Source organism: Microbacterium meiriae (genome assembly GCF_040702565.1).
In the GTDB taxonomy this organism is placed as follows: domain Bacteria; phylum Actinomycetota; class Actinomycetes; order Actinomycetales; family Microbacteriaceae; genus Microbacterium; species Microbacterium meiriae.
The window spans coordinates 487,648-544,547 of record NZ_JBFBLJ010000001.1 but is presented as its reverse complement, the minus strand read 5'-3'; the positions used below and the strand labels follow the sequence as shown (position 1 = coordinate 544,547).

The following is a 56,900-nucleotide window of genomic DNA, read 5'->3' as shown; positions in this document are numbered from 1 at the left end:
CTGGACGAGCTGCGCCGCACGCCCTCCCCCGGGCTCGCGGCGGGCAGCCCCGAGGACCTCGCGTGGTCGCTCGTCCTCGACTCCCTCATCTGCGCGGCGGAAGCCGAGCTCCGCTGGCTCGATCAGGCGGAGGCCCGGCTCGCGCAGCACCCGCACCCCGAGATGGCGCTGGAACTGACCACCGAACGGCCCAAGAGGGGACGTCCGGCGAAGGCGACGCCGTTGGCCGTCGGCGGCGAGGACGCCGTCGCGGTGCCCGCCTGAGCTCCGCGGCGGGCCGTTCGCCTGAAGCGGATGCTCAGCCCGCGCGGGTGCCGGGGAAACTAGGATCAGCACATGGCTGGATTTTGGGGTAGACGCAAACGCGAACAGGAAGAACTCGCCGCGCAGGACGCGGACCTCGCCCGACGCGCGGAGCAGGCACTCGTCGCCGCCGACGAGCGGATCCGCACCACCTCCGACGAGCTCGTCTTCGCGGAGGCCGAGCTCGGCGAGTCCCTGACGTCCGACCTCAAGGCCGCGCTGCTGTCGGTCCGGACGCACCTGCGGGAGGCGTTCCAGCTCCACCAGCTCAACCACGACGAGATCCCGGACACCGATGAGGAACTGCGCACGCGGAACGCGCGGATCCTGCAGCTCTGCGACTGGGCCCAGGACCTGCTCGATGAGAAGACCACCGTGCTCGCGGAGTCGGTCGCGAAGGTGCGGCGAGCGCCCGAGATCATCGCGCAGGTGCGCGCCGACGCGGAGGCTCTGAGCGCCCGCATCCCACAGACGGACGAGACCGTATCCCGGCTGTCCGCCCGCTACTCCGACTCCGCCATGCATCAGATCACCGCGAGCGCCGCCGAGGCGGAGCAGCTGATCCGCTTCGCCACCCACAGCGCCGACATCTCGGAGCGCCGCCGTGCCGCGAAGCAGAACGAGGAGGCGAACCTCGCACTGGAGACGGCCACCGAGGCGACGCGCCGCGCCGGTGCCCTGCTCGATGCCGTCGAGGACTTCGAGATCGAGGCGCTGCGCGCCGAGTCGACGCTGGCCGAGGTCATCGCCGACTCCCGCAACGACCTCATCGCCGCGCGGACCGCTCCTTCCACGCCCGCCGTGGCAGAAGCCGTCGCGCGGCTGCAGGCGGCTCTGGCCGCGCTCACCCCCTCGGGGCAGCCCAACGATCCGTTCGCGGAGCTCTCCCAGCTGCGCGAAGCGAACGCGGGCCTCGACCACGCCATCGCCACGGCGCGACACCGGGCCGAGAACCCCCTGCCGTCCATCGCACAGGTGCAACACGCGATGGACGACGCCGACCGGCAGCTCGGCGTCGCCCGCGGCCTCATCGCCGGCCACCGCGGATGGATCGGCGCCGACGCCCGCACGCGTCTGGCCGAGGCCGAGCGGCTCCGGGTCGACCTGCCGGCTCTCCTGCCCGCCGAGGAGACGCGCGAAGCGGCCCTGGCGCAGGCCCGCAGGGTGGCCCACCTCGCCGCGGAGGCTCTCCAACTCGCACAGCGGGACATCGACTCCTCGCGCCCGCAGGATCAGGACTGGGGCGGGGGCTGGGGCGGCGGCCCCCGTCGCGGCGGCGGCATGGGCGGCGGCGACCTCGCCTCCGGTATCCTCGGCGGGCTCGTCATCGGCAGCCTCCTGGACGGCATCTTCGACTGACGCCCCCCGAGCTTCACACGGGAACGGCCCGATCCCCGCAGGGATCGGGCCGTTCCCGGTCCTGTCAGGAGGCGAGCGCCTCAGCGGGCGGAGCCTGCGTGCTGAGGGCGATGACACCGTAGTCCCAGCCCTTGCGGCGGTAGACCACGCTCGGGTGGTCGGTGCGCGCATCGACGAAGAGGAAGAAGTCGTGCCCGACGAGCTCCATCCGGTCGACGGCCTCCTCCACCGTCATCCACTCCGCCTCGAAGCTCTTCGTGCGGATGACGACCGGGGAGTAGTCCTCCTCCTCCTCGCTCTGCACGGGGATGCTCCCCGTCGCCACGGCGTGCAGCACCTCGGCGGAGGCGGGCTGCACGTCGATGCCCTCGAGCGAACCGCTGCCCTTCTCGAAGTGCGGGCCTCGCGGGTGCTGTCGTCCGTCGACGCGCTTCTCCTTCGCGCGGCGCAGCTGCTCGGTCATCTTGTCGATCGCGAGGTCGAGCGCCACGAACTTGTCGCCGTCGACGGCTTCGGCACGGACCACGGGGCCCTTCCCGACGAGCGTCAACTCGACCGTCTCGTCCGGGACTCGACCGTTGCGGTAGACCCGGTGCGTGACCTTCACGTCCAGGCGTTGCGCCTTGGCGGCGAGTGTCTGGATCTTGGCGATCTTCTCTTCGACGACGGTGCGGAAGCGATCGGTGATGCCCACTCCGACGCCCACGATGCTCGTTTCCATTGCTGCCTCCTTGTCCCGGTCCACCCGGCCAAGGGCGGACCGTGGTCGCCTTGTGACACCCCACCGTAGTCCGACCCGCGGCCGATGTCACGGCCCGAGACCCTGTGTCTGCGGTGAGTCTGCAATGAACCTCATCCGGATCGGGCCGACATCGGCGTGGCAGCGAGCGCGACGACCCCGGCGACGACGAATCCGGCGGCGACGAGGGCGCGGCTGGCCTCGTCGAGCGTGGCCCCCGTGGTCACGACGTCGTCCACCACGACCGCGGGTGCGCCGAGCCCTCGTCGGCGTGCGCGCATCGCGCCCCGGAGATTGTCCGCCCTCGCGACGGCAGACAGCTCCCGCTGGTCCCGCACCTGACGGGTGAGAGCGAGGACGCGCTGCGGCTCCGCACCGGCGGACCGGACGAGGAGCTCAGGGACGCGGTAGCCGCGCCGACGGAAGGCTGCCCGCGAGGTCGGGACGGGGATCACCCAGACTCCCGGTCCGACCGCAGGGAGGAGGACGGCGGAGAGGGCGGCGCCCAGCGGTCGTCCCAACGCGGTCTGCCCCGCTCCTTTCAGACTCCGGATGCAGGAAGCGGCCGGACCGTCCAGGTCGAGGGCGGCGCGGACCCGCAACCCGCCCGGGGTCCGCACGTCGCGCGGCCTCGGGGTGAGCGCGACCCGGCAGCTGTCGCAGAGCACGATGCCGGGCCGGTCGCATCCGGCACAGCTCGCCGCGAGCAGCAGCGCCCCGGTCTCCGCGACGAGCGCGCCCACTCGTGTCGTGAACCCCATGTCGAGATCCTGCCGTCAGGCGCGTGCTCCCGATAGCCATCCCCTTGTGGCGGGACTCGATCGGCGCCGAGGCCGTTCCGTGCAGGAGAGGTCATTCGCCGGCTCGTGTGGCCAGGACGGAGACGCCTTCCGCCACCTCCCGCCACGCCGATCCCGCGTGCGCGAACAGCTGCCCCGAGGTGTCCAGGATGCGCACACCCGCCGGAGTGCGGGCACCGGCGATCGACGCCGCATTGCTGGGTGCACTCTCGGCCGAGCCCGGTCCGCCGACCGGCTGCACGATCAGACGGGGCGTCGTGGAGTCGGTGAGCACGGCCAGCCGATCGGGCCCCAGCCAGACGAGCCCCGTCGACGGCTCGGTGAGCTGGAGCAGTTGTCGTACCTCACCGAGCTCTGTGGGCACACCGGCGCCGTCCCGGACGACCGCCGCGACGACCACCCAGAGCTGGCCGCCGACCCGGACGACAGCCGCGAGCCTGGCGCCGTCGGCGGCGACCCGCAGATCGGAGATGGACGAGGCGTTCGGCCACGCGCCGGCGACCTCGTGTCCGACCACATCGGGGCCGACGGCGAGCACCGCCTGCGGGGCTGACGCGGGCACCGACCACACGTAGCCGTAGGGGTCGAGGGACGGCTGCACGAGGCCGGACCGGGCATCCAGCTCGTTGCGTCCGTTCTCGGTCGCGAGGTACACGTGGCCGTCGTCGAGCTGCAGCGCTGCGGTCGCGTCGTCCGCGGCCACGTCGATCGCCTCGATCGGCTGCGTGACCGCCTGGATCTGCGCGCTGATCCCGGGGATCGAGGCGATCTCGTCGCCGACGATGCGGCCGAACCTGCCGTCCTTCAGCACGAGCGTCCCCGGCTCCGACGCGGTGCTGATGACATCGACGACCCCCGCGTCGAGCGCGCGGCCGTCGACGCTGAAACGCACCTGCGTGACGTTCACGCCCGCGGCCTTCAGCGTGGCCTGCAGCTGGGTGCGCATCCGGGCCAGCGTGGTCTCGTCCAGGCTGGCCGCGGGTCGGGTCAGCGCCACCTCGGCCGCCTGCCCCGTGATGAGCACCGCGTCCTGTGCCAGTTGGACGTCGGCGGGGAACGCGGTCTGCACCGCCGGATCCAGCCATTCCGCCGGGGTGCCGCTGATGAGCGCCTGCGTCACCGTCGTCGCCGGGCTCTGGCGTCGCGGGAACCACCGCATATCCGGGACGAGTCGGGACCAGCGCGCGTCGAACCACTGCAGCGAGTACCCCTCGAACACATTCGGGAACCGGCTCTGGTCGATCACCACGCCGTCGGGCGCCTCGGTGATCCGCCACTCGCCGTCCTCCCCCCTCGCGAGCACGAACGGCACGCTCGAGTCGCCGGGGGCACCGCTGTACGCCCCGGAGTCGTCCACGCTGGCGACCAGCTCGAGGAGGACCTGCACCTCGGCCTCCTCAGCGTCCTCCACCTGGTCGTCGGGGACGTTCGAGCTGAGGGTGCGGGCCTCGGGACCGGCGTCGATGGAGACCCCCGCCGATGGTCGCCAGCTGCGCTGCAGAGAAGGCGCCAGGAACTCCCGAGCCGTCGCCCAGTTGTCCGATGTCGTGATGCCGGCTTCGAGGAACCCCTCGACGATCTCCTCGGGGCCCGCCCCCGCGACGGGACCGGAAGCCACGGGGAGCACGTCGACGTCGTCCGGGGACTCCCCCAGCTGGAGACCGACCGCGACGTCGCCGCTCGTCGGCAGACCGGCGCACGCGGGAAGCAGCAGCGCGACCAGCGCCAGTGCGGCGCCACGGACGAATCGGCTCCTCGCGCGCGGGCTCATGACTGGTCCTTCCCGTCGAGCAGATCGGAATAGGTCTCGGCGATCGAGATCGGCTGCGTCGCGTCGCCGAGTTCTGTGAGGGGCTCCTGCGGCTCCACCGGGATCGGGCTCGGGCCGTCCAGCACCCGGTCGTGGCGGGGAATGGTCAGCACGAAGTGCGAGCCCACCCCCAGCTCCGACCACACGGCGAGGGTGCCGCCGTGCAGGGTGGCGTCGCCGAGGGCGATCGACAGGCCGAGCCCCGTGCCCCCGATGGTGCGCTGCCGCGACGGGTCGGCGCGCCAGAAGCGATCGAACACGCGTTCCGCGTCTCCGGGGTCCATCCCGAGCCCGAAGTCGCGCACGCCCGCGGCCACCGCGTGCTGGTTGCTGTCGACCGTGACGACGACCGGACGCCCTTCTCCATGCTCGATCGCGTTGCCGATCAGGTTCCGCAGCACGCGCCGCACACGACGCGGGTCCATATCCACCGGCGAGTAGCCGCCGGGCGCCACCAAGCGGATCTCCGTGCCATGCCCTTCCGCAAGAGGTCGCATCTGCTCGATGATGTCCTCTGCGAGTTGGGCGAGACTCGTCGCCTCCAGCTCGAGCTGCACGGACCCCGCGTCGTACCGACTGATCTCCAACAGGTCGGCCAGCAGCGTGTCGAACCGCTGCACCTGCGCGTGCAGGAGCTCGGCGGTGCGGGCGGTCGTGGGGTCGAACTCGTCGCGCTGGTCGTTGAGCATGTCGGCGGCGAGGCGGATCGTCGTCAGCGGGGTCCTGAGCTCGTGCGAGACGTCGGACACGAAGCGCTGCTGCACCATGGAGAGCTCGCCGAGCTCCTTGATCTGCGCCTCGATGCTGTCGGCCATGGCATTGAAGGAGCGCCCCAGCGTCGCGAGCTCGTCCTCGCCGTGCACCTCCAGTCGCACCCCGAGATCGCCCGCCGCGAGCCGCGCGCTCGTCTCGGCCGCCTGCACGATCGGGGTGGACACCGTGCGCAGCACGATCCAGGAGATGGCCGCGACGATGGCCACCAGCCCGATGCCGGCGATCCAGAGGGTGCGCTGCACGAACACGAGGGTCTGGTCGGCGTCGGCGAGGTCGTAGGCGAAGTAGATCTCGAAGGTCCCGGCCTGCGGCACCTGGAGCTGCTGCCCCACGACGATGCCCGGCACGACGCCGCCGTCCTCCGTGGGCAGGGCGACGGACTGCCAGGCCTGCCGGTCGTCGAACTCGCGGACCCTGGCCTGCAGCTCGGGGCTCAGCAGATCCGGCGTGAGCCCGGCGGTGAAGCCGTTGAGCCGGACCGTCCCCGAGCCGTCCTGGATCTTGAAGCCGGCGAGCAGGTCGGCGCTCGACGTGCGCGAGAGGGTGTCGGGGATGCCGTTCCACAGATCGGTGAGCGCGGCGGGGTCATCGCCCACCTCCGCCACGTCCAGGAGGGACTGCGCCTGGTCCACCGCGCGCCGTGCGTCCTCCAGGGCCACATTCTTCCGCGACACGAAGAGGTCGTTCTGGATGACCAGCGCCATCGTGACGCACGTGATGAGGATCGCCAGCGACGTGGCGACGAGGGTGATCGCGAGGGTGCGGAACCGGAGCGAGCGCCGCCACAGCGCCGCCAGCACGTCCGGCCAGCCGCGCCAGTCGCGGAGGACGGCGACGGCCGTGGTCGCAGTCGTCGCGGCCATGGGGTCCCTAGGTGACGCTGCCGGCGCGGTAGCCGACGCCGCGGACCGTCACGACGATCTTGGGGTTGTCCGGGTCGAGCTCGACCTTCGCCCGCAGCCGCTGCACGTGCACGTTCACGAGCCGGGTGTCCGCCTTGTAGTGGTAGCCCCAGACCTGTTCGAGGAGCATCTCGCGGGAGAACACCTGCTGCGGCTTGGAGGCGAGGGCCACGAGAAGCTGGAACTCGAGCGGCGTGAGGGCGATCGGGGTCGTGCCGCGGCGCACCTCGTGCGCGTCCACGTCGACGGTGAGGTCGCCGATCCGCAGCTGCTCGCTGGAGGCCTGCGGCGTCGGGCGCAGCCGGGTGCGGATGCGGGCCACGAGCTCCTTCGGGTTGAACGGCTTGACCATGTAGTCGTCGGCGCCGACCTCGAGGCCGCGGACGACGTCCGCCGTGTCGCTGCGCGCCGTCAGCATGATGATCGGCACGCCCGACTCGGCGCGGATGCGCGTGCAGATCTCGATGCCGTCCATTCCGGGGAGCATCAGGTCCAGGAGCACCAGGTCGGGCCGCTGCGCGCGCCACTCGTCGACCGCGCGCGCACCGTCCGCGCAGAACACCGGCTCGAATCCCTCGGTGCGCAGCACGATGCCGATCATCTCGGCGAGCGCGGTGTCGTCGTCGACCACAAGGATGCGTGAGGTCATAACTGTTACCTTATGGCACCGAGTCCCGCCCTCCGCAGGTCTGCGCCTCAGTGCCCGGATATGACACGATGGGAGCGCACGACGGAGGGAGGCCCGTGAGCGGCCAGACGTGGACCCCAGCTCCCCGGAAGGGCATCATCCCCCTTCATCCGCTGACGTTCGGCATGCTGCTGGGCAAGGCCTTCGCGGCGCTGCGGCACAACCCGAAGGTCCTGTTCGGGTTCGCCGTCGTCATCCAGCTCATCGTCGTCGTCGCCACCGCCGGGGTGATGGGGCTCGTCCTGTTCTCGACGTTCTCCCGGCTGGAGACGGTCTCCCCCTCCTCCCCCGACTTCGAGGCCGTGTTCGCCGGCACGATCGCCATCAACCTCATCGCCGGCCTCGTCGTGGGGCTCGCCTCCGTCGCGTTCACCGCGATCATGCAGGGGGTGGTGGCCGCCGAGGTCGGCTACGCGACGGTCGGCGTCAAGGCCACGCTGCGGATGCTGTGGCGCCGCATGGCCCCGGCCTTCTGGCGGCTCGCCGGCTTCGCCTCCCTCTCCGTGCTCGCGCTCTTCGGCGGCCTCGCGATCGTCGCGGCCGTCATCGCCGCTCTCATCGCCGCCGGTCTCGGGGGCACCCCGGAGATGATCGGCATCGTCGTGCTCGTCGTGGTGCTCCTGGCCCTGGCGGCGATCCCGCTCACGGTCTGGCTGTCGACCAAGCTGCTGCTCGTCCCGTCGATCCTCGTGCTGGAGCGGGCCCGCTTCCGGGAGGCGTTCGTGCGGTCGTGGCGCCTGACCCGCGGCCGGTTCTGGGTCGCGTTCGGCGTGACCTTCCTCATCAGCCTCATCATGGGCCTGGCGATGCAGGTGGTCAGCATCCCGACCGCCATGTTCTCCTCGTTCCTCGGGACGGTCATCGCCCCGACCGGGTCCAGCGAGCCGAGCGCCGTCATCGCGTATGTCTTCGCCCTCCTCGCCCCGCAGATGCTGCTGCTGATCCTGCAGGCGATCACCATCGTCGTGCAGAGCACCGGCGGCGTGCTCGTCTACCTCGACTGCCGGATGCGCTACGAGGGACTCGACCAGACGCTCCTCTCCCACGTGGAGCGCCGCGACCTCGGTGTGCCGGAAGACCAGCTCGGCGACCCGTTCGCGATCGATCCCGCCCGTGCCGTCACCAGCGCTCCCCCGCCCCGGCAGGTGCCGGAGCACGTGATGATGTCCCAGGGCTACGGCTCTCCGGCGTATGGCGGGCCCCCTGTGGCGCCGATACCGTTCCCGGGGGCGGCGGGTCCTCTTCCGACCTCTCCCGCGCCGACCGCGTTCGCCCCTCCTCCGCCGCCCGCACCGGCCCCTCCCGCCCCGCCGTCCGCCGAGGACGCAGCCGGATGGACGGCGCCGGGCAGCACCCCGCCGTCATGATGCGACGGTTCGACGACGTCTTCGTCCCGGACGGGGACGAAGCGCGACGCTGGGCCGAGGAGGAGCTGTCCAATCCGCGGTACGCGGACGCGAAGCCCACGTGGTTCGACCTTCTCGCCCGCGACGTGATGCGCTTCCTCACCGATCTCTTCAGCGGGGAGAACGGGGCGAGCGTCGGCCCGACCGCACTCATCGTGGTCACGGTGCTCATCGCCGCGGCTCTGGTCACCGCGCTGATCGTGTGGGGACGCCCCCGACGCTCGAGAGCGATCCGGCGCGCGCACGGCGACCTCCTCGGCGCCGCCGACGACCGCAGCGCGGCACAGCTCCGCGCCGACGCCGAGCGCAGCGCACGCCAGAGCGATTGGGACGCCGCGGTCGTGCTCCGCTACCGCGCGATCGCCCGCAGCCTGCTCGAGCGTGACCTCATCGATCCGGCGCCCGGAGCGACGGCGCAGTCCCTCGCCCGCTCCGCGAGCGCGGTCTTCACCGACGAGGCGGACGCCCTGCGGCGGGCCGCCGCGTCCTTCGACGACGTGCGCTACCTACGGCATCCCGCCACGGAGGACGACTACCGGCACCTCGCCGCGACGGACGAGCGCCTCCGCGTCCACCGCCCCGAGGGGGTGCCCGCGTGACGACGATCGCATCGGACGAGATCGCCGTCGACACCACCGCCGAGCGCCCGCGGCGTCGGACCGCCTCTCTCCTCGGGTGGCTCCTCGTCGCGGCGCTCGTGGTCGCGGTCGCCCTCGCAGCCTCCCAACTCGCGGCGAGCGGCCCCGGCGCGCGGGGCACCCTCGATCCGGAGAGCCGGTCCGGCACCGGCGCCCTGGCCCTGGCCGAGCTGCTGCGGGACCAGGGAGTCGAGGTCGAGGTCGTCCGCTCGCGGGCCGCGGCAGCCGCCGCCCTCGACGAGGACACCACGCTGGCCCTGACCAACCCCTACACGCTCTCCGACGACGCGCTGGCGGATCTCCTCGCGCCGGCCGACCGCGTCGTCTTCCTCTCCACAGGCACGCATCTGCTGGCCGAACTCGCGATCGGCGAGAACGCGTCGGGTTCGGCCGCGCCGAGAACAGCCACCTGCGCAGTCCCCGAGTTCGCCGAAGTCGGCGCCATCCGCCCTGATCGGCTCTTCTCCCCCGCGGACGACGTGACCGGGTGCTTCGGCGAGGACGATGCCGCGGCCGTGCTCGTCGACGAGAGGGACGGATACCGCGCGGTGGTCGAGGGCGTGAAGCTGTTCAGCAACGCGGCCCTCGCCGAGGACGGCAACGCCGCGCTCGGACTCGCCCTGCTCGGGCAGACCGACCGGGTCGTCTGGTACGTCCCGTCGTTCGAGGACACCGACATCGAGGGCACCACCCCCGACACGCTCGGGAGCCTCACCCCGGACTGGGTCACCCCGGCGATCCTGCTGCTCCTCGCCGCGGGCCTGGCCGTCGCCCTCGCCCGCGGCCGACGTTTCGGCCCGCTCGTGGCGGAGACCCTTCCGGTGACCGTCCGCGCGTCGGAGACGATGCACGGACGCGCGCGGCTGACGGCCAGGGCCGCGGACGCCCCACACGCCGCGGACGCACTGCGGGAGGGCACCCGGAGGCGACTGGCCCGACGACTCGGGTTGGCTGTGCACGCGGACGCGGACGAGATCGCCGACGCCGCCGCCGACCGTCTCCGGATCCCGCGCGGCACGCTGCAGAGCCTGCTGTCGGGGCCTCCGCCCACCGACGACGCCGCCCTCGTCGCGCTCGCCCGTCGCCTCGACGAGCTCGAGACCGCCGTGGAGACGAGCGCGCAGTCCCCGCGGAGCGGCACATGACCATCCGTCCGCCCCACACCCCTTTTCCGACCGAAGCCGAGGAGACCCCGTGACCGACGAGAACAGTCCCGCCGACGACGCCGCGCTGCGCCAGGCCATGCACCGCGTCCGCACCGAGGTCGACAAGGCGGTGGTCGGCCAGGCCGGCACGGTCACCGGCCTGCTCGTGTCGCTCCTGGCGCGCGGCCATGTGCTGCTGGAGGGTGTTCCCGGCGTGGCGAAGACCCTGGTCGTGCGGTCGTTCGCCCGGGCTCTCGGGCTCGACACCAAACGCGTCCAGTTCACGCCCGACCTGATGCCCGGCGACGTCACGGGGTCCCTCGTCTACGACGCCAGGACCGGGGAGTTCGACTTCCGCGCGGGCCCCGTGTTCACGCACATCCTGCTTGCGGACGAGATCAACCGCACGCCCCCGAAGACCCAGGCGGCGCTCCTGGAGGCGATGGAGGAGCGTCAGGTCTCCGCGGACGGCGTGAGCCGCGCGCTGCCCGACCCGTTCCTCGTCGCCGCGACGCAGAACCCCGTCGAGCACGAGGGGACCTACTCTCTGCCCGAAGCCCAACTCGACCGCTTCCTGATGAAGCTCGTCGTCGGCATGCCGGAACGCGACGCCGAGGTGTCCGTGCTCCGGCGCCATGCCCAGGGCTTCTCGCCGCGCGAGCTCACGGGTGTGGAGGCCGTGATCGGCGCCGACGAGATCCGCGCCGCCCAGCGGGCCGCCGCCCGGGTCGAGGTGACCGACGACGTGCTCGGCTACGTGGTCGACCTGGCCCGCGCGACCCGCCACTCCCCCTCCGTCGAGCTCGGGGCGAGCCCCCGCGCCTCGACGGGACTGCTCGCCGCGGCCAAGGCCTGGGCCTGGCTCAACGCCTCCACCGCCGTGACGCCGGACCACGTGCAGACGATGCTCGTCCCGGTCTGGCGGCATCGTCTCCAGCTCCGTCCTGACGCGCAGATGGAGGGCGTGTCCGCGGACGCCGTGCTGACATCGGTGGTCCAGCAGACCCGGGTGCCGATCTAGGTGTTCGTCTCGGGCCGTCTCGCCGTCGCCCTCGCCGTCGGCATCGTGCCGCTGGTCCTCACCGGGCTGGCGGGGTTTCCGCCGTATGCGGTGCTGGGCGGGTGGATCGGGCTGTGCCTCCTCCTCGTGGCCGTCGACGTCCTCCTGGCCGGCGACCCGCGCGCGGCGACCGTCACCCGTCGCGTCCCGTCGCGCGCCCGGCTCGGCGAGCAGGTGCCGGTCAGCGTGGCGGTGCAGAACCGGGGGACGCGGACGCTCGACGTCCTGCTCCGCGACGCGTGGCAGCCCACCGCGGGAGCGCCGTCGGAACGGCAGCACCTGCGCATTCCGCCCGGGGAACGGCGGCGCGTGGACATCCCCCTCCGCCCGAGACGCCGTGGCGAGCTCGTCAGCGCCTTCGTCGTGCTTCGTTCCCGCGGTCCCCTGGGGCTCGCCGGCCGACAGGCACTGCACCCCGTCCGTGGCGCGATCCGTGTGCTGCCCGCCTTCTCCTCGCGCAAGCATCTGCCTTCGCGGCTGGCGCGGCTGCGGGAGCTCGATGGGAACACCAGCACCCAGGTCCGGGGACAGGGCACCGAGTTCGACTCCCTGCGCGAGTATGTGCGAGGGGACGACGTCCGCTCCATCGACTGGCGGGCGACGGCACGAGCGGGGACGACGATGCTGCGCACCTGGCGCCCCGAGCGCGACCGGCATGTGGTCCTCATCGTCGACACCGGGCGCACGGCCGCAGCCCGGGTGGGCGACGGCACACGACTCGATGCGGCGCTGGAGGCCGCGCTCCTGCTCTCCGCGCTCGCGGCACGGGCAGGCGACCACGTGCACCTGCTCATGCACGACAGGGTGACCAGGGCACGGGTGACCGGGGTGGACGGCGCGGCGCTCCTGCCGGCTCTCACCGACGCCATGGCTCCGGTGCACGCCCGCCTCGTCGACACCGATTGGCATGGGGCCTTCGCGGCGGTGCGGACGCTGACCACGCGTCCCTCTCTTCTCGTCGTGCTCACGGCGCAGGACGCCGCCGAGTCGGCACGGGGCTTCCTCGGTGCCTTCCCCGACGCCTCACGGGCCATGACGGTGTTGGTCGGATCGGTGACGGACGACGGCATCGCCGCCCTCACCCGCGCGCGGGAGTCCCGGGAGGACGTCTATCTCGCCGCCGCCGCCGAGCGCACGCTCCGGGACGCCGAGAACGTCGCGGACGCGATCCGCCGCGCCGGTGGCGAAGCCATCGCCGCGGACCCCGAGGACCTCCCGCCGCGGATCGCCGACCGCTACCTCGAGCTCAAGGCGGCGGGGCGGCTCTGACGGCGGTCGCCGTGCCTCAGCCCGCCACGAGCCGCGGCGTGCCGGACTCGTACTCGACGAGGTCACCGGTCTCGCCGCGGCGATAGGCGCGCCGGCCGATCACGAGCATGTAGATGAGGAAGACCGCGAGGGCCGCGGCACCGATGCCGATCTTGACCGGCCAGGGCAGTGCCCATCCGGTGACGAACCCCTCGACCAGCCCGGAGAGGAAGAGCGCGAACACGAGCCCGAGGGCGACGGTGGCCAGCGCCCTGCCCTCCTCCGCGAGCGCCTCGCCGCGGGTGCGGTGGCCCGGCGCGACCCAGGCCCAGAACATGTGCAGGCCGGCGGCCGCGGCGACGAAGATGCACGTCATCTCCAGCATCCCGTGGGGAAGGATGTACAGGACCATGAGGTCGGCCTTGTCGTGGATCGCCATGACCGCCCCCGACGTGCCCAGCCCCATGGCGTTCTGCACGAGCATGTAGACGGGCCAGATGCCGGTCACCCCGAACAGCACGCACTGCATCGCTATCCAGGCATTGTTCGTCCAGACCATCCCCATGAACACCGCTGCCGGGTTCTCGGTGTAGTACCCGGTGAAGCTCTCGTCGGCGTACTGCTCCAAGGCGTCCGGTGGACCGAGCGTGGCGACGAGCGCCGGGTCACCGGCGATCCACGCGGCCGTGCCGACGGCGACCGCCACGAAGGCGAGCGCGATGATCAGGGTCGTCCGACGCAGGCGGTAGAGCGCCGCGGGGAGCTGGAGGCGGAAGAACCGCGACGTCTGGGTGAGGATGCTGTCCGCGGCCCCCGTGAGCCGGAGCCGCGCACGCACGAGGATCGTGGAGAGGTAGGCGCCCTGCGGGGACTCCCCGACCGACGTCTTCAGTTCCGCGAGGTCGGCCGATGCGGCACGGTAGCGCACGATGAGCTCGTCGACACCGGCACCGTCCAGGCGGGCCCGGCTGAGGGTGTCCAGCCGTTCCCATTCGGACCGGCGCGCATCGGTGAGGGCATCGGCATCCACCTGATTTACTGTACTCATGTCCGCGCAGATCGACGTCTCCGACGAGGTGCTCTCCGGCGAGGCGGTCGCGATCGACGTCCAGCCGGTGGGGTTCCTCCTCCGGGCGGCCGGGGCCGTCATCGACATGCTGCTGGGCTACGCCGTCTTCGTCGGGTCGATCTTCCTTCGCATCTGGCTTCTCGACATCGGCGTGCTCGACACCGCAACCGACCGCATCGCCCTCGTGGCCTCCCTCGTCATCAGCTTCGTGATCCTGCCGATCACGATGGAGGTGGCGCTGAAGGGACGCAGCCTCGGAAAGCTCGCCGTCGGCGGCAGGATCGTACGGATGGACGGCGGAGCGGCCGGGTTCCGCCACGCGTTCATCCGCGCCCTGCTCGGCGTCCTCGAGATCTATCTCACCTTCGGCGGCCTCGCCGTCCTGGTCGGGGCCTTCACGGCGCGTTCCCAGCGCCTCGGCGACCTGGTCGCCGGCACGTACAGCCAGCGGGTGCGCACCCCGCAGCTGGTCACGCTCGCGCCGACGCTGCCTCCGGCGCTGACGGCATGGGCGCAGGTCGCCGACGTGGCGCGGCTTCCTGATCGGCTCGCCCGCCGCATCTCCCAATTCCTCGTGAGCGCCCCGCGCATGCTCTCGGCTGCTCGGGAACGCGTGGCCCGCGACCTGCTCGCCGAGGCCGCACCCTTCATCTCCCCCGTACCGGCGGCGCCGCCCGAGCTCGTGCTGGTCGGCGTCACCGTCCTCCGGCGCGAGCGCGAACGCCGCGCGCTGGACAACGCGGATCGACGCGCGGAGCGACTGACGGGTCGCCGTCTGGGCGCCTGACCACCTCGCCGGTCGCGTCGGTCAGGCGCGCAGGGCCTCGTGGCGGACGACCAGCCATCCCGCAGGGACGGAGAGGCGGTCCGCATGCGGCGCACAGAGGTCGTGCGCCTGCGGATCGTTCGCCGCACCGAGCGGCCCGAGCGCGGCCATCTGATCGCCGTAGTCATACGTGAGGGTGGCCACGGCCTCGCGCGCGCAGCCGACCTTCGAGCACAGTCGTCCGTCCATCTCCGTCAGCGTACGGCGCCTCCCGGCGGCGGCGGGGCTGCCGCGCCGGGAGCCGCCACAGCGCCTAGACTTTTCGGCATGCCCCGTCGCCGTTCCGTCCCCGCCGCCGCCGCTCGCCGCGGTGCCAGGCACGGCCGGCACGGTCGTCTCGGACGCAGCGAAGTCGTGAAGCCGCCGCTTGCCCCGCTGGACGGCCGCATCGATCGCTTCGACCTCACCGTGGGCACAGCGGTCGAGTTCCTGCGCGGGACGTGGCCGGAACTCCAGGACGTCCGATTCGAGATCGGTGCGCTGCCGACGTACGACGCCGACGGCGAGGTGCCGCGTTGGCACCTCGACCGCGATCAGCGGAGGATCGTCCTCTTCCGGATCCCGATCGAGCGGCTGCTCCCGCCGGGACACGACGACGCCGCGCATCGACGGATGGCGATCGAGAGTGCCGTCTTCCGTGCGGCGGCGGAGTACGTCGGCCGGGAGCCGTGGGATCTCGGCCACGACCGCTGACCCCGCCCGTCAGGGGTAGACGGTGATCGACGCCTCGACCCCCGGCGACGGCGGGACCGGAAGCACGGCGAGGGCGCCGGGCGCCGTCATCGCGACGGCGGCGTGCACCTCTCCCTCCGGACGGAGCACGTAGGTCGTGTCCGCTGCGACGTCGAGGCCACGGGTCTCCCCCGCCGGGATGACGATCTCCTGCGGCGAGCCCCCGTCGATGGTCGAGAGGGAGACGGTGGTCTCCTCATCGGACGTGTTGGCCAGCTGCAGCCGCGGGGACGGACCGGACGGCACGGCGAAGGCGACCTCCGCGTCGATCTCCGGTGCGGGGGTGACCCACGCGAAATCGGAGTCCGCTCCGAAGCCGTCCTGCTGCCGCACCCCGGCGACGACGGGGGCATCGGCCTCGATCTCCACGGTGTAGGTCCCCGGCTCGAGACCGCTGAGCGAGACCTGCGCGGGCTCGTCGGCGGTGAGCGGCACCGTGAACGCGTCCAGACCGGCGCCACTGCCCTCGGCGGTCACATGGACCTCGGCGAGCGCGTCCGTTCCGGGCGCGAGCAGACGCAGCACCGTCATGTCGCCCTGGTCCCCTGCTGCCGCGAAGGCCTGCACACCGGGGAGCACGACGTGCTGCTGCGGGCCCGACACCGCTTCCTGCTGGTCGGCCCCGACCGGGTCGAGCACCTGCATCAGCGCCGACTGCAGAACGGCGCGGACGGGCGCTCCGACCGCACTCACCTTGACGACGGGGACGTCGTTGCCCGCAGCGATGGACGTCAGCGGCAGTGCCGTCTGCGTGCGCGGCGGGACGATGACCGTCCGTCCGCCGCGGGCCGTTCCGTAGACCGCGAGCGTCACGGTCGCGGGGACGTCGGCTGTGTTCGCGAGGAGGACGACGTCCTCGGCTCCGGTGCCCACGGACCCGCCGACGAGCCACGACTCGAGCCGAGGCACTCCGCAGGGAGAGGCGGCGAAGCCGGCGAGGTCCTCCGCGGCGAGAGTCGACGACTCGGCGCCGGCGATGAGCGGTGCTGACCGCCCCACGACGGCTCCGGTGAGCACCGGCACCTCCTGCCCGTCCACGAGGTCAGGCACCGCGAGCCCCGTCTGCGACGGGACGCCGTTCGTGCCTCCCGCTGTGAGCTCGGGAGTCGCCGCCCGGCGCATCTCCGACGGCGCGGCCGTGTTGCGACCGAGCGCGCGGAAGTCGCCGGCGCACACCAGGACGCTGTCTCCGGGGAGCGGGGTCACCCGCTCCTGCGCCGGCTCGTGCGTGACGGTCGGCCAGGGGGCGTGCACGGCGGTCGCGACGCCCAGCACACAGGCGGCGGCGACCACGACGCCGGTGACGACCCGTGCGCTGGTCGCAGCGACGCGGAACGCGCGAGTGCCCGTCATCGGTGGTCCTCCTCGGAGCTGGTGCTTCCCTGGTGGTCGGCGGACGAGACATCCGGCCGGTCCTCCTCGCCGTCCGCCGTCGGGCGGGGGTCTGCACCGTCGTCAGCGGGTTCGGCGTCGGCGATCGGGGCGAGTGCCTCGTCGGCGAGCGCGGGTTCGTCCTGCGGGTCCTCGACGGTACCGACCGGCGGCACGACGGCCGCGTCCGGCACCGAGTCCTCCGCGTGGCGTGGCAGGACCAGAGGTTCCTCCGGCGCCCTGCCGACGATCCTCGACTGCGCTCTGGCGGCCCGACGCGACGCGCGCGTCGGGATGGACAGGAGCAGCGCGGCGAGCACGACGAGGAGCTGCAGCGTCACGACGACCCTGGCGGTCCCCTCCTGCGTCGCGCTCAGCGCTGCCGGCTCCGCCGGCTCGCCCTCGAGGCGCCAGAGGACCCCGCGGTCCGTCGAACCGGCCTGCACGAGGCCCGCCCGCTGGTCGATCGCGGCGACGGAGGCCGTGCGCAGGGTGCGTGCGCGATCCCCTTCGCCCGGTACCTCGGCGAGGAGGACGTAGCTGATCCCCTGCGCGAGGAGCTGCGCCGGCGCGTCGAAGTCGCGGGCGGAGATGAGATCGACGGCGAGGACGGCGAGGTCCGTCCCCTGCGGTTCGACCGCCGTGGAGAGCATCGTCGTCTGCGCTCCCAGGGTCTCGCTCGCGCCGCGCACCACCTCGACGGCGAGACCGCCGTCGTTCTGCGGCGTGAGGATGAGAGTGGAGATCGGACGGTCCCCGGCCGCCTGCGCACGCACGTAGGCGGGCAGCGTGGATTCGGGGCCGTTGGTCAGCGCGGAACGGTCGCCGTGGAACGCGGTGAGGGCGGGGACCGCGCACACTACCAGCGCGAGGGCGGCCAGTCCCGTGGCGGCCACGCGCAGTCGGGGAAGCGTGAGCGCCGTGTCCAGCGTGATCGTCGCCGCGCCGACGACGCCGATCCAGGCGAGGCTCAGACCGGTGCCCGGCCAGAGCGGGACCGCGGTCGCTCCTGCAGAGGCGACGCTGACACCGACGGCGAGGAACGCCGTGGCGAGTCCGCTGAGCGCGACGACCAGCAGGGTGATCCCCGCACGCCACCGGGGCGAGACGGCGGATCCCAGTGCGAGCAGCGCGAGCGGCGCGCACAGCAGCGCCGCCCAGGTGCCGGGAAGGACGGTCGCCCACCCTGCCAGATCGCTCGTGGGGAAGCCACCGGCGATCGCCAGGCGACCGGCGGCGTCGGCGGCCGCCTGCGGCCCGAGCCACGTCCGTCCGGGATCGGCGAGCAGACCGAGGGCCGTGCCGTGGGCGAGCTGCCAGAAGATCAGAGGAGCGAATAGCGCCGCGGTCGGCAGCGGGAGCCAGAGCAGGCGGCCGGCCCCGCGGAACTGCGCCGTTCCCAGCACGATCCCCAGAGCCACGACCCACAGCACCGCGAGCGCCGGAGCGAGGACCGGCGCGCAGGCGACGACCGCCGCCAGGAGCAGGGACGCGCTTCCGGCCGCGCCCCAGGAACGGTGGGCGACCACCGCCGAGTGGAACAGCCACGGGAGCAGCAGGTGGACGAGCACGGCGGAAGGCCGACCGTCCACGAGTGCGGTGAGGAACGTCGGCGCGAGCGCCCACGCGATGCCGGCGAAGATGCGCAGGCCGGCTCGGTCGGTGACGCGGGTCGCGGCGAACCATCCCCCGAGGACGGCGAGCGGCAGTGCGAGGATCCACAGCAGCACCATCGCGAAGGACGGCGCCCCGGGCCACAGCGAGCCCAGCACCGCGACGATCGCGGCGAACGGGTCCGCAGGGCCGACGAGGTCGATGCCGAGCCCGCGCATCCCCCACGCCGCGTCCTGCCACAGCGCGGCGACGGTCTCGCGCAGGGGCAGGAGGCCCCCGCCCCCCAGCGCCGGCCAGGCGAGGAGGCTGGTGAAGGAGGCGATGCTCACGACGAGCGCGGCCAGCACCGCCCAGGCCCCACCCCCGGAGAAGAAGCGGAGCTCGCTGACGGCACCGTGTTCGCTGCCATGACCGTCGTCGAGCCGGCGCCGCAGCTGCGCGGGGGTGACCCGCAACGGGGCGATGCTCGCCCAGGTGGAGGATCGGAACGAGCGGATACGGGCGCGCGATCGCGCCACGGCGCCGAAGCGGATCATCGCGAGGAGAGCCGCGCCCCACTCCGGGAACACCGCCTCGGGCCGCTTGCCGATGAGATGGGTGAGGGAACGCCACAGCGCGAGCGGCAGGAAGGTCAGCCAGTGCAGCGGCACGGCGGCCGCGGGCGCATAGGCGAGGCGCCGATGGAGCTGGGCGAGACGGGTGACGAATGCCCTCCGGGCTCGTCCTGCCGGTAGCGCCGCCGGACCATCCGGGGCCGCGGAGACCCTCGCAGCCGGGGCGAGGACCACACGCCCGCCTCCGAGCCGCGCGCGGACGCCGAGGTCGAGGCCCTCGTCGGCACCGCCGAGGGCGGGGTCCGGCCGCAGCGCGTCGCGCACCTCGCCGCGGATGAGCAGGCCGCGGATGTCCGCCCCGAGGGCGTCGTCCATCCGGTCGTGCTGTCCCTGGTCCAGCTCCCCGGCGGCCAGCTCGACCGAGTGGCCGAAGGTGGTCATGCTCACGCCGAGGGAGACGATCTCGCGCTCGTTGTCGGTGGCCACGAGCTTCGGAGCGACGATCGCCGCGGACGGGGAACGCTCCAACATGCCCGTGAGCCGTTCCAGCGCCCGCGGGTGCGGCGCGGTGTCCTGCGCGAGGATCCAGATCGCCGATCCGTCGAGGACGCGTGGACGCGCCAGCTCGAGGGCCTCGGCGAACGAGGTCGACGACCGCGCCTCGATGATGCCCTCGACGGTGGCGGCGACGGCGTCGCTCTCCCGTGCTGTGGTGGCGTCGCCGCAGATGATCAGCGTGACGGCCGCGGGCGGGAGCGTCTGGGAACGGACGGCGTCGAGCGTGCGGAGGAGCTGGGCGCGGGCGGAGGGGCCGGGGCGCGCGACGATGAGGGCATGAACTCGGGCTGGCATGACGTGGTCAGCCTATGCGGGGCGTCAGTCCAGGAAGCGCACCGCTCCCGGCGCGCCCACGAAGCCGCGCCGTGGAGGCGTCAGCTGGCGCGGCGCTTGAGCTTGCGCCGCTCGCGCTCGGAGAGCCCGCCCCAGATGCCGAAGCGCTCATCGTTGGCCAGCGCGTATTCGAGGCACTCGCCACGCACGTCGCACGCCGTGCAGATGCGCTTGGCATCCCGCGTGGAGCCGCCCTTCTCCGGGAAGAAGGCCTCGGGGTCGGTCTGGGAGCAGAGCGCGTCGCTCTGCCAGGCAAGGGCGTTGTCGTCGTCCGGGTCGGACCGGCGGACCCCGGGAACACCGAGGTTGACCGGATCGACGAACCAGTTCTCCGGCACATCGGAACGGTAACCCGTCATCTCGACCTCCAACCCTTCAGAAACCGCCCCCCTGGCGGGCCGTGCTCACCTAATTACACCCGTGTCATTCGCTCGGGTCAAGTCGCGGATCGTAAACCCTCAAGCGTTTCTTGAAGGTTCATGAGCTTCCACCGGCGTGTCGCGCGCCTGCGCTCGACCCCTCAGCGGCCGGGGGTCGCGACGAAGACCTCGCCCGCCCCGGACAGCGTGAGGGAGCGCTCGTCGGCGTCGGCGAACGCCACCGTGCCGATCGGGACGGAGACTTCCGCTCCCGACTCCGCCGTCACCCGGACGGAGCCGGCTGTCGCCAGCACCATGGTCGGGCCGGACACGTCCAGGGTGACCGCCGTGTCGTCGATCCGGACCCGTCGGAGGGCGAAGTCGGGCACGGGCACCGGGTACGTCGTCACGGCTTCGTCGCCCGCGGGCCGCAGGACCGGGACCTCGCCGGGCGTGGTGTCCAGCACGGCGAGCAGTTCGGGCACATCGATGCGCTTGGGGGTCAGACCGCCCCGGAGCACGTTGTCGCTCGCGGCCATGATCTCGACACCGAGGCCGGAGAGATAGGCGTGCAGCAGCCCCGCCCGAAGGAAGACGCCCTCGCCGCGGCGCAGCACGAGGTGGTTCATGAGCAGGGCGACGACGACCCCGGGATCACCCGGCGAGCTCTCGGCGATCGCGGCCACCGCACGCAGGGCCGGGAACTCCTCCCCTGCGGCGCCGGCGGCGGCGACGGCGCCGATGATCTCCGCGACCTCCTCCTGCGCTCCTCCACCGAGCAGCCACCCGATCGCGTCGCCGAGCGGGTCGCCGTCACCCGAGAGCCGCTCCCGCAGGGCCCGCACCCCCGGACCGTCCTCGAGGGCCTCGAGCAGGCGCAGCGTGTCCGCAATCGGACGCAGGCCGCTGAGCGACTCGAAGCGGTCGCTCAGGGCGACGATCAGCTCCGGCTTGTGGTTGGCGTCGCGGTAGTTCCGCCGCGGGTCGTCCAGCGGCAGCGCGCTCTCCCTGGCCCAGCCGTCCTGGGCCTGTTCCCTGGTCGGGTGCACCTGGATCGACAACGGCCGCGCGGCGGCGAGGAGCTTGAGCAGGTACGGCAGCGTGCCGCCCGTCACCGTGTCCAACGTCCCCCCGTCCGCGAGGTCGGCGGGATCTCCCGGGTGGTCGCCGAACCAGACCTCGGCCTCCGGCGCACCCGTCGGGGTGCGGCCTTCGAGCTCGGCGAGGAGGGACGGCGATCCCCAGGCATAGTCGCGGGGCACGTTGGTGAGGCTGCGCAGCATGCCCCCAGCGTAGAGCCCGGTGCGACGGACAGGTCGGATCCGGGCACGTCGCGGTAGCCTGAGTCGCGATGGCCCAGTACACCAAGCACCCGGTGGCAGCCCTGCCCACCGCGCCCGAGCGCGAGTCCACGGGGCACCTCCTGCTGCGCGGATACGTCATCGCCGTCCTCTTCGTGGCGTTCGCGCACTCGGCGGTGTACAACCTGCTCGGCGAGATCGGCGCCGCGATCGTGCTCGCGCTCTTCAGCGCGGCCACCCTCGCGATCGGCGTCCCGATGCTCGCGAGGAACCGCCCGCAGCCCTTCCGCTGGCGCCGGCTCCCCTGGGCGGCCGTCGGCTACACCGCGCTCGCCCTCCTCTCCGTCGCCTGGTCCCAGTGGCGGGTTCCCACCGTCGCCACGGGCATGCTCCTGGCCGCCGTCACGGTGAACGGCCTGTTCATCGCGCACGTGCTCACCTGGCACGAGATCGTGCGCGCCCTGTCGTCCGCCTTCAAGTGGATCCTCGGGCTCTCCCTCGCACTCGAGCTGTGGGTGTCGTTGGTCCTGCACGGCCCTCTCCTGCCGAACTTCGCGGACATCCCCGCCGGGAAGATCGATCCCCAGTGGTACTGGGTCCGCGACAACCTGTTCGACGGGGGACGCATCCAGGGCATCCTCGGCAACGCGAATCTGCTCGGCCTCGTCTCGCTGTTCGCGCTGATCACGTTCGGCGTGCTGTTCGCGGCGAAGGCCCGCTGGCGGACGACACTCGCGCTGTGGATGATCCTCGCGGCGTACTTCCTCTTCCGCACCGCGTCCGCGACCGCGCTCGCGTGCGCCGGTGCAGCCGCCGTGGTCCTCGTCGTCGCCCTGCTGATGCGCCGTGCAGCGTCGCCGACCGCCCGCACCCGGATCTACGTCGTCGCGATCGGGTCCACCGCAGTCCTCGCCCTCGCCCTGTGGCTGCTGCGCGAGCCCCTCCTCGGTCTCCTCGGCCGCAGCGCCGATCTCACCGGCCGCTCGAACAAGATCTGGGCGGCGGTCCTGGGACGCGTCGGGGAGCACCCGGTCATCGGCAACGGCTTCTCCAGCCCGTGGGTCCCCACGGACCCTGCCTTCGACGGCTGGATCGTCGACCACGGGATCACCGTGTTCCACGCCCACAACATGTGGCTGGACGTGCTGCTGCAGCTCGGCGTCCTCGGACTCGTGCTGATGGCCGTGGCGTACGGCAGCCTGCTGTGGCGCTCCTGGTTCTTCGCCGTCGATCGCCCGCGGTGGGACCTCGATGCCCACCGCCCGTACTCCCCGCTGACCCTGCTGCCGAGCCTGTACACCGTCGTCCTCCTGGTGCAGGGGCTCACCGAGTCCACGCCGATCATGCTGTGGGGCTGGCTGCTCCTGGTGCTGCTGTCGTTCAAGCTCAAGTCGGTGCCGCTGGTGGGCGTCGGCGAGCGCGACCTCGTCTTCGAGCGCGGCACGGCGACGCGGCGGGTGCCGTGACGGTGCATCCGCTCGCCCGTCTCCTCGGCTCGGCCGAGATGGCCAGGGCCTTCACGCTCGCGGCACTGACCGCCGTGTTCGGCTCGTTCGCCATCGGACGGATGACGTCGCCGGTCACCCTCGCCACCGTCATCACCGCCCTGTGCCTCCTGGGAGCCGCGATCCTCTGGGTGCGCAGGGAGGAGCTGTCCCCGCTGCGCATCGCGCCCTCCTCCCTGCTGGCGTTCCTCGCGTGGGCGCTCGTGAGCCTGGTGTGGACGACCGACCGCTCCGACACCGTGCTGGGCTGGCTGTCGCTCTTCGGGTACGCCTTCCTGGCCATCACCATCGGGCACATCCGCGACACGCTCCAGACCGTCCGTGCACTCGGCGATACCCTGCGCGTGCTCCTCGGCGTCTCCCTCGGCGTGGAGATCCTCTCCGGGGTGCTCCTCGACCTCCCGTTCGCGTTCCTGGACATCCAGGGCAACCTCGCCGCCGGCGGTCCGGTCCAGGGGCTGTTCGGCAGCCGCAACATGCTCGGCTTCATCGCGGTGCTCGCCCTGATCACGTTCGTCATCGAGTGGCGCACCCAGTCCGTCGACCCCCCGCTCGCCGTGGTCTCCGTCGCCCTGGCCGGCGGCCTGGCGTTCCTGTCGTCCTCACCGACGGTGCTCGTCCTGGCGGTCGCCGTGGGGATCGTGACCGTCGCGCTCACCATCGTCCGCCACACCCCTCCGGCGCGTCGGAACCTGGTGCAATGGGCGCTGGGGGTCCTGGTCGCTCTCGCCCTCACCGTCGCGTTCGCCCTGCGTCACCAGATCATCGCGCTGCTCGACGCCGGCTCCGACTTCTCCATGCGGGCCGAGCTGTGGAACATGATCCTCGACTTCGTCGCCGTGAAGCCCATCACCGGGTGGGGGTGGTTCGGCGACTGGGCTCGAGGCGAGTACCCCTTCACGTTCATCAACTTCCAGCTCGACGACCGGCACCAGAGCGCGCTGAACGCCTTCTTCGACGTGCTGCTGCAGCTCGGCGCGGCGGGGCTGGTGCTGTTCCTGCTGCTCGGCGGGATCGCGTTGATCCGCTCCTGGCTGGTCGCGAGCGTCCGCCGCTCGGTCGTCTACGCCTGGACCCCGATCACGCTCGTGACCCTCGCGGTGGACTCGATGTTCGAGAGCTTCACCCTCGTCGGCGCCGGGTGGTTCATGCTCGCGCTGTGCGCCCTGCGCGCCGGTCAGTCCCGGTCGTGGCGCGAGAACATCGACGCGGCGCACACGGGGACCATTCCCACCCTGCGCCCACAGGAGTGAGCTCGGCGGGCGGTCAGCGGACGGTGGGGAGCTTCTCCGCCCAGGCGAGCGCGTCGCGCACGCCGTCGTCGACAGAGCGCTCCGCACGCCACCCCAGCACCTCGCGCGCCCGATCCACGATCGCGAAGGCCCCGGCCTGGTCGCCGGGCCGGCGATCGGTCTCGACCACAGGCAGCGGTGCCCCGGTCACGCGCTCGAACGCCTGCACGAGTTCCCGGACCGTGACACCGTCTCCGGTGCCGAGGTTGATCACCTGGTACGGCTGCTCCGGCGTCGCGACGTCGTCGAAACGGGTCACCGCCGCGACGTGTGCGAGCGCGAGATCCCAGACGTGGATGTAGTCCCGCAGGCCCGACCCGTCACGGGTGGCCCAGTCCGTGCCGGTGATCGTGAAAGGCTCACCGGCCGCGCGCGCCTGCATGATCTTGCCGAGCGCGTGCGACGGCGTGGGGTTCTGCAGTCCGGTCCGGAGCTTCGGGTCGGCACCGATCGGGTTGAAGTAGCGGAGCGCGATGGCCCGGAAGTCCCCGGCGGCGGCGGCATCGGAGAGGATCTGCTCGACCATGGCCTTCGTGGTCGCATAGGGGCTCGAGGGAGCGAGACGCCCGCTCTCGTCGACCCCGTCGCCCGTCTCCCCCGCGTAGATCGAGGCGGAGGAGCTGAACACGATGCGCGGGATGCCCGCATCGCGGAGGCGCCGGAGGAGCGTGATCGTCTTGCCGACGTTGCTGTCGTAGTAGCCGAGCGGATCGGCCACGGACTCCGGCACGACGATGCGCGCGGCGCAGTGCACGACCGCGTCGATGTCGGGGTGCTCGCTCAGCATCCGGTCGAGGACGGCGGCGTCGGCGATGTCGCCGACGTAGAGGTGGCGTCCCTCCCCGAAGGCCGCCAGCCCGGTGGACAGATCGTCGAGCACCACGACCTCGATCCCGGCCTCGATGCACGCCGTCGCCACGGTCGATCCGATGTAGCCGGCCCCGCCGGTGATCAGTACCTTCATCGCGGCCAGTCTAGCCAGACGCGCCGAGCGCAGGGGGTCGGCTCTCCGCAGATCCGAAGGCGACCACCGGTAGGCTACTCACTGCTCGTCGAGTCGCGCGCTGCCCCTCAGGCAGCGACCGCGGCACCAACAACGGAGAACCTCCCTGTGGCCCACGTCCTTCAGAACGTCGTCTTCCCGCTCGATCGCGACCCCGATCTTCTCCCGCTGTACGCGGATCCGGAAACGTGGTCGGTGATCGAGGAGGAACCGGTCCGGGTCTCCAGCCGCGCGCACCTGGGCAACATCCTGGGACGGCACCGCGCCCGGATCGTGGCCGGTCGGCGCGTCTCCCTCGGCACCTACTTCAACGCCTTCCCCGCGTCGTACTGGCAGCACTGGACGAGCGTCCGCGAGGTGCAGCTCACGGTACGGACCACGGGGCCGGCGACCATCCTCGTCTACCGCTCCAACGGCGGCGGAGTCCGCCAGCGCGTCGCCACTCGCGAGGTCACCGGCGAGGCGACGACCTCGTTCGACCTCGACCTCACCCAGTACAGCGACGGCGGCTGGATCTGGTTCGACATCGTCGCCGACGAGAAGCCGGCCGTGCTCGAGGGCGCGGAGTGGACCACCGAGCAGGAGCCTGCCCGCACCGGGAAGGCTTCCCTCGGCATCACGACGTACAACAAGCCCGACTACTGCGTGGAGACCCTGAGGGCGCTCGCCTCCTCCCCCGATGCGCTGGAGTTCGTCGACCGCATCTTCCTCGTCGACCAGGGCACGCAGCTCGTCGCGGACCAGGACGGCTACGCCGAGGTCGCCGAGCGCCTGGGCGAGACGCTGCAGGTCATCCGCCAGGGCAACCTCGGCGGATCGGGCGGCTTCGCCCGAGCGATGCACGAGTCCCTGCAGCGCCCGGAGAGCGACTTCGTGCAGTTGCTGGACGACGACGTCCGCATCGAGCCGGAGTCCCTGCGGCGCTCCATCGTCTTCGGTCAGTTCGCGACGACGCCCGTGCTCGTCGGCGGACACATGTTCGACCTCCTCGACCGCCCGAAGCTGCACGGCTGGGCGGAGGTCGTCGACGAGGGGCCGTTCATGTGGCGCAACCTCTACCAGGAGAAGATGCCGCACGACTTCGGCGTCGCCAACCTGCGCCAGTCGCCGCTGCTGCACATGCGGATGGACGCCGACTACAACGGCTGGTGGATGTGCCTCATCCCGCTCGACGCGGTGCGCAAGGTCGGGCTGTCCCTTCCCGCCTTCATCAAGTGGGACGACGCCGAGTTCTGCCTGCGTGCCGGCGAGGCGGGCTTCCCGACCGTGTCGATGCCCGGCGTCGCGCTCTGGCACGTCTCCTGGGTGAACAAGGACGACTCGATCGACTGGCAGGCCTATTTCCACGCCCGCAACCGGATCGTCGCCGGGCTCCTGCACTCCGGAGCACCCCGAGGCGGCCGCCTCATCGTGCACAGCCGGCGCGTCGATCTCAAGCACCTCATGATGATGCAGTACTACCCGGTGGCACTGCGCAATCGCGCCCTCCGCGACGTGCTCTCCGGACCCGACCACATGCGCCGCAACCTGGCCACGGCGATGCCGGCCGCACGCGGCCTGGCCGCGGAATACCCGGAGACGGTGGTCCATCGCGATCCTGCGCGCGTGCTGCACTCGCGCCGCGGACGACAGGTCTACAAGCGGCTGCCGAAGAACGAGTTCGACAGTCCGACCGGCCTGCGACTGCGGATCTTCACGCTGAAGACGCTGCTCTCGCACTGGGTGCACCGCCCCGACCCGGCGAACATCGCTCGGCCGGAGGTGGAGTTCGGGAAGGGCGACGCACACTGGTGGCGCGTCCCGCTGTACGACAGCGCGCTCGTGAGCGCCGCCGACGGGTCCGGGAAGAACATCTACACGCGCGACCGCGCCAAGTACCGCCGCATGCTCCGAGACACCGTGCGTCTGCACGCTCAGCTGCGACGTCGATGGCCCGAACTGCAGCGTCAGTACCGGGAAGCACTGCCGGAGCTCGTCTCGCCCGAATCCTGGCAGCAGGTCTTCGAGGAGAAGGCATGACCACCGAGGCTCCTGCCTTCGATCCCTCTTCCGCCGCGATCGTCATCGTCACGTACAACCGCTCGCATCTGCTGACCGGCCTGCTCACGAGCATCACCGCGATGGATCCGAAGCCGGGCCACGTGATCGTGATCGACAACGCCTCCTCGGACGATACGACCGACGTGGTCGAGTCCTTCCGAGACGACATCGGCACCGACCTCGTGTATCGCCGTCTCGACGTCAACACCGGCGGGTCCGGCGGATTCAGCGAGGGCATGCGCACGGCGTACGACCTCGGCGCGCAGTGGATCTGGATGATGGACGACGACGTCGAGGTGCTCCCGGACGGTCTCGCCCGAATGGGCGCCTGGGCACCGCGCTTCAAGAGCATCCAGGGACGGCGCTACGACTATGACGGCAGCGAGTTCTACTGGCAGTACCGCATCGCGGAGCGCATGGGCATCCCGATCCCCTTCGCCCCTGCAGGCTTCGATTCCTCCGGCTACAAGGAGATGAACAGCGGCTGCTTCGAGGGGATGTTCATCCACCGCTCGATCGTGAAGCAGATCGGCCTCCCCGACCCCCGCTTCTTCATCTACTGGGACGACCAGATGTACGGGTGGCTGGCCTCGCGCCTGACCACCGCGGTCATCGTCGACGAGTTCGTGCTGCGCCGCACGCGCGAGATCCGCCAATGGGACATGGGCATCCGGCACATGAACGCCTCGAGCAACGCCTACCGTTACTACATCATGCGCAACCGGGCCTTCATCAAGCAGTACTACCGGGCGCACGGCGTCTACAACCCCGTGCTGTTCGGTCTCGGGACGACGGCGACGTTCTTCAAGGAGCTGATCCGGCTCGTCTTCGTGGAGCGCACCGTCCGCGGCACGAGCAACCTGTTCCGCGGGCTCAGGGACGGCGGCCGCATCGGTCGCGATCGCACCTGGGAGCCGATGAGCCCCCTGGAGGCCTGACATGGACGAGCCGCAGCCCGAGGTACGGTGGGCCCCGCTTCCCCCCGCGCCGAAGCGCACCGGCCGGGTGTGGCTGATCGTCGGGCTGAGCGTTGCGGCGCTCGCGATCGTCGGGGTCCTGCTGTTCTTCCTGTTGCCGCGCGATGGTGGCCCCGAGCCCGCCGGCAGCGCGAGTCCGTCTCCGACGGCAAGCCCGTCCGAGACGTCCGCTCCCACGCCGACCGCCACGTCGGCCCCGTCCGCGACCCCGGACCCGACTCCGATCACGACCGCGCCCCCGGTCGGCGACCCGACGGTCGAGGTCTTCCGCGACAAGGTGTCCGGGTGGCTGAACTCCGCTGACCGGGGACTCGACATCATCGCGGGAGCGAGCGGCCAGGACGCGCTTCCTGTCGTGGATTCGCTCCAGCAGGACGCGCAGCGCCTGGGCGACGCACTGCCGCCGTCGTCCATCCAGGACCCCTGGCGCTCCGGCGTGGAGACCTACGCGCAGCGCCTCGCAGCACTGCGAGCGGCGATCGAGAGCGGCTCCGGAGTGTCAGGGGCGATCGCCGATGCACGCTCCGCCGCGGCAGATCTGCGCGGCCTCGTCGGCCTCTGACACTCCGGGTCGGTGCGTCGTCTCAGACGGAGTAGTCCGCGTTGTAGCGGTCCAGGACGTCCTTGATCGGGGCGTCCATGGCGAGCGTGCCGCGATCCAGGTACAGCCCCCTGGTGCAGAACCGGCGCAGGTCGCGCTCGTTGTGACTGACGAAGAACAGCGTGCGGCCGTCCGAGAGCAGTTCGTCGATGCGCTTGTAGCACTTCTCCCTGAAGGCCTTGTCGCCGACCGCGAGCACCTCGTCGACGAGCAGGATGGGTTCATCGAGCTGGGAGACGACGGAGAACGCCAGACGCACCTTCATGCCGTTCGAGAGGTGCTTGTAGGGCGTCTCCTCGAATCCGGCGAGTTCGGCGAAGGCGATGATGTCGTCGTACCGACGGGCGACATCGTCCTTCGACATGCCGTGCAGTCCGGCGGTCAGGCGGACGTTCTCCCGGACCGTGAGGTCGCCGACGAATCCGCCGGTAATCTCGATGAGCGGGGCGACGCCGCCGTTCACGCTCACCGTGCCCTCATCGGGCAGGAGGACACCGGCCACGAGGCGGAGCAGCGTCGACTTGCCCTGCCCGTTCCGACCGACCACGCCGATCGACTCACCCGGGTGCACGGTGAAGGAGACGTCGCGCAGCGCCCAGAACTCGCCGGGACGCGAGCGCCGGGACGCTCCTGCGAAGAGGTCCTTGAAGTTCCGCTGCCCGCGACGGTTGCGGCGGAAGCGCACGCCGAGGTTCTGCACGACGATAGCGGCGTCCATCACAGCTCCTTCAGGACGGGGCGCTCGAGACGTCGGAACGCCCAGACGCCGAGCGCGAGGATCAGCAGGCACATCACGGCGCTGACGGTGAGCGTGAACGGGTTCCACTGATCGGGGAAGAACGGCATGCGGTACAGCATGAAGATCCCCGCGAGCGGATTGAAGGCGCCGAGGGTCTGGAAGATGCCGGGCAGATCCGTGACGTTGTAGATGATCGGTGTCGCGTAGAACATCGCACGCAGAATGAGGGCGGTGGTGCGCTCGAGGTCGGTGTAGAGCACGCACAGCGGAGCGACGAGCAAGCCGAGCCCGACGAGCAGCACGGTCTGCATGAGGATGGCCACCGGCACCCATAGCACGCCCCAGCCGATCTGCACGACCTGGTCGGCATGACCCTCGAACAGGAGGTTGATGACGATGAACAGCACCAGCACCGGCAGGGAGAACAGGAACTCCATGCCCTTGCTGAGGACGATGCGGTTCACCCAGATGGAACGAGGGATCGACGTCGAGCGGACGAGGCGGGCGTCCTTCTTGAACGCCCGGGTGAAGTCCGACACCGAGCTGTTGAACCACACCCACGGCAGCAGCGCACTGATGAGGAAGATGATGTACGGCTGCTCGCCGACGTCGCGGCTGAACACCTGCGTGAACACGAACCAGTAGATCGCGCTCATCACCAGCGGGTCGAGAACCGACCACACGTAACCGAGGAAGCTGGTCGCATACCGGACCTTGAGGTCGCGCGCGGACAGCAGCCACAGCGAATGCAGATAGCGCCGGGGCGTCCCGGGCGCCCCGACAGCAGCGTGACTCACGATTCCGAGTCTAGGAGAGAGTGTTGTTCCAGAGCGACAGCGCCGACCCGATGGCCATATGCATGTCGAGGTACTGGTACGTGCCGAGGCGACCGCCGAAGTGGACGTCCTTCTCCCCCTTCGCGAGCTCGCGGTACGCCAGCAGGCCCTCGCGGTCGGCCGGGGTGTTCACCGGGTAGTACGGCTCGTCGGCGCGCTCGGCGAACCGGGAGAACTCCCGCATGATCACGGTCTTCTCGGACTCGTAGACGTCCTTGCGCTCCGGATGGAAGTGCTTGAACTCGTGGATGCGCGTGTACGGCACGTCCATGTCCGGGTAGTTCATGACGCTGGTGCCCTGGAAGTCGCGGACGTCCAGCACCTCCTGCTCGAAGTCGAGCGTGCGCCAGCTCAGCGCCCCCTCGGCGTAGTCGAAGTAGCGGTCGACGGGACCGGTGTAGACCACCGGGACCTGACCGACGGTCGCCTTCTTGTTCAGCGGCTGGGACTCGTCGAAGTAGTCGACGTCCAGCTTCACCTCGATGCGGGGGTGGTCGGCCATCCGCTCGAGCCACGCCGTGTAGCCGTCCGTGGGCAGGCCCTCCCAGGTGTCGTTGAAGTACCGGTTGTCGTAGGTGTAGCGCACCGGGAGCCGGCTGATGATGTCTCCGGAGAGCTTCTGCGGGTCCGTCTGCCACTGCTTCGCGGTGTAGTCGCGGAAGAACGCCTCGAACAGCGGGCGGCCGACGAGGGCGATGCCCTTCTCCTCGAAGTTCGTCGCGGACTTCGCATCGAACTCGCCCGCCTGCTCCTTGACGAGAGCGCGAGCCTGGTCCGGCGTGTACGCGGCCTGGAAGAACTGGTTGATCGTCCCCAGGTTCACCGGCATCGGGAAGACGACGCCCTTGTGGGTCGTGTAGACGCGGTGCACGTAGTTCGTGAACGACGTGAAGCGGTTGACGTACTCCCACACCGTCGCGTTCGACGTGTGGAACAGGTGCGCACCGTAGCGATGCACCTCGATCCCGGTCTCGGGCTCCGCCTCGCTGTAGGCGTTGCCGCCGATGTGCGAGCGGCGGTCGATGACGGTCACCGTGCGGCCCGCTTCCGCGGCGCGCTCGGCGATGGTGAGGCCGAAGAAACCCGACCCGACGACGAGAAGATCCATGTTCCCCATCGTATCGGGGCGCGCCTGGGAGGTCGGGTCACCGGGCCGATCAGGCCGCAGCGCCCACCACGATCCGCGGGGTCCCCGCCCAGCGAGCCGCATCCGTGGCGTTGCGCCCGTCGACGAGCAGCCGGACCCCCGGCAGGTCCGCCGGCGACACTTCGCGGTAGTCGGCGTGATCCGTCTGCAGGATCACGAGGTCCGCCTCGCCGCCGAACTCGTACGCGTCGAAGCCGAGGCGTCCGAGCTCCTCGTCGCTGTACAGCGGATCGTGCACCACGACCTGCGCGCCGCGGTCCTGGAGAGCCTTCACCGTCGGGAACACGCCGGAGAACGCCGTCTCCTTGACGCCGCCGCGATAGGCGGCCCCGAGCACGACCGCTCGCAGACCGCTCAGGTCACCGAGGATGCCTTCCGCCTGCGCCACCAGGCGCTCCGGCATGGAGGCGTTGAGCTGGCGCGCGACGCGCACGATGTCGGCGTCGGGGTCGGTGGACAGGTACAGGCGGGGGTAGACCGGGATGCAGTGTCCGCCGACGGCGATGCCGGGGCGGTGGATGTGGCTGTACGGCTGCGAGTTGCAGGCCTCGATCACCTTGTAGACGTCGATGCCGTGTGCAGCGGCGAACAGACCGAACTGGTTGGCCAGACCGATGTTCACGTCGCGGTACGTCGTCTCGGCGAGCTTCGCCATCTCCGAGGCCTCCGTCGTTCCCAGGTCCCACACACCGTTGGGGCGAGGGAGGTCGGGACGCTCGTCGAACTGCAGGACGGACTCGTAGAACTCGCGGGCGCGACGGTTTCCCTCGTCGGACAGCGCGCCGATGAGCTTCGGGTACTTGCGCAGGTCAGCGAAGACCCGCCCGGTGAGCACGCGCTCCGGCGAGTAAGCGAGGAAGAAGTCCGTGCCCTCCGTCAGGCCGGAGCCCTCTTCGATCATGGGCTTCCACCGGTTCCGCGTCGTCCCCACGGGCAGCGTCGTCTCGTACGACACCAGGGTGCCGGGCGTGAGGTGCTCGGCGAGCGATCGCGTCGCCGAGTCCATGTACTGGAAGTCCGGCTCCCATGTCTCGTCGTTCACGAACACGGGTGCGACGAGCACGACGGCGTCGGCTCCCGGGATCGCCTCGGCGTAATCGGTCGTGGCGCGCAGACGGCCGGAGGGGACGAGCTCCTGCAGCTTCTCCGCCAGGTGGGCCTCACCGGGGAACGGCTCCTGCCCGGCGTTGATGATGTCGACCGCCTTCTGGTTGACATCGACACCGATCACATCGTGACCGGAGGAGGCGAACTGGACGGCGAGGGGAAGCCCGATCTTTCCGAGGGCCACGACGGCGATACGCATGGGGTCCAGTCTATGGGGCTATTCGGCGGATGATGCCCGCGCGCGACAGCCCCCTCGGAAGGGGGAGCACCGTCATGATCGGCGTGCGAAAGACCGGCGCTGGCGCACCACCCACCCGACGATCGGCACGGCAAGGATGCGGCTTCGCAGGGTTCTCTGATAACGCCGACGAGCGCCCTCGTCGAACGCGGCGCCGAGGTCAGGGTGCTCCATGCGGATAGCGCTCGCGATCGCATGGAAGGCGCGGTCCCGCTGCGCTGTGAGCATCTCCTGCGCCCGCCCGCTCGCATCGTCGGCGGTCCACCGGGAGAGAAGAGCGTCGTATGCCTGCAGCTGTTTCCAACGCGACTCGACCGACCAGTACTGGCCCCCTGCCGCATCCCGGATACCCGATGGCCGGTACGCACCTTCGGCGACGGTGGGCAGCGCGAGCCAGGTGCAGCGTTCGCCAGCCAGCATCAGGCGCATGGCGATGTGCACCTGCGGGTATACGAGGGCGTCGACCTCCTCGGCCTCCGCTCGCTCCGCGAGCTCCCCCAGCGCGGGCAGGCAGTCCTCCACGCGATACACCAGGCCCGGCGCGTGCGCGGATGCCGCGAGGAAGTCCCTGGGGGCGATCGCCCCGGTGAACGAGCGTCCCCGGGAAACTCGCCCATCTCTGAGGAACTGGGGAGAGACGAAAACGGGGGCGTGGTCGCTCAGGTATTCCACAAGGGCTCGGATGTTCTCCATCAGGACACGGTCGTCATCGGCCGTGAGCATGAGGTACTCGGTCTCGCACTCGCGGAACAACCTCGCAAAGGTGCCTGCGTAACCCAGATTCTCCGGGTTCCGCAGCACGCGGACCCTGTCGACGACCGCCGGATCTGCGCGCAGGCGCTCAGCGGCGTCGTCGGTTCCCCCGTCGTCGATGACGACGATGTCGACCAGTTCAGAATCCTCGTGCGCCAGAATCTCCGTCACGGTCTTCCTGACGTCCTCGGCGCGGTTGTAGGTGGGGATCCCGATAGTCAGAAGCACGGCCGAATCGTATCGCAGAACCACATGGCCACGCTGGCGCCCTGCGCCGAGTGCTCAGCCGCCGAAAGCCGCGACGATCGCGTTCACCGCGCGTGTCGCGGCATGCCCGTCGCCGTACGGGGCCGCCTCGGTCGCTTCGGGCGCCGGCCTCGTCAGTGCGGCGGTGATCTCCTCCGCGGAGTTCGCCAGCACATTCCATCCGAGATCGACCGTCTCCACCCACTCGGTCTCACGCCGGACTGTGGTGCACGGCACCCTCAGCAGGAAGGCCTCCTTCTGCAGGCCTCCGGAATCAGTCACGACGCCGGCGCTCGAGAGAACCGCGGCGATCAGCTCCGGGTACGCGAGTGGATCCCGCGTTCGCAACGCGCCCGCGTCGAGCGCGATGCCGTGCTCGGCCGCTTTGGCGCGCACGCGCGGATGCGCCAGCAGGATCACCGGCTTGTCCGCGGCAGCCAAGGCCGCAACGACTTCGCGCAGCCGCTCAGGGCTATCCGTGTTCTCGGCGCGGTGAATGGTGGCCACGTAGTACTCCCCCGGACCACTGATGCCTGCAGCGGCGGTCGAGCCCTCGCGGATCACAGCATCACGAACCTGGTACAGCACGTCGGTCATGACGTCGCCAACCAAGACCGACCGCGCGGAGAGTCCCTCCTCTGCGAGGTGCCCCATCGCCACTTCAGTGGGTGCGAGGCAGAGATCGGCGGAATGGTCGGTGAGTACGCGGTTGTGTTCCTCGGGCATCGCCCTGTTGAAGGACCGCAACCCTGCCTCCAGATGCGCCACGGGGTAGTGCAGCTTCACCGCGCTGATGGCCGCCGCGAGCGTGGAATTCGTGTCGCCGTAAACGAGGACACTGTCCGGCTCGAAACGCGCAAGCACCTCATCCATCTGGGCGAGCATCGCGCCCGTCTGAACACCGTGTGAAGCGGAACCGACACCCAGGTGCGCGTCCGGCTCGGGGATGCCGAGGTCGCGGAAGAAAACGTCCGAAAGCATCGGGTCGTAGTGCTGGCCGGTGTGCACGATGACGTGCTCGTGGCCGGCAGCCTGCATGGCGTGGGCGATGGGGGCGAGCTTGACGAACTGCGGGCGCGCGCCCACGACACTCATGATCTTCACGACACCCATCCTAGGCAAGCCGCTGCGGGGCGATGCGCGCGGACAGGCTGTCAGATTGCGCGCGCCGCGCCGAGCAGGTGTGCGCTGAACGCGGAGTAGTTCGCATCGCTCGACCATGCCCGCTGCCAGTGCGCGATGCTCGCCTCCACGTACCGTCGGTAGTCATCCGTCTCCGCAGCGGTCAGCAGCTCGAGTCGGTCGGCGATCTCCTCGGCGGTCGGCGTAGCCGGGAGCAGTCCGTCGAACATCCCGCCATCGACGTCGATCAGTTCGCTGTTGCCCCCGACGTCCGTGGCGATCACGGGAAACCCCTGTGCGAGTGCCTCCATGATCGACACGGGAACCCCCTCCGATTCGGAAACGTTGACGAACACACCGCCCGGCTGTGCTGTGTACTGCGCGCGGACTTCGTCGTTGGTGAGGTCGCCGAGGAACTCGAAGGTTCCGGACTCCAGGTGTTCGCCCGCCTGTCTCTCGACAGCAGCGGCATACTCCCCGCCCCCTGAGCCGATGTGGGTCCAGGTGACCTTCAGCCCCCGACGCTGCGCGACGGCAAGCGCCTGTATGAGCAGCGGGATGCGCTTCACCGGCACCAGGTAGGCGCAGGTGTACACCTTCAGCGGGTGTTGCACCACGTTGCCTGCCGACCTCGCCGGTGCGACACCGAGATGGCCAGTCTTGATGCGGTCGGCGTAGTCCGGGTACTTCGTCCGGAGGTAGTCCGCCCCGTGCTCTGAAGCGGTGAAGACCTCCGAGACGCTGGAGAGGAGCAGCTCGCGCTGAGGCAGGAAGTCGCCAGGGCTACGCTCGGAGAACACGTCGTAGCCGTGTGCGCGGCTGATCACCGGCACCGTCCGACTGCCCAACCGGTCAGCCAGTCGCACCGCCGTCCGCGCCGGCACCATCATCCAGTAGCTGTACAACACGGCGCGCGTTCCCGGAGCGAGCCGCGCGCGAACCGGTGCTGCCACCTCGTCGGCGACCGTGCAGGCGAGCAGATCGAGACGGAGGTCTACGAAGATCCGCCGCGGACGGGGGAAGGATCGCAATGCGCGCCCGAAAGCCGCCGCGGCTCTGACGGGGTGCCGGACCACATAGCGAAGAGCTCTCCGGATGCCGGCCTTCGCCGTGCTGACGGCTTCGGGGAGGATCACCTCGACGTTCTCCGGAGTCGCCCGTCTCCGTGTCTGTCCGACGCTGCGGACGACCGGGATGAGGAGCACACGATCGAATGCCGCCGCCAGGTGGCCGATCTCCGATTCGAGGAACTCCTCGCCGGGGGCGAACGGGAAGCAGTTCGTGAGGAGGATCAGGCAGGTCTCCGAAGCCTGCTCTCTGGCGGCGGCGTGGCGCATCGGACTCCCGTCGGTTCAGCTGCCGTCCATCCTCGCACACGGGTGAAGAGCGACGCCTCCGCGTCTCTGCGCACGCCCACAGATCCGCCCGAATGCCAACGGGTAGGATCCATGAGGGTTTCCCGCGTCGGCGTAGCCCTGTGAAACAGCAAGGAGACTCACCCCGATGAGAAGCATCTGGCGGACACTGCTCGATCTGTTCCGCGTGCTTCCGCGCGATGCCCGCCCGTTCTATCTCTGGTATTCGATCGCCACAGGCCTGCTCGCGATCCTCGACACCGCGGCGCTGGCCCTGATTGTCCTCGCGGTGAACACCTTCGTCACCGACAAACCGATCGAGATCCCGTTCTTCGGCCCGCTCCCCGAGTCGGCCACGGCCTGGGTCGTGGTCGCCGTCGCCGCGCTGTTCATCCTCAAGGGAGTGCTCGCGGCGACCCTGCACTGGCGCGCCACGCGCCGGTTCGCCAGGTACGAGCTGGACCTCGGTGACAGGTTGTTCGCCGCGTACACCCACTCAAGCTGGGAGGACCGTTCGCGGATCAGCACTGCGGAGCTCACGCGCGTGGTCGATTCCTCGGTGGGCAGCGCGAACCGCGGATTCCTTCTCGCGCTCTCCCAAGTGCCCGGCAACCTGTTCACGTTCCTCGCGGCGCTGCTCATCCTCGTGATCGCTCAGCCGCTGACGGCACTGATCGCCTTCGTCTACCTCTCGATCGTGTCCGGAACCATCTCGCTCACGCTCTCCCGTCGTTCGAAATCCGAAGGCCAACGCAGTCGTGACTACTCCTATCGGGTCGCGACTGTGATGACGGAGATGGTGGAGGCGCTGAAAGAGGTCACGTTGCGGGGCAAGCTTGACGAGGCCGGGCGCGTCATCTCGAAGAACCGAGCGGTTGCGACCCGATCGCGGGCGAACCTCGCCTTCATGACCATCGTCCCGCGCTACGCCTTCGAGGCCGCCCTGATCGGCGGATTCGTCCTCATCGGCGCCTCGGCATTCCTGACCGGCGGCGCCGCGGAGGCTGTCGTGGCCATATCGCTGTTCGCCGCGTCCGGATTCCGGATGATCCCCTCGATGAACGCTGTGCAGGCCAGCCTCACAGCCGCATCCTCGAACGAGGTCTACGCGAGGGACGTGATCCGACAGCTCACGCAGACGAACACGGCCGTGCAGACCGAGCCGAGCGACTCCGAGAGCCTGCCCCTGCACCCCCGCGAGCTGCGGTTGCGGAACGTCTCCTTCAGCTACGACGGTGACCGCGGACCGGTCTTGAAGGACCTCGATCTGAGCGTCCCGTTCGGATCCAGCCTCGCTATCGTCGGTCCTTCGGGCGCCGGGAAGTCCACGCTGATCGACATCATCCTCGGCCTCAGCGTACCGACGTCGGGAACTCTCGAGATCGACGGGCACCCCGTGGACCGTGTCCTGCATCAGTGGCGTCAGCGCGTGGGGTATGTGCCGCAGCGGGTGGCACTGTTCGACGGCTCCGTGGCGCAGAACGTCGCGCTGACGTGGGAGCAGGACTACGATCCCGACCGTGTCGTCCAGGCTCTTCGACGAGCGCACATCAGCGAGATTGCCGAGCGTCCCGGTGGACTCGAGGAGCGTCTCGGCGAACGCGGCTCCTCGGTATCCGGAGGGCAGCAACAGCGACTCGGGATCGCCAGGGCGCTTTACACCGATCCCTTGGTGATGGTCATGGACGAAGCAACGAGCTCGCTCGACACGGCCACCGAGAACCGAGTCGTCGAATCGATGAACGAGCTGCACGGCAAGGTGACCTTCATCACCGTGGCGCACCGTCTCGCCACCATCCGGCACTACGACCAGGTCTGCTACCTCGATCAGGGTCGCGTCCTGGGCTTCGGCACCTTCGACGAAGTCGTCGCGCAGGTACCCGACTTCCGGTTCCAAGCGTCGCTCGCCGGACTTGTGCCGTAGCTTCGTCCGCTCCCTCCCCCGTCCGCCCTTCCCAGGAGACCCGGAACATGCGAATCCTGCTCATCTGCCCGTTCTTCCCGCCCGAGAACAAGATCGCCGCCGTGCGGATCTCGAAGCTCGCCTCGTTCTGGGCCTCCGCGGGGCACGAGGTGCGTGTGCTCACCCGCGACGGCGCGGACGAGGGTCTCATCGTCCCGGAGCACGCCGGGCTGACCATCCACCGCGTGGCGGACCCGATGATGAAGGCCGTCTCCGGCGTGCAGAGCCTCAAACCGAAGAAGCCGCGGCCGTGGCACCGTGCCGCGTCGGTCGCTTACGCCATCGCGATGAAGTTCGTCTGGCCGGACATCTACGGCCGGTGGGCGAAAGCCGCAGGGCGCCACGCCGCCGCATGGGACTGGCGCCCTGACGTGGTCGTGACCAGCGTCGGCCCGTTCAGCGCCCTGATGCTCGGTTCCAGACTGGCGAAGCACTTCGAGGCCGAGCTCGCCGTCGACTACCGTGACCTGCTCTCCAACAGCACCTACTACCCGTACGGCGCGCTCCGACGTCGCCTGGACTCGTCTGTCGAGCGTCGGCACGTGTCGGACGCTGCCTTGCTCACCACGGTCAGCGCCCCCCTCGCGGACGAACTCGAAGCTGCGTATGGGGTCCCCACGGTCGTGGTCACCAATGGCTACGACCCCCAGGACTTCGCGCATCTCGAGTACCACCCGTCCTCTTCCGAACTGCGCATCGCCTACTGCGGCTGGGTGATCCCTAGAAGACGCGATCCCCTGCCGTTCCTCAGCGGCGTTGCGGAGCTGCTGCGTGCGCACCCGGACACCCGCATTTCCGTCGACTTCTACGGTCCGCATTCGGCCGAGGTCGCTGCCGCCATCGAGTCGCTGGGGCTCGATGCCGCCGTCCGCCAGCACGGGAAGGTGAGCCACGCGGAGTCGCTGCAGATCCAAGCCGACTCCGACGCGCTGCTGCTTCTGCTGTGGAACGACCCCGGCGAGAAGGGCGTGCTGAGCGGCAAGGTCTTCGAGTACATCGGAGCTGCGCGCCCGATCATCATGACCGGGCTCGAGGACAGCGCCGCCGGCGACCTGATACGCGACAACGGGCTCGGCGTCGTCAGCAATGACCCCGCGGCGATCGCGGACGCTCTATACGCGATGGCCGAGGAGAAGTCGCGCACCGGACGCGTACAGGCCCCATCGCTCGCCGAGGGCACGCAGTTCACGCGTGACGCCCAGAGCCGGGTGTTCCTGGACGCTCTGGAAGCGATCGTCTGAGCCCGAGATCCGGAAGGAGCTCGTGCTGAGTCATCCCTCCGGACCCCTCGGGCCTCAGATCGTGATCGAGCTGCCCGTGCGCGCGGACTCCAGCGCGGCCTCGACGACTGCGAGCGTGCGCAAGCCCTGGGCCATCGTCACCACGTCGCTGTCGGCTCCCAGGACCGCGTCGCGGAACGCCTCGTGCTCGACGCGCAGGGGTTCCCGCTTCGCGAAGGCGTAGCGGGTGACGTCGCCCTCGGACACGCCACGGAACGTCGACACGGACTCCCACTCCAGCGGAATGGTGCCATTCGCGTAGAACGTGAGATCGCCGGTCGAGGTGTCGGCGACGAACGCGCCCTTCTCGCCTGTGACCACGGTCAACCGCTCCTTCATGGGCGAGAGCCAATTGACGATGTTATTCACGATGACACCCGACATGGTGCGCCCGGTGATCGTGATCATGTCCTCATGCTCTCTGCCGCTCTTGAACGCCGTCTGCGCGAACACGCGTTCGTAGTCGGACTGCACGACCCAGGCCGTGAGGTCGACGTCGTGCGAGGCGAGGTCCTTCGCCACTCCGACGTCGGCGATGCGGGACGGGAACGGCCCCTGCCGGCGCGTCGCCACCTGGTAGACCGCACCGAGCTCACCGGCCTCGATCCGACGGCGCAGCTCCTGCAGCGCGGGGTTGAAGCGCTCGATGTGACCGACCGCGCCGACCAGGCCCGCGCTCTCGAACGCGTCCACCATGCGCTGTCCGGCCTCGATGCTGTGCGCGATGGGCTTCTCCACCAGCGTGTGCACTCCGGCGGCGGCCAGTTTGAGCGCCGCGTCCTCGTGGAAACGCGTCGGCACGGCGACGACGGCGAGGTCGATGCCCGCATCGATGAGGGCTTCGATGTCGGGCAGGATGCTGAGGTCGCCGGCGACACCGTGCGGGTCTCCTCCGGGGTCGGCGATAGCGACCAGGTCGACGCCGTCCACCTCACGCAGGACGCGCGCGTGATGGCGTCCCATCATCCCAACGCCGAGCAGACCCGCCCGCAACACCATCAGGCGCCCGCTCCCGCGAGGGTGTTCACTGCGGTGACGATGCGATCGAGGTCGTCCTGCGACAGCGACGGGTGCACCGGCAGCGACACCACCTCGCGGGCGGCGCGCTCGGTCTCGGGCAGGTCCAGATCCGGTGCGTAGGGTGCGAGCGACGGCAGGCGGTGATTCGGTATCGGATAGTAGACGCCCGAGCCCACATTGTGCTCCGCCTTGAGAGCCGCGACGAAGCCGTCACGGTCCTCGGGGACGCGGATCGTGTACTGGTGGTAGACGTGCACGGCGCCCTCGGCGACCGGAGGCGTCATGACGCCTCGCAGCTCGGCATCCAGGAACGCGGCGTTCGCCTGGCGCTGAGCCGTCCACGCGTCGACCTTCGTCAGCTGCACACGCCCGATGGCGGCGTGGATGTCGGTCATACGGGCGTTGAAGCCGACGATCTCGTTCTCGTACTGACGCTCCATGCCCTGGTTGCGGAGCAGTTTCAGCATCCGGGCGATCCCGGCGTTCTCCGCCGTGACCATGCCACCTTCACCACTGGTCATGTTCTTCGTCGGGTAGAGGCTGAACATGGCGAACTGTCCGAACGTGCCGACAGGGCGGCCGTCCAGCGAAGCGCCGTGCGCCTGCGCGGCGTCTTCATACAGCGCGACACCGCGGTCAGCGGCCAGCGCCTCGAGCTCGCGCATGCGGGCCGGGTGCCCGTAAAGATGCACGGGCAGGATGCCCTTGGTGTTCGGGGTGATGGCGGCGGCGACGGCGGCCGGATCGAGGGAGAAGGTCTCCGGCTCGATGTCGACGAAGACCGGCGTGCCGCCGGTGAGTGCGACGGAGTTGCCGGTCGCGGCAAATGTGAACGACGGAACGATGACCTCATCGCCCGCACCGACGCCCGCAGCCAGCAGCCCGAGGTGCAGGCCGGCGGTGCCGCTGTTGACGGCGACGGACGGACGCCCCTGCACGAAGTGATCGGCGAACTCCGCCTCGAAGGCAGCGACCTCCGGCCCCTGGGCGACCATGCCGCTGCGGAGCACCCGGTCGACGGCCTCGCGCTCCTCGTCGCCGATGATCGGCTTCGCCGGGGGGATGAACTCGCTCACACTGCCTCCTTGGTCAGGGTTCCATCGTTCTCCGCATAGCGTTCGCCGCTCTGCGGGCAAATCCATACACCGGCCTCGGCACCGGCGGTCAACGGTACGCCGGACTCGCCGACCCAGCCGATCCGCTTGGCGGGCACACCCGCCACGAGTGCATACGCCGGGACGTCCTTGACGACCACCGCTCCCGCGGCGACCGTCGCCCACGCGCCGATGGTGACCGGGGCGACGCACGTCGCCCGGGCACCGATCGCCGCGCCCGTCTCGATCGTGACGCCGACGGGCTCCCAGTCGTGCGCGCTCTTGATCGAGCCGTCCGGGTTGATGGCCCGCGGATACGTGTCATTGGTGAGGACCACGGCCGGCCCGATGAAGACACCGTCGCCGAGCCGCGCCGGCTCGTAGACGAGCGCGTAGTTCTGCACCTTGCAGTTGTCGCCCATGACGACGCCGGTGCCGACGTAGGCCCCCCGCCCGATGATGCAGTTCTCGCCGAGCTGCGCCTGCTCCCGCACCTGTGCGAGATGCCAGATCGAGGAGCCGTCGCCGATGGAGGCATCCGAGGAGACATCAGCGGATTCGACGATCCGCACGCGGGATGATTCGGTCACAGCGCTCCTTGCATGATGCCAGGACGTGGCGGCACCACAGGCGATTCTACCGGCGTCGGCCGCGCAGACCGTCAAGCACGCTCCGCACGACATCGGCGGCCTTCCCACCGACCGTGCTCCAGGACACCGTGTCGACGGCCCATTGCGCTCGACGCGGACGCTCGCGCTCCGTCGTCCCGTCCTGTGCCTGGGCGACGAGTCGTCGCATCGCCTGCGCGACCTCGGAGACCGTGAAGTCGCTGGCCTCACCGAGACCCGCGGCCCGAACGACCTCGGCGCCCGTCTGCGCCCCCGCGAAGAGCACGGGGGTGCCGACGGCGGCCGCAGCGTACGTCTTCGTCGGTCGTGCGAAATCGTAGCCGATCCCGGGCACGATGCTCACGAGCGCACCCACCGCTCCCCTGATCCAGGACGCCGAGCCTGCAGGCGGCACGAGCCCACCGAAGTGCACGCGGCCGGGCACCAGCGTGTCCGCCAGCGCCTTCAGTTCCGCCTCCACGGATCCCTGGCCGAAGAACCGGATATCGACGTCGACGTCGTCCAGCTCGGCCAATGCGCGCACGAACACGTCGGGCTGCTGCCACTCCGACATCGTTCCCGTGTACACGAAGTACGGACGCTCGGCGGCGGCGGGTGACACATCGGGGCGGAACACATCCGTGTCGATGCCGTTGCCCACCTCGACGACGCGCTCGGGCAGCGCACCAACCGCGACCAGACGTTCGGCGACCTCCGCCGACACGGCGATCGACCGCGCGGAACGCCGGAGCACGAAGCGCTCGACCGCTGTCATCAGTCGCACCACCAGTCCTGGCGCCTCCGTCGAGGCCACGGCATCCGACCACACGTCCCCCGGGTAGTACACAACCGGTCGCCTGGTGAGCATGCCGGCGACGGCAGCCACCAACCCCGTGGTAGGTGGCGCCTCCGCGACGATAACGTCGGCACGGTTCACGAGCAGACGGAAGAACAGAGGGATATCGAACGACAGGTACTGCACGTACCCGCGGATCGCGCCGGAGCGGTCACGCAGCACGGGCATCCGTTTGATCCTGGCTGCGGTGTCCTCAGCGCGCGCGACGCTGCCGGCTGGCGGCCGGGTGGTGAGCACGGTCACGTCCGCGCTCGTCGTCATGGCCTGCACGAGCGCCTCCATCCGGAAGCTCGCGGCGGTCACCTCCGGGGTGTACAGCCGGGTCGCGACGATCACTCTGTTTCGTTTCGTCATCTCGTCCAACGGGCTCGGGGTTCACGGTGACCGGAAAGACACCTGACACAATGGAATCATGTCCCCGAGCGTCCCCTCACCTCGAACGCCCGATCGGCGAGCCTGGATCGTCATCCCCCTGTACAACGAAGCCAGCGTCATCGGCAGTGTGATCACCCAGTTGCGTCAGGAGTTCGCCCACGTCATCTGCGTCGACGACGGCTCCAGCGACGCTTCCGCACGGATCGCCACGGAGGCCGGAGCGATGCTCGTCCAGCACCCCGTCAACCTGGGTCAGGGTGCCGCACTGCAGACCGGCATCACCTACGCGCTCAGCCACTCGGAGTGCGAGTACATCGTCACCTTCGACGCCGATGGCCAGCACCGTATCGAAGATGCCCTCGGGATGCTCGAGCTAGCGCGTGCGGAGGACCTCGCGATCGTCTTCGGCTCGCGCTTCCTCGACGACCGGACCAACCCCGGCTGGATCAAGAAGGTCATGCTGAAGACCGCAGTGTGGGTGACGAACCTCACCACCAGTCTGAAGCTCACCGACGCGCACAACGGCCTCCGGGTGATCCGCCGCGACGCCGCCGAGCAGATCGATCTGAAGCAGGACCGCATGGCGCACGCCACAGAGATCGTGCTCGAGCTCGGCCGCACCGGCCTGCCCTGGCGGGAGTATCCGGTCGAGCTGCTCTACACCGACTACTCGAAAGCCAAAGGACAGAGTGTGCTGAACTCGGTCAACATCCTCGTCGATCTGGTGGTGAGGTGACCCATGTGGATCCAGTTCCTTCTCATCGCGGCGATCGTCGTGCTCGCCGCCTTCATGATGCGGCGCACCGGCGCCGACAGCCATCTGGCCATCCGCCGCATCCTGATGGGCCTGTTCGTTGTCGTCGCGGTGCTCTCGGTACTCTTCCCCCAGTGGCTCTCGTGGCTCGCTCAGCTCGTCGGCGTCGGACGCGGCACCGATCTCGTGCTGTACGGACTCATCGTGATGTTCCTCGCATTCGTATACACGCAGTATCGGCGAAACGCCCAACAGCAGCGTCAGCTGACACGACTCTCGCGCAAGATCGCTCTGCTGGAGGCCGAGGAACACGAGTCACGAGAGCACCCGGTCGAGGGCGATCGCCCCTGAGGTCTACGGGCAGCCGGTGACCTGATAGAGCGCAGCACTGTCGCCGACGCTGGCGACCTCGGTCAGGATCGGGGACCCGGCGAGGTCGTGCAGACCGTTGTACGTGACGTAGTGGTTCTCATAGAGCTGCCTGTCCCCGAAATCGAGCACGTGCGTGACCCCCAGGCGGTCGATCGATGAACAGACCTCGGTCGAGGCGGTGTTCAACGATCGAGCCAGCAGCAACGCGTCGGCGTCGTATCGCCCGGTGACGTGCGGGAACACGACGTCGTGGCCTGTGTACGCATAGAGCAGTGCCGCGCCGGTGAGCGGATCACCGAGCACGAGAGCGTCCGGTCCGAGCAGAGAGGATGCTTCGGCGAAGAGCTCGGCCTCGTCCGCGGAGAGCCCCTGCGAATGAGCGTCGAAGCGGAAACTCACATTGCGCATGTACCGCAGATCGTTGACCAGCGCGCTCAGGTGTGTGGCGGCGAGCAGCACACCGAGGACGACCACCGCAACAGCGCGCACGCTGCGCCTCTGCTTCCACTGTGTCCGGATCCAGCTCCAGACCACGGCTGCCCCGAGTGCTGCCAGCGGCACGCCCAGCACTCCGAGAAGCGCTGCCACACGAGTCGTGTCGTCGTACCAGATTCCCACCAACGCGCTTCGGAGCCCGAGAATCGAGAGCGAGGTCGACACGAGGAACAGGATGATCGCGACCCCATAACTCCCCAGGATCCACCATCGACGGCTCTTCGCGACGGTCCAGATCCCGACGAATGCCAGCGGTCCCACGAGCAGACCGGTCGCCCGACCGACGGGGCTGAGGAAGGCGACCTCGCCGAGGGCCGCGCCGAGGGTCGAGCCCGGGAGCCATTCGTGAGTCGTCACGTTGGCGAGTCTCCACACGGCAACCAGTGCCACCGTTGCGACGGCGACCGCGATCACGACGAGCACCCTCGTACGGGTGCTCCCCGCCTTCGCCACCCTCCAAGCGCCCCATACGGCGAACGGCACCAGCAGAGCGATCGCCCCGAGCAGCGCGGAAGGGTGGCCGAGGGCGGTCGCGCCCATCGCGGCGATGGCGGTCAGGACGAGACCGGTGCGCTGGCCCCACGTCAGGCCGGGACGGCAGGCCAGGACGACGAACGCGAGCAACAGCGGGATCTGAAGCGTCCCGATCAGGTTGGGATACAGCACTCCCCAGTTCAGGAAACCGAGGGGGAAGACGCTGAAGCCGAATGCGACCAGCGGAGCCCACGCCGCCGCGGCGCGATAGCGCGCGAAGAGAACGTTCGTCAGGGTGGCGAGGGCGACCGGCCACACGACGGCGATCGCGGCGATCGTCATGACGTTCGTCGCGGGGACGATTCCAGAGCTGAAGGGTACGACCAGAGAGACCAGCGCATGCCACAGGGTCGGGTAGAACGTGCTCGCGACGCCCGGCATCACCATGGTCATGTGGAACGGCGATGCATCGCCGTTCTCCATGACGAACTCGACGGCGTTGAGATGGAACAGGCCGTCGAAGAGCTGACTCGGATGTCCCGCACCCGACATGCCCACGATCAAGATCAGTATCCAGCCGAGTGCGCCGACGCCGACCCCCAGCCATACACTCCGGCCGGCACCCCCACCCAACGGCTGGACGGCCGATCGCCGGACGAACCAGAGCGCAGCGGCCACCACCATGATTGCTGCCGCCGCGATGAGCACGGGCAAAAGCGACCAGCGCAGACCGAGGACGGGTGCCAACAGCGTGGCCGCACCGACGCTCGCCAACGACAGGACGATCGCGCCTCCGAGAGCCGTCACGCCTCGGAGACGAAGCAGCAACGCGGAGGGAAGACCGGGGAGGGTCAGCAGCGCGCATGCGACGAGAAAGGCCGGGATCTGCCCGAGCCAGTCGGCGCTCACGCGTCCACCAGCGCGATGGCGCCCTCGAGCTCGCCGTCGTAGACGACCCTGCCCTTGCTGATGACCACGCCCCGCGTGCACAGCTGGCGGACCATCTCCATGTCGTGACTCACCACGACGAGGGTCTTGCCTGCAGCCACGAGCTCTTCGAACTTCTGTCGGCACTTCTCCCGGAACGGCACATCGCCGACCGAGAGGATCTCATCCATCAGGAGCACGTCCAATTCCACGTGGATCGCCACGGCGAACGCCAGGCGGAGGAACATCCCTGACGAATAATGCTTGACCTCCTGATCGATGAACTCCTCGATCTCACTGAACGCCACGATCTCGTCGTAGCGCTCCTCTATCTGGTGCTTCTTCATCCCGAGGATCGCAGCGTTCAAGAACACGTTCTCTCGGCCGGAGAGCTCGGGATGGAAACCCGCCCCGACCTCGATGAGCCCCGCCACGCGTCCTCGGGTGAGCACCTCACCGGCGTCCGGGTCCATGACGCCGGAAATCATCTTGAGCAGTGTCGACTTCCCCGAGCCGTTCATCCCGAGGATGGCGACCGACTCACCTTCCTGGATAACGAGGTCGACACCCTGGAGAGCCTCGAACGTCGACGTCAACTTCCGGCGCCGGATCCAGGACACCACGGTGTCCTTCAGCGAGAACGCATGGTTCAACGTGAACGTCTTGCGAACACCCTCGACGATGATGCTCGGACGGAGCGCGGTATCACTCATAGGTCCTGTGCGAACTTTCCTTCCAGGCGTCGGAACACGAGCTGCCCGAGCAGCAGCGCGCCGACGGCGATGAGCGCGGTCCACAGCGTATTCATGCCGAGGTCGGGCGGGATCGGGGTCAGCGCCTCACCGGCGTACCCGGCGGACTGGACGAGGTCTTGACTCGCGGGGCGCCAGAACGCGTAGTGGAAGAGTTCCACGCCCTGGGTGATCGGATTGAGCATGTAGGCCTCGACGAGCCAGGACGGCCAGCCCAGCTTGTCGACCACCGCTTCGTACACCATGGTCCAGGCATAGAGCACTGGCGACGCCCACGTCGCCAGCAGGAGAAGCAGTTCGACGATGTTCTCCGCGTCACGGAACCTCACGTTCACTGCTCCGAAGAAGAGACCGGTGCCGAGCGCGAAGACCATCACGATGAGCATTCCGGCGATCGCCGCGAGCACGCCGAGCACCGTCATGTGCGCGAATCCGCCCATGAGCGCGCACACCAGCAGGAGGAGCCCGACCTGAGGGAGAAAGTGCACGAAAGACACCAGCACCGCCGAGACCGCGAAGAGCTGCCTCGGCAGGAACACCTTCCGCACCAGCGCCGCATTCCCGACGATCGACCCCGTCGCGTTCTTGAACCCCTCGGAGAAGAGGTTGATGACGACGATGCCGGAGAAGAGGTACACGGCGTAGTTCGGGACACGGTCCAGGTTCATGAATATCCCGAGGACGACCCAGAAGACCAGGAACTGCGCCGCTGGGCGGACATACGACCACACCCAGCCCAGCACGGAGTTGCGGTACCGGGTCGTCACGCCGGTACGGACGAGGAGGCTCAGCAGATACCGCCAGCGCACCACATCGATCAGCCCGTGGCTCGTGCCGGGGGTGTCGAACTCGGTGCGTGGGATGGCAGCGAAGAGATCTCGGGTTTCAGTCACAGTCCACTCATTCGACGCACGGCGGCCTGTGCCGCGACTCCATCATTCTAGATCAGGCGGGTTCGGAGCTTCCTGCACGCGGACTGTCCTCCGAGTCGAGCCTTGCGGCCAGCCAGTCTCGGAAGTTCTGGACTGCGTGCGTTGCCCAGATGCTGTCGTCGACCTTCGCCGCCATCCGATGCCCCGCAATGCTGCGGATGCGATCTGCGATCTGTCGCGCGTCCTGCACCCGATCCCCGAACGCATCGCCGATTACTGCGGCCGCGAACGCACTGTCCCGCGGGATCACCTCGCACCCGAAGGCCCGGGCCTCGAACAGCACCGTGCTCGCCTCACCGACCACCACCGTCGTCTGCTTCAACGATTCGTAGACGTCCGGTTGCTCGTCAACCGTCACTCCCGGGTGCGCAGAGAGCCGCGGGTACCTCCCCCCGGTCTCGTAGCGCTCGCCCGGGTGCGGACGGAAGACGACCGACCAGCTGTCATCGAGCAGCCCCCGCAGCTCGATGACGAGCGCATCGGTCCGCTCAGGGTCCGTGCGAGAGGAGACCACGAGGACCTGCGGGCGTCGGGACGCCGGCGCGGATGCGGCCTGCCGCTCGAGATGCGGCTTTCCGATCGCCGTCACCCGCCCGGGATGACGGATCGAGTCGGACCAGAAATCGCCGAACGTCAGCACCTCGTCCGGCAGCGCTCGGCGGAGCGCAGGCTCCCGGAACAACCGCCCGTAGTTGTATGCGGCGTGGGACGGGCCGATCCAGCCGTGTTGCGGCTCGGCGACGTACGCGCCCGCGTCTTTGAACAATCCCACCGATTCGCCGTGATACGTGTACGAGCCGTTGTCGAAGAGGACGACGCGCGGACGGACCCTGTCGATCAGGCGGCGAAGTTCGTCGAGCTGCGGTCGGCGATGGTTCTCATCCCGGACCGCGCGTTGCGCGATCTTCGCGAACGCACCGGGCTCTTGCCCCAGCCGTCGGGCGAAATCGGCGAGCAGCGACTCTATCGACCGCCCTACCGCATCGGACGGATGCGCGCCGCGCACCCGCATGGTCACCCGCGCGTTCGCGGCATCCATGGTCAGCGTCGGACGGAACGACGGCCGTCCCAGAGGGGACGGCAGAGGTTGCTGCTGCACCACCACCGCATCCCCGGCCGCCCCGGCGAAATCGTCGACGAGCCAGTTCAGCGCTATGCCGTCCGAGGCGGCCAGCGTGCCGCCTCCGACGTAGAAGCAGACATCGTGGCGTCGAGCGCGCCGCGGCGCATCCCAGCGGTCCGGAAGCTGGGCCCTCGCGATGCGCCGGGCCTGCTTCCATCGGTTCCACGTACCGGGTGTCACATCGACACTGCCGGTCTGCTGTGCGGAGAGCGCCCAGGCCACCCGCATGCGGACCTGGGCCCAGAAGGGCACCGATGCTCCGGGCAGCGTCTCCCGCACTACGTCGGGGGCATCGTCCTCGAGGTCGAGCAACCGGCGTACCGCATCGGACGTCCGCGCGTCGAGGCTGCGCGAATCGGCGGTCACAGATCCTCCCGTTGCTCCATCAGCCACTCGACGATGCGGAAGTCGAACTCGCTGTCCACGTCGACGGAACGTTCAGCGGGCATTTCGTACAGGATGGTCGACGGCAGGAAGACGACCTGGTCCTCCACCAGCGCCTGCCGCTTCCACACGTAGATGGAGCCGTTCATGTCGAAGCACCGCGGCGCGTCCTGCCGCCGGAGCACCGCGTCGTCGGGCTGCTTGCTCACGGCGACGGTGCCGTCCGGCTGCTCCTCGACGAGGTTGAAGTACGGATTGCGCCGCGCTTCCGCACCCGTGATCAGTGACGCGGCCTCCGATTCCTCGAACATCCGCACGGCCGCGCGGATGTCGTCCAAGGTGCGGAGCGGACTGGTCGCGTCGAGGTCCACGCACACGTCGTAGGTCCTACCGGTGCGCTGCTCCGTGGTGCGCACGGCGTGGGCGATGGCAGGGACCTTGCCCGCCGTGTCGGTAGCCATCTCCGGGGGCCGGCGCACGACGCCCGTCGCGCCGTACTGCGGGGCGAGAGCAAGAATCTCCTCCGAGTCGCTGGAGACGACGACCTCGTCGAAGAGTCCTGTCGCCGCAGCTTGCGCCACCGAATGAGCGAACATCGGCCGCCCCGCGACCATGCGGAGGTTCTTCCCCGGGACTCCCTTCGAACCGGCGCGCACGGTGATCGTGCAGATCCTCATCTGGTTCTCCGTTCCCACGCCACCCTGGCGCGTTCGAGATCTTCCGGTCTGCCCACATCGATCCACTCTTCGCGGATCTCATAGGCGGCGACCGAACGATCGGCGTCCATGAGGCGCGACAACAGCGTCGGCATGTCGCAGTACTCGTCCTGTTCGAGCAGTTGCAGGGCGTCCGGATCGAGAACATAGATCCCGGCGCTGACGAGCTCGCTGTGATACGGCTTCTCGGCGAGCCCGGTGACACGGTGGCCGTCACGGCGGATGACGCCGTACGGGATCTCGAAGCCGTACTCGCGCGCTCCGATCGTGGCGGTCGCCCGCGCATCGCGATGGAAGCCGAGCATGCGCCGGAGATCGACGTCGGTGAGCAGGTCCGAGTTCATCACCACGAAGGGCGAGGTGATCTCGCCGCGCAGCTGGGCGATCGCGCCGGCTGTGCCGAGCGGCATCGGCTCGTGCAGGTACGTGACGTCCAACCCGTGCGCGCTGCCGTCGCCGAGATGCTCCTCGATGAGATGCCCGAGGTGGTTGACGGACACGTGCACGCGGCGGAACCCCTGACTGCGGAGCCTGCCGAGGATGATGTCGATCATCGGACTGTCGCCCAGGGGGACGAGAGGCTTCGGAATGTCCTTCGTGATCGGGTAGAGCCGCTGCCCCCGGCCGCCGGCCATGAGTACCACGGACGTCGGAAGCGGCGTGGCGATGCGCTCGCCCTCGCCGACGACGTCGACGATGCGCCCGTCGTCGACCACCGCGACGACGCGGATGCCGCGTCTCGCCTTCAGCTCGTCGACGGCGTCCTGAGTCGCCGTCGGAGGTACCGTGGCCGGGCTCGCGTTCATCACCCGGTCGACACGGTCCTCGAGCGATGCTCCGGCGAGGAGGCCACGACGGATGTCGCCGTCGCTCACCGCTCCGACCAGTCGCCCTCCGTCATCTTCGACGAAGACGACCTGGCGTCGGCTCCGGTCGAGTTGGGAGAGCGCGTCGCGGATGCTCGTCTCCGGGTGCACGGACAGGTCGGCGTTCGAGCTCATGCCGGTTCCCTTCTCTCGGATTCGATGACCCTGGCCGGCACGCCCGCGACCACAGCCCCCGCCGGGACGTCCCTGATCACGACGGCGCCGGCACCGATGACGCTCCCGGGTCCCAGCGTGAGTCCCTGGCTGACACGGGCACCGAGACCGACGTGGGCGCCCTCGCCGATCCGGACACCGCCGGCGATCACCGCACCGGGAGAGACGTGCGCGTGGGCGTCCACCAGGACGTCGTGCTCGATGATCGCCCCGGAATTGATCAGCACGTTCTCCCCGATGACGGCCCCGCTGTTCACGAGCGCCGCGGCGAGCACCTGAACCCCCGCCGCCAGGCGGGCCCCCGGGTCGACGAAACCTCGAGGATGGACGATCTGCGCCGCCCGTAAACCGTATGCGACGGCCCGCTCATACAGAGCGCGCCGGGCCCGCGTCGACGCTGTCGAGCCCAGCCCGTTGACGAAGAGCACGTCATCCGCGCGGAGCGACGAGAGCAGGTCGTCGTCGCCGAGGTACGGACAGTCCTCGCCCAGATCTCCGGCCTCCGGCGCGAGATACCCGCGCACTCCGAGCCCCAGAGCGCGTGCGGCCGCCAGCACGGACTTCGCGTGTCCCCCGCCGCCCAGCAGGACCAGCTCACTCATCGATGAGCTCACCGCGTCGGTATGCCCGGGACGCCAAGCCGCCGACGACTTCCCAGAAGTCGAAGGAGGTGCGACCCGTCGCGGGGCGGAAGCACGCGAGGTCGTGCTCCGTGATCACGGCGCCGCAGGGGATGTCCCGCGCGGCCACCAGACTGCGCCGCACGACCGCGCGGTTCCCCTCCTCGACGCTCTGCGCCCGCTTCTCCGGCGATCCGAGCATCGCCGGCACGCGGCGGACCGCCGCGACGTAGTCGCGCAGGCCGTCGGGATCCAGCGAGGCCGCGTGATCAGGTCCCTCCGCGGCGACGTCGAATGTGAAGTGCTTCTCGAGGACGGTCGCGCCGAGCCCGACGGCGAGCACGGAGGCCAGCGAGCCGAGCGAATGATCGGAGTAGCCGACCCTGTGCCCGAACGTGCTCGCGATGGTCGGCATCGCTCTCAGGTTCAGGTGCTCGTCCGCTGCCGGGTACTCAGTCGTGCAGTGCAGGATCGTCACGTGCTCGTCGAACCGGATGCGCTCGTTCCGTGCCTCCCACGCCCTGGCGAGCGCGCTCTCGGTGAGGCGCTCCGAGGGCTCAAGCACACCGTGACGCTGCCCCAGTCCTGCGGCGAGGAAGCGCAGCGCCCTGGCGATCTCCTCCAGATCGGCCATCCCCGTGGACAGGATCACCGGCAGCCCGCTTCGGCCCGCTTTGACCAGGAGCGGGGCGAAGGTGAGATCACCCGACGCGATCTTCACGAGAGGGATGCCGAGCTCGTCGATAAGGAAGTCGAGACCGTCGAGATCGAAGGCCGTGGACAGGAACCGGATTCCGCGCTCGTCACAGTGCGTCCGCAGGGCTCGGAACTCCTCACGGCTCAGCTCCAGCCCGCGGAGGAGGTCATGCTGGCTGCGCGCGTCTTGGTCGGACACCCGCTGATAGTCCGCGAGCTCTGCCGTCTCGAGCGCGAGCGCATCGGCGGAGAAGGTCTGGAACTTCACCGCGTCCGCCCCCGCGTCGGCGGCGAGGTCCACGAGCTCCTTGGCGACGTCGAGCGAACCGTTGTGGTTCACCCCCGCCTCTGCGATCACGAACACATCAGCGGCCATGGTCATCTCCCTGTTCGAGATCGTGGAAGGACTTCTTCGGCGGGCGGGGGATCTCCGCGTCTCGCAACGTCGCCGCCGTGCGGGCGGCGAAGCCCGGCCGACCGAACGGACTCTCCGGATCGGCGAGAGGCGGGGCGGCGAACTGCCGGCGGATGGCGGCGGCGATCGCCGCGGCGGTGGGCTCTGGCACCTCCACGCTCGCGGCGATCGGTCGGCCCTTCTGGCGATCGCCGATCAGCACAGAGGGGGTCCCGAGGACCGGCGCCTCCAAGACGGTGCTGGACGAGTTCCCCGCGACGACGGCAGCCGCCCTCATGGCGCTGAGATAGCCGCGCTGTCCGAACGATTCGACATAGTCGACGCGCTCGGGGTGTTCGGACACGAAGCGCGCGATCCGTTCCCGGACCGCATCCGTGCCGATGTCCGAGTTTGACCCCGTGATGACGATGTGGAGCTCGTCCACCGCGAGCAATCCGTCGAGGAGCTCCTCGACGAGGTGCTCGGCCGGTGCCACGTCCATGATCGCCGGATGGAAGGTGACGAGCGCCGTCGGCTCGGGCAGCCGGATGCCGAACCGTTCCTCGACGTCACGGCGCGGCATCGGCTCGAAGGTCTCCAGGATGTCGACGATCGGCGCGCCGAAGAAGAAGACCCGTCGCGGGTCCTCCCCCAGCTGGATGACCCGCGTGCGGTGCTCAGGCGTCGAGGTGAAGTGCAGGTACGACATCTTGGTGATCGAGTGGCGGAGTGCGTCGTCCATCGCCCCCTCGGTGAGCTCCCCGCCATGGATGTGCGCGACCGGAACCGAGAGGATCGTCGCGGCCGTCGCGACGGCGTAGGCCTCCAGACGATCCCCCAGCACCACGACCACGTCGGGGCCGATATCCGCCAGCGCCCGCGCATACTCGGGCAGGGCGCGGCCGACGTCCGCGGCGGCGGCGAGAGCGCTATCGTCGCCCGACCAGATCGGAACCGCCGCGGCGACGGTGAACCCGTCCCGCTCGATCTCGGACACCGTCCTCCCGAAGGAATCCGTGAGATGAGTGCCCGTGACGATGATCCGCAGGTCGAGCTGCGGGTCGTCATCGATCGCCCGGAGCAATCCGCGCAGCAGCCCGTAGTCCGCACGGGTGCCGGTGACGACGGCGATCGTCCTCATGCCGCTGCCAGCGCCGGCGAACTCGGAATGCACACGACGGACGCGTGCAGGGCTTCAGCCACGGGCACCCGGGCGTGGGGCAGCTGACGATAGGGCGCCTGGGCGTGCAGCAGATTCCAGAACGGCCGGCACTGCAGGCCGGCGTCGTTGGTCGCCTCGAGGAACTCATCGCGGCGCGCGATGTCGCCGTCCACGCGAACCGCGCACAGCCAGTAGTTGCTCACGGTCCCCTCCGGCTCGTCGAGGAACTCGATGCCATCGACGTCGGCGAAGGCGGAGCGGTAGCGAGCCGCCAGCCGGCGTTTGTCGGCGAGGAAGCGAGGCAGGCGTTCGAGCTGCGCGACGCCGAGGGCGGCGTTGAGGTTGGGCATCCGGTAGTTGTACGCGACCTCGTCGTGCTCGAACTCCCAGCGGTGCGGCAGCTTCGCCGTCGTGGTGAGGTGGCGCGCCCTGTGGGCGAGCTCGTCGTCGTCGGTGAGGATCATCCCGCCGCCACCGGTCGTGAGGATCTTGTTCCCGTTGAAACTGAGAATGCCCATCCGGCCGAACCTGCCTGTGTGGACGCCGTCGACCCGGCTGCCGAGCGACTCGGCGGCATCCTCGACCACAGGAACGCCGTACTCGGTCGCGAGCGCGACGAGCTCGACGATGCGCATCGGGTGGCCGAGCGTGTGCATCGGCACGATGGCGGCGATGCGTCGTCCGGTGACGGCGTTCACCAGGCCCTCGGACGTGGATCGCGCGGAGCGGAGCACGTCCGAGACGGCATCGACAGACAACCCAGCGGACATCTCATCGCTGTCGACGAAGTACGGCTGGGCGCCCGCATGCGAGACCGCGTTCGCGGTGGCCACGAAGGACAGGGCCGGGACGATCACGTCGTCGCCCGCGCCGACTCCGACCAGTTCGAGCGCGACCTGCAAAGCCGACGTTCCGTTGGACACCGCGATCGCGTGACGGGCACCGGTGAACTCGGCGATGCCCCGCTCGAACTCGGTCACGAAAGCGCCGACACTCGAGACGAAGGTCGAGTCGAGGCATTCCTGCACCCGTACCTTCTCGACCTCGGTGATGTCGGGGACGTGCAGGCCGACGAAAGGCTCATCGCCCACCACGCGGCGGATCGTGCGGACGAAATCTGCGGGGGTGATCATACGACGTACGCGTCGGTGCGGTAGCGCGCCAGGTTGCCCGGGTCGGTGAACCACTCGGCGGTGGCGCGCAGGCCCTCGCGGAAGCCGTCCACACCGTCGTACCGGGGCGCCCACCCCAGGATCTCGCGCGCCTTCGCGTTGTCGGAGAAAAGCCGCTCCACCTCCGAGTTCGCCGGGCGCAGCCGCGCGGGATCCTCGGTGGCCACAGCATCGACGCCCATCACCTCGGCGATGAGATCGAACGTCTGCCCGATGGAGACCTCGAAGCCGACACCGAGGTTGATCACCTCTCCGACGCCGGCGGTGCTGGTCAGCGCCGTCGTGAATCCGGCGACCGTGTCCGGGACATAGGTGAAGTCGCGGGTCGGAGTGAGTGCCCCGAGCTGGACCTCCCGCTTGCCGGCGGCGAGCTGGCTGATGATCGTGGGGATCACGGCGCGGGCGGACTGCCGCGGCCCGAAGGTGTTGAACGGGCGGATCGTCACCGCGGGGAGCCCGAACGACGAGTGGTACGCGTTCACCATCTGGTCCGCCGCGATTTTGGATGCGGAGTACGGCGACTGCCCCTGCAGCGGGTGCCCCTCATCCATCGGCACGTACCGGGCGGTGCCGTAGACCTCGCTGGTCGACGTGTGGATGAAGCGGCTCACGTCGGCGGCACGCGCTGCATTGAGCAGGTTGAGCGTGCCCTGGATGTTCGTCTGCACATACAGGTCAGGAGCCGCGTACGAGTAGGGGATGGCGATGAGCGCGGCGAGGTGCAGGACCGCATCACGGTCACTCACCGCCGACATCATCAGCGCAGGATCACGGACGTCACCAGGCAGGAACTCGATCTCTTGGGCGACCTCGTCCGCGATGCCATCGAGCCAACCGCGCGAGTCGAACGAGTTGTACAGCACCAGGGCTCGGACGTCGTGACCATCTCTGACGAGCTGCTCCGCGAGGTGCGATCCGATGAATCCGTCAGCTCCTGTGAGCAGTACCTTCATGCGTTCGAGTCTATCCGATCCCCGCGAACTGCCCGCGGCGACGGCCGCGCCTCAGCGATAGGCGACCGTCGCCGCCTTGCCTTTCACATAGCTGATCGAGCCGCCCTGGAACGCCTGCACACACGACGTCGCCGAGCACGTCTCCACACCCGCCGGCCACCCGAGCTTGCCGCGCAACCATCCCGCCT

At 69.7% G+C, this 56,900-nt stretch carries 52 protein-coding genes (1 of these 52 running past the window's edge); 18 read left to right on the top strand and 34 right to left on the bottom strand.

The features are described from left to right. Positions 1-264 carry the end of a PadR family transcriptional regulator gene (locus AB0310_RS02560; RefSeq protein ID WP_280566171.1) on the top strand. It extends 369 nt beyond the left edge of the window, so 264 of the gene's 633 nt are visible here — the last part of the coding sequence; its start codon lies off the left edge, out of view; its stop codon occupies positions 262-264. 72 nt (positions 265-336) lie between these two features. Then, positions 337-1,662, top strand: a complete 1,326-nt coding sequence (locus tag AB0310_RS02555) for a coiled-coil domain-containing protein (RefSeq protein ID WP_259955246.1) — start codon at positions 337-339, stop codon at positions 1,660-1,662. Between the two features lie 64 nt (positions 1,663-1,726). Here AB0310_RS02555 and hpf read toward each other — a convergent pair whose 3' ends face one another. The 5 genes from hpf to mtrA form a co-directional block, all read right to left on the bottom strand. After that, positions 1,727-2,383, bottom strand: coding sequence for a ribosome hibernation-promoting factor, HPF/YfiA family (hpf, locus tag AB0310_RS02550; protein WP_085607163.1), 657 nt, complete (start codon positions 2,381-2,383; stop codon positions 1,727-1,729). Between the two features lie 131 nt (positions 2,384-2,514). Beyond that, complete coding sequence (locus AB0310_RS02545; protein ID WP_366236525.1) at positions 2,515-3,162, bottom strand: ComF family protein; 648 nt, start codon at positions 3,160-3,162, stop codon at positions 2,515-2,517. 91 nt (positions 3,163-3,253) lie between these two features. Then, positions 3,254-4,972: an LpqB family beta-propeller domain-containing protein gene (locus AB0310_RS02540; protein WP_366236524.1), complete on the bottom strand. Its 1,719-nt coding sequence runs from the start codon at positions 4,970-4,972 to the stop codon at positions 3,254-3,256. Beyond that, positions 4,969-6,648 (bottom strand): MtrAB system histidine kinase MtrB, encoded by a 1,680-nt coding sequence (mtrB, locus tag AB0310_RS02535; protein ID WP_187663727.1) that lies wholly within the window; start codon positions 6,646-6,648, stop codon positions 4,969-4,971. The genes AB0310_RS02540 and mtrB overlap by 4 nt, the downstream gene beginning before the upstream one ends. 7 nt (positions 6,649-6,655) lie before the next feature. Continuing rightward, positions 6,656-7,336, bottom strand: coding sequence for an MtrAB system response regulator MtrA (gene mtrA, locus AB0310_RS02530; protein ID WP_366236523.1), 681 nt, complete (start codon positions 7,334-7,336; stop codon positions 6,656-6,658). A 95-nt stretch (positions 7,337-7,431) separates the two neighbouring features. Here mtrA and AB0310_RS02525 point away from each other — a divergent pair, with 95 nt between their 5' ends. From AB0310_RS02525 to AB0310_RS02505, 5 genes are all read left to right on the top strand, one after another. Then, a complete protein-coding gene (locus AB0310_RS02525) occupies positions 7,432-8,742 on the top strand; it encodes a glycerophosphoryl diester phosphodiesterase membrane domain-containing protein (protein ID WP_366236522.1) in 1,311 nt (436 codons plus the stop codon). Further along, positions 8,709-9,380, top strand: coding sequence for a DUF4129 domain-containing protein (locus AB0310_RS02520; RefSeq protein WP_366236521.1), 672 nt, complete (start codon positions 8,709-8,711; stop codon positions 9,378-9,380). Before AB0310_RS02525 ends, AB0310_RS02520 begins: the two co-directional genes overlap by 34 nt. Beyond that, the gene (locus AB0310_RS02515; RefSeq protein WP_259953236.1) at positions 9,377-10,564 is read left to right on the top strand and encodes a DUF4350 domain-containing protein; all 1,188 of its coding nucleotides are present in this window, start codon (positions 9,377-9,379) and stop codon (positions 10,562-10,564) included. The genes AB0310_RS02520 and AB0310_RS02515 overlap by 4 nt, the downstream gene beginning before the upstream one ends. 97 nt (positions 10,565-10,661) lie before the next feature. Next, the gene (locus AB0310_RS02510; RefSeq protein WP_259953275.1) at positions 10,662-11,585 is read left to right on the top strand and encodes an AAA family ATPase; all 924 of its coding nucleotides are present in this window, start codon (positions 10,662-10,664) and stop codon (positions 11,583-11,585) included. After that, the gene (locus AB0310_RS02505) at positions 11,586-12,893 is read left to right on the top strand and encodes a DUF58 domain-containing protein (RefSeq protein WP_366236520.1); all 1,308 of its coding nucleotides are present in this window, start codon (positions 11,586-11,588) and stop codon (positions 12,891-12,893) included. A 16-nt stretch (positions 12,894-12,909) separates the two neighbouring features. Here the strand turns inward: AB0310_RS02505 and AB0310_RS02500 are convergent, their stop codons facing one another. After that, positions 12,910-13,902, bottom strand: a complete 993-nt coding sequence (locus tag AB0310_RS02500) for a stage II sporulation protein M (RefSeq protein WP_292797254.1) — start codon at positions 13,900-13,902, stop codon at positions 12,910-12,912. Positions 13,903-13,918: 16 nt separating this feature from the next. On the opposite strand from AB0310_RS02500, the gene AB0310_RS02495 reads away from it, so the two are divergent. Continuing rightward, positions 13,919-14,728 (top strand): RDD family protein, encoded by an 810-nt coding sequence (locus AB0310_RS02495; protein WP_366236519.1) that lies wholly within the window; start codon positions 13,919-13,921, stop codon positions 14,726-14,728. 21 nt (positions 14,729-14,749) lie between these two features. Here AB0310_RS02495 and AB0310_RS02490 read toward each other — a convergent pair whose 3' ends face one another. Next, positions 14,750-14,956 (bottom strand): DUF3499 family protein, encoded by a 207-nt coding sequence (locus tag AB0310_RS02490; RefSeq protein WP_025103036.1) that lies wholly within the window; start codon positions 14,954-14,956, stop codon positions 14,750-14,752. 78 nt (positions 14,957-15,034) lie between these two features. Between AB0310_RS02490 and AB0310_RS02485 the strand changes: the two genes are divergently transcribed. Then, a complete protein-coding gene (locus AB0310_RS02485; RefSeq protein ID WP_259953229.1) occupies positions 15,035-15,460 on the top strand; it encodes a hypothetical protein in 426 nt (141 codons plus the stop codon). 9 nt (positions 15,461-15,469) lie between these two features. Here the strand turns inward: AB0310_RS02485 and AB0310_RS02480 are convergent, their stop codons facing one another. From AB0310_RS02480 to manA, 4 genes are all read right to left on the bottom strand, one after another. Next, positions 15,470-16,852, bottom strand: coding sequence for a DUF5719 family protein (locus tag AB0310_RS02480; RefSeq protein ID WP_366236518.1), 1,383 nt, complete (start codon positions 16,850-16,852; stop codon positions 15,470-15,472). Next, positions 16,849-19,890, bottom strand: coding sequence for a glycosyltransferase (locus AB0310_RS02475; protein ID WP_366236517.1), 3,042 nt, complete (start codon positions 19,888-19,890; stop codon positions 16,849-16,851). Before AB0310_RS02475 ends, AB0310_RS02480 begins: the two co-directional genes overlap by 4 nt. 80 nt (positions 19,891-19,970) lie before the next feature. Next, positions 19,971-20,288, bottom strand: a complete 318-nt coding sequence (locus tag AB0310_RS02470) for a WhiB family transcriptional regulator (protein WP_149084934.1) — start codon at positions 20,286-20,288, stop codon at positions 19,971-19,973. A gap of 161 nt (positions 20,289-20,449) precedes the next feature. Then, entirely contained in the window at positions 20,450-21,571 is a 1,122-nt protein-coding gene (gene manA, locus AB0310_RS02465; RefSeq protein ID WP_268776541.1) for a mannose-6-phosphate isomerase, class I, read from the bottom strand. A 68-nt stretch (positions 21,572-21,639) separates the two neighbouring features. Here manA and AB0310_RS02460 point away from each other — a divergent pair, with 68 nt between their 5' ends. Both AB0310_RS02460 and AB0310_RS02455 read left to right on the top strand, forming a co-directional pair. Next, on the top strand, positions 21,640-23,055 hold the full coding sequence (locus tag AB0310_RS02460; RefSeq protein ID WP_366236516.1) for an O-antigen ligase family protein: 1,416 nt from the start codon (positions 21,640-21,642) through the stop codon (positions 23,053-23,055). After that, positions 23,052-24,347 (top strand): O-antigen ligase family protein, encoded by a 1,296-nt coding sequence (locus AB0310_RS02455; RefSeq protein ID WP_366236515.1) that lies wholly within the window; start codon positions 23,052-23,054, stop codon positions 24,345-24,347. Before AB0310_RS02460 ends, AB0310_RS02455 begins: the two co-directional genes overlap by 4 nt. A gap of 13 nt (positions 24,348-24,360) precedes the next feature. Here AB0310_RS02455 and galE read toward each other — a convergent pair whose 3' ends face one another. Continuing rightward, a complete protein-coding gene (galE, locus tag AB0310_RS02450) occupies positions 24,361-25,350 on the bottom strand; it encodes a UDP-glucose 4-epimerase GalE (RefSeq protein WP_366236514.1) in 990 nt (329 codons plus the stop codon). A gap of 147 nt (positions 25,351-25,497) precedes the next feature. Here galE and AB0310_RS02445 point away from each other — a divergent pair, with 147 nt between their 5' ends. From AB0310_RS02445 to AB0310_RS02435, 3 genes are read left to right on the top strand one after another with little or no spacing between them, the layout of a single operon-like run. Then, a complete protein-coding gene (locus AB0310_RS02445) occupies positions 25,498-27,408 on the top strand; it encodes a glycosyltransferase (protein WP_366236513.1) in 1,911 nt (636 codons plus the stop codon). Further along, the gene (locus AB0310_RS02440) at positions 27,405-28,367 is read left to right on the top strand and encodes a glycosyltransferase family 2 protein (RefSeq protein ID WP_366236512.1); all 963 of its coding nucleotides are present in this window, start codon (positions 27,405-27,407) and stop codon (positions 28,365-28,367) included. Before AB0310_RS02445 ends, AB0310_RS02440 begins: the two co-directional genes overlap by 4 nt. 1 nt (position 28,368) lies before the next feature. Next, positions 28,369-28,968 carry a hypothetical protein gene (locus tag AB0310_RS02435; protein WP_259953201.1) on the top strand — a complete coding sequence of 200 codons (600 nt, stop codon included), beginning with the start codon at positions 28,369-28,371 and terminating at the stop codon, positions 28,966-28,968. Positions 28,969-28,990: 22 nt separating this feature from the next. On the opposite strand, the gene AB0310_RS02430 is transcribed toward AB0310_RS02435, so the two are convergent. The 7 genes from AB0310_RS02430 to AB0310_RS02400 form a co-directional block, all read right to left on the bottom strand. After that, positions 28,991-29,725: an ABC transporter ATP-binding protein gene (locus AB0310_RS02430; protein ID WP_366236511.1), complete on the bottom strand. Its 735-nt coding sequence runs from the start codon at positions 29,723-29,725 to the stop codon at positions 28,991-28,993. Continuing rightward, positions 29,725-30,543 (bottom strand): ABC transporter permease, encoded by an 819-nt coding sequence (locus tag AB0310_RS02425; protein WP_366236510.1) that lies wholly within the window; start codon positions 30,541-30,543, stop codon positions 29,725-29,727. The genes AB0310_RS02430 and AB0310_RS02425 overlap by 1 nt, the downstream gene beginning before the upstream one ends. A gap of 10 nt (positions 30,544-30,553) precedes the next feature. Continuing rightward, positions 30,554-31,690, bottom strand: coding sequence for a UDP-galactopyranose mutase (gene glf / locus AB0310_RS02420; RefSeq protein ID WP_187663711.1), 1,137 nt, complete (start codon positions 31,688-31,690; stop codon positions 30,554-30,556). Positions 31,691-31,739: 49 nt separating this feature from the next. Next, positions 31,740-33,035, bottom strand: coding sequence for a nucleotide sugar dehydrogenase (locus tag AB0310_RS02415; protein WP_259953199.1), 1,296 nt, complete (start codon positions 33,033-33,035; stop codon positions 31,740-31,742). A 72-nt stretch (positions 33,036-33,107) separates the two neighbouring features. After that, positions 33,108-34,055, bottom strand: a complete 948-nt coding sequence (locus AB0310_RS02410) for a glycosyltransferase family 2 protein (RefSeq protein ID WP_187663709.1) — start codon at positions 34,053-34,055, stop codon at positions 33,108-33,110. Positions 34,056-34,109: 54 nt separating this feature from the next. After that, positions 34,110-35,177 (bottom strand): non-hydrolyzing UDP-N-acetylglucosamine 2-epimerase, encoded by a 1,068-nt coding sequence (gene wecB / locus AB0310_RS02405; protein WP_259953192.1) that lies wholly within the window; start codon positions 35,175-35,177, stop codon positions 34,110-34,112. Positions 35,178-35,227: 50 nt separating this feature from the next. Next, positions 35,228-36,532 (bottom strand): glycosyltransferase, encoded by a 1,305-nt coding sequence (locus tag AB0310_RS02400; protein WP_366236509.1) that lies wholly within the window; start codon positions 36,530-36,532, stop codon positions 35,228-35,230. Positions 36,533-36,698: 166 nt separating this feature from the next. Here AB0310_RS02400 and AB0310_RS02395 point away from each other — a divergent pair, with 166 nt between their 5' ends. Continuing rightward, a complete protein-coding gene (locus AB0310_RS02395) occupies positions 36,699-38,474 on the top strand; it encodes an ABC transporter ATP-binding protein (protein ID WP_187663706.1) in 1,776 nt (591 codons plus the stop codon). A 47-nt stretch (positions 38,475-38,521) separates the two neighbouring features. After that, positions 38,522-39,754, top strand: a complete 1,233-nt coding sequence (locus tag AB0310_RS02390; RefSeq protein WP_366236508.1) for a glycosyltransferase — start codon at positions 38,522-38,524, stop codon at positions 39,752-39,754. A 54-nt stretch (positions 39,755-39,808) separates the two neighbouring features. Here AB0310_RS02390 and AB0310_RS02385 read toward each other — a convergent pair whose 3' ends face one another. Genes AB0310_RS02385 through AB0310_RS02370 form a run of 4 tightly spaced genes read right to left on the bottom strand, consistent with a single transcriptional unit; the run spans position 39,809 to position 43,707 of the window. Beyond that, a complete protein-coding gene (locus AB0310_RS02385) occupies positions 39,809-40,795 on the bottom strand; it encodes a Gfo/Idh/MocA family protein (protein ID WP_187664128.1) in 987 nt (328 codons plus the stop codon). Beyond that, positions 40,792-41,889, bottom strand: coding sequence for a DegT/DnrJ/EryC1/StrS family aminotransferase (locus AB0310_RS02380; protein WP_187663704.1), 1,098 nt, complete (start codon positions 41,887-41,889; stop codon positions 40,792-40,794). Before AB0310_RS02380 ends, AB0310_RS02385 begins: the two co-directional genes overlap by 4 nt. Then, on the bottom strand, positions 41,886-42,497 hold the full coding sequence (locus tag AB0310_RS02375; protein ID WP_232089213.1) for an acyltransferase: 612 nt from the start codon (positions 42,495-42,497) through the stop codon (positions 41,886-41,888). The genes AB0310_RS02380 and AB0310_RS02375 overlap by 4 nt, the downstream gene beginning before the upstream one ends. Positions 42,498-42,543: 46 nt before the next feature. After that, the gene (locus AB0310_RS02370; RefSeq protein ID WP_187663702.1) at positions 42,544-43,707 is read right to left on the bottom strand and encodes a glycosyltransferase; all 1,164 of its coding nucleotides are present in this window, start codon (positions 43,705-43,707) and stop codon (positions 42,544-42,546) included. A gap of 76 nt (positions 43,708-43,783) precedes the next feature. On the opposite strand from AB0310_RS02370, the gene AB0310_RS02365 reads away from it, so the two are divergent. Both AB0310_RS02365 and AB0310_RS02360 read left to right on the top strand, forming a co-directional pair. After that, positions 43,784-44,482: a glycosyltransferase family 2 protein gene (locus AB0310_RS02365; RefSeq protein WP_187663701.1), complete on the top strand. Its 699-nt coding sequence runs from the start codon at positions 43,784-43,786 to the stop codon at positions 44,480-44,482. Between the two features lie 3 nt (positions 44,483-44,485). Beyond that, on the top strand, positions 44,486-44,851 hold the full coding sequence (locus tag AB0310_RS02360; RefSeq protein WP_187663700.1) for a DUF2304 domain-containing protein: 366 nt from the start codon (positions 44,486-44,488) through the stop codon (positions 44,849-44,851). A 3-nt stretch (positions 44,852-44,854) separates the two neighbouring features. Here AB0310_RS02360 and AB0310_RS02355 read toward each other — a convergent pair whose 3' ends face one another. From AB0310_RS02355 to AB0310_RS02305, 11 genes are read right to left on the bottom strand one after another with little or no spacing between them, the layout of a single operon-like run. Further along, positions 44,855-46,750 carry a DUF6541 family protein gene (locus tag AB0310_RS02355; protein WP_268776550.1) on the bottom strand — a complete coding sequence of 632 codons (1,896 nt, stop codon included), beginning with the start codon at positions 46,748-46,750 and terminating at the stop codon, positions 44,855-44,857. After that, on the bottom strand, positions 46,747-47,481 hold the full coding sequence (locus AB0310_RS02350) for an ABC transporter ATP-binding protein (RefSeq protein WP_187663698.1): 735 nt from the start codon (positions 47,479-47,481) through the stop codon (positions 46,747-46,749). Before AB0310_RS02350 ends, AB0310_RS02355 begins: the two co-directional genes overlap by 4 nt. Beyond that, a complete protein-coding gene (locus AB0310_RS02345) occupies positions 47,478-48,413 on the bottom strand; it encodes an ABC transporter permease (RefSeq protein WP_232089212.1) in 936 nt (311 codons plus the stop codon). Before AB0310_RS02345 ends, AB0310_RS02350 begins: the two co-directional genes overlap by 4 nt. 52 nt (positions 48,414-48,465) lie before the next feature. After that, on the bottom strand, positions 48,466-49,941 hold the full coding sequence (locus AB0310_RS02340) for a hypothetical protein (RefSeq protein ID WP_366236507.1): 1,476 nt from the start codon (positions 49,939-49,941) through the stop codon (positions 48,466-48,468). Next, a complete protein-coding gene (locus tag AB0310_RS02335) occupies positions 49,938-50,636 on the bottom strand; it encodes an acylneuraminate cytidylyltransferase family protein (protein WP_268776552.1) in 699 nt (232 codons plus the stop codon). Before AB0310_RS02335 ends, AB0310_RS02340 begins: the two co-directional genes overlap by 4 nt. Further along, on the bottom strand, positions 50,633-51,676 hold the full coding sequence (locus AB0310_RS02330; protein ID WP_366236506.1) for a nucleotidyltransferase family protein: 1,044 nt from the start codon (positions 51,674-51,676) through the stop codon (positions 50,633-50,635). Before AB0310_RS02330 ends, AB0310_RS02335 begins: the two co-directional genes overlap by 4 nt. Further along, positions 51,673-52,317 (bottom strand): acetyltransferase, encoded by a 645-nt coding sequence (locus AB0310_RS02325; protein ID WP_187663694.1) that lies wholly within the window; start codon positions 52,315-52,317, stop codon positions 51,673-51,675. The genes AB0310_RS02330 and AB0310_RS02325 overlap by 4 nt, the downstream gene beginning before the upstream one ends. After that, a complete protein-coding gene (gene neuB / locus AB0310_RS02320; RefSeq protein WP_366236505.1) occupies positions 52,310-53,407 on the bottom strand; it encodes an N-acetylneuraminate synthase in 1,098 nt (365 codons plus the stop codon). Before neuB ends, AB0310_RS02325 begins: the two co-directional genes overlap by 8 nt. Then, the gene (neuC, locus tag AB0310_RS02315) at positions 53,397-54,566 is read right to left on the bottom strand and encodes a UDP-N-acetylglucosamine 2-epimerase (RefSeq protein ID WP_366236504.1); all 1,170 of its coding nucleotides are present in this window, start codon (positions 54,564-54,566) and stop codon (positions 53,397-53,399) included. Before neuC ends, neuB begins: the two co-directional genes overlap by 11 nt. Then, positions 54,563-55,720, bottom strand: a complete 1,158-nt coding sequence (locus tag AB0310_RS02310) for a LegC family aminotransferase (protein WP_366236503.1) — start codon at positions 55,718-55,720, stop codon at positions 54,563-54,565. Before AB0310_RS02310 ends, neuC begins: the two co-directional genes overlap by 4 nt. Next, entirely contained in the window at positions 55,717-56,712 is a 996-nt protein-coding gene (locus tag AB0310_RS02305; protein WP_187663690.1) for a GDP-mannose 4,6-dehydratase, read from the bottom strand. Before AB0310_RS02305 ends, AB0310_RS02310 begins: the two co-directional genes overlap by 4 nt. Between the last annotated feature and the right edge of the window lie 188 nt (positions 56,713-56,900).

What these genes read in the sequence shown, in the direction of transcription:
- AB0310_RS02555 (WP_259955246.1), top strand. Translation starts at nt 337, where the DNA reads ATGGCTGGATTTTGGGGTAGACGCAAACGCGAACAGGAAGAACTCGCC.
- hpf (WP_085607163.1), bottom strand. Translation starts at nt 2,383, where the DNA reads ATGGAAACGAGCATCGTGGGCGTCGGAGTGGGCATCACCGATCGCTTC.
- AB0310_RS02545 (WP_366236525.1), bottom strand. Translation starts at nt 3,162, where the DNA reads ATGGGGTTCACGACACGAGTGGGCGCGCTCGTCGCGGAGACCGGGGCG.
- AB0310_RS02540 (WP_366236524.1), bottom strand. Translation starts at nt 4,972, where the DNA reads ATGAGCCCGCGCGCGAGGAGCCGATTCGTCCGTGGCGCCGCACTGGCG.
- mtrB (WP_187663727.1), bottom strand. Translation starts at nt 6,648, where the DNA reads ATGGCCGCGACGACTGCGACCACGGCCGTCGCCGTCCTCCGCGACTGG.
- mtrA (WP_366236523.1), bottom strand. Translation starts at nt 7,336, where the DNA reads ATGACCTCACGCATCCTTGTGGTCGACGACGACACCGCGCTCGCCGAG.
- AB0310_RS02520 (WP_366236521.1), top strand. Translation starts at nt 8,709, where the DNA reads ATGGACGGCGCCGGGCAGCACCCCGCCGTCATGATGCGACGGTTCGAC.
- AB0310_RS02510 (WP_259953275.1), top strand. Translation starts at nt 10,662, where the DNA reads ATGCACCGCGTCCGCACCGAGGTCGACAAGGCGGTGGTCGGCCAGGCC.
- AB0310_RS02495 (WP_366236519.1), top strand. Translation starts at nt 13,919, where the DNA reads ATGTCCGCGCAGATCGACGTCTCCGACGAGGTGCTCTCCGGCGAGGCG.
- AB0310_RS02490 (WP_025103036.1), bottom strand. Translation starts at nt 14,956, where the DNA reads ATGGACGGACGACTGTGCTCGAAGGTCGGCTGCGCGCGCGAGGCCGTG.
- AB0310_RS02485 (WP_259953229.1), top strand. Translation starts at nt 15,035, where the DNA reads ATGCCCCGTCGCCGTTCCGTCCCCGCCGCCGCCGCTCGCCGCGGTGCC.
- AB0310_RS02480 (WP_366236518.1), bottom strand. Translation starts at nt 16,852, where the DNA reads ATGACGGGCACTCGCGCGTTCCGCGTCGCTGCGACCAGCGCACGGGTC.
- AB0310_RS02475 (WP_366236517.1), bottom strand. Translation starts at nt 19,890, where the DNA reads ATGCCAGCCCGAGTTCATGCCCTCATCGTCGCGCGCCCCGGCCCCTCC.
- AB0310_RS02470 (WP_149084934.1), bottom strand. Translation starts at nt 20,288, where the DNA reads ATGACGGGTTACCGTTCCGATGTGCCGGAGAACTGGTTCGTCGATCCG.
- manA (WP_268776541.1), bottom strand. Translation starts at nt 21,571, where the DNA reads ATGCTGCGCAGCCTCACCAACGTGCCCCGCGACTATGCCTGGGGATCG.
- AB0310_RS02460 (WP_366236516.1), top strand. Translation starts at nt 21,640, where the DNA reads ATGGCCCAGTACACCAAGCACCCGGTGGCAGCCCTGCCCACCGCGCCC.
- galE (WP_366236514.1), bottom strand. Translation starts at nt 25,350, where the DNA reads ATGAAGGTACTGATCACCGGCGGGGCCGGCTACATCGGATCGACCGTG.
- AB0310_RS02440 (WP_366236512.1), top strand. Translation starts at nt 27,405, where the DNA reads ATGACCACCGAGGCTCCTGCCTTCGATCCCTCTTCCGCCGCGATCGTC.
- AB0310_RS02435 (WP_259953201.1), top strand. Translation starts at nt 28,369, where the DNA reads ATGGACGAGCCGCAGCCCGAGGTACGGTGGGCCCCGCTTCCCCCCGCG.
- AB0310_RS02430 (WP_366236511.1), bottom strand. Translation starts at nt 29,725, where the DNA reads ATGGACGCCGCTATCGTCGTGCAGAACCTCGGCGTGCGCTTCCGCCGC.
- glf (WP_187663711.1), bottom strand. Translation starts at nt 31,690, where the DNA reads ATGGATCTTCTCGTCGTCGGGTCGGGTTTCTTCGGCCTCACCATCGCC.
- AB0310_RS02415 (WP_259953199.1), bottom strand. Translation starts at nt 33,035, where the DNA reads ATGCGTATCGCCGTCGTGGCCCTCGGAAAGATCGGGCTTCCCCTCGCC.
- AB0310_RS02400 (WP_366236509.1), bottom strand. Translation starts at nt 36,532, where the DNA reads ATGCGCCACGCCGCCGCCAGAGAGCAGGCTTCGGAGACCTGCCTGATC.
- AB0310_RS02395 (WP_187663706.1), top strand. Translation starts at nt 36,699, where the DNA reads ATGAGAAGCATCTGGCGGACACTGCTCGATCTGTTCCGCGTGCTTCCG.
- AB0310_RS02390 (WP_366236508.1), top strand. Translation starts at nt 38,522, where the DNA reads ATGCGAATCCTGCTCATCTGCCCGTTCTTCCCGCCCGAGAACAAGATC.
- AB0310_RS02365 (WP_187663701.1), top strand. Translation starts at nt 43,784, where the DNA reads ATGTCCCCGAGCGTCCCCTCACCTCGAACGCCCGATCGGCGAGCCTGG.
- AB0310_RS02360 (WP_187663700.1), top strand. Translation starts at nt 44,486, where the DNA reads ATGTGGATCCAGTTCCTTCTCATCGCGGCGATCGTCGTGCTCGCCGCC.
- AB0310_RS02350 (WP_187663698.1), bottom strand. Translation starts at nt 47,481, where the DNA reads ATGAGTGATACCGCGCTCCGTCCGAGCATCATCGTCGAGGGTGTTCGC.
- AB0310_RS02335 (WP_268776552.1), bottom strand. Translation starts at nt 50,636, where the DNA reads ATGAGGATCTGCACGATCACCGTGCGCGCCGGTTCGAAGGGAGTCCCG.
- AB0310_RS02330 (WP_366236506.1), bottom strand. Translation starts at nt 51,676, where the DNA reads ATGAGCTCGAACGCCGACCTGTCCGTGCACCCGGAGACGAGCATCCGC.
- AB0310_RS02325 (WP_187663694.1), bottom strand. Translation starts at nt 52,317, where the DNA reads ATGAGTGAGCTGGTCCTGCTGGGCGGCGGGGGACACGCGAAGTCCGTG.
- neuB (WP_366236505.1), bottom strand. Translation starts at nt 53,407, where the DNA reads ATGGCCGCTGATGTGTTCGTGATCGCAGAGGCGGGGGTGAACCACAAC.
- neuC (WP_366236504.1), bottom strand. Translation starts at nt 54,566, where the DNA reads ATGAGGACGATCGCCGTCGTCACCGGCACCCGTGCGGACTACGGGCTG.
- AB0310_RS02310 (WP_366236503.1), bottom strand. Translation starts at nt 55,720, where the DNA reads ATGATCACCCCCGCAGATTTCGTCCGCACGATCCGCCGCGTGGTGGGC.
- AB0310_RS02305 (WP_187663690.1), bottom strand. Translation starts at nt 56,712, where the DNA reads ATGAAGGTACTGCTCACAGGAGCTGACGGATTCATCGGATCGCACCTC.